Consider the following 57,671-nt stretch of genomic DNA (forward strand, 5'->3'; position numbering starts at 1 on the left):
GTGAAGCGCGCCGACGGGACGCCTTTTTTGTTTTTCGCACCCAGATGAGGAGCTGTTGATGACGCACACCAAATCGCCGGGAATGGCGCTGTCGCGCCGCCGCTTTCTGCTCGGCAGCGCGGCGTTGGGCGGCAGCATGATGGCGCCGGGTCTGTTCAATGCCGCCTGGGCGGCAGGGTCGGACGCGCCGGAGAAAAAACGGCTGCGCGTCGGCTTTATTCCGCTCACCGACTGCGCCTCGGTGGTGATGGCGGCGGTGAAAAAGTTTGATGAGAAATACGGCATCGAAATCATTCCCAGCAAAGAGGCCAGCTGGGCAGCGGTGCGCGACAAGCTGCTGTCCGGCGAGCTGGACGCCGCCCATGCGCTGTACGGCATGATTTACGGCCTGCAGCTGGGCGCCGCCGGCCCACAGCGCGATATGGCGGTGTTGATGACGCTGAACAATAACGGCCAGGCCATCACCCTGGCCAACCAGCTGAAACAGGCCGGCGTGCGTGACGCCGCCGCGTTGAAAACGCTGATCGACCGCGAGGAAAAGGGCGCCTACAGCTTCGCGCAGACCTTCCCCACCGGCACTCACGCCATGTGGCTGAATTACTGGCTGGCCCACGCCGGCATTCACCCCTACAACGACGTGCGCAATCTGGTGGTGCCGCCGCCGCAGATGGTGGTGAACATGAAGATCGGCAATATGAGCGGTTTTTGCGTCGGCGAGCCGTGGAACCAGCGTGCGATTGCCGAAAACATCGGCTTCACCGCCGTCACCACGCAGGAAATCTGGCCGGATCATCCGGAAAAGGTACTGGGCACCACCGACGACTGGGTGCGCGCCCACCCGAACAGCGCGCGCGCCCTGACGGCGGCGGTGCTGGATGCCGCGCGCTGGATCGACGCCTCCGACGCCAACCGTGTGGCAAGCGCCAACCGGCTGGCGAGGCGCGCCTACATCAACACCAGCGCGGCGTTTCTTACCGGGCGCATGCTGGGCGACTACCAGAACGGCCTGGGCAAACGCTGGCAGGACGCGCATGCCATGCGCTTTTTCCACGACGGCGAGGTGAGTTTCCCGTATCTGTCCGACGGCATGTGGTTCCTGACCCAGCAGCAGCGCTGGGGGCTGCTGAAGGCCGAACCGGATTATCTGGCGGTCGCCACGCGCATTAACCGTATCGATATCTACCGGCAGGCGGCGACGGCGGTCGGCGGCGTCAGCCTGCCGGGCAGCGCGATGCGCGCCAGCACCCTGATCGATGGCAAACGCTGGGACGGCAGCAACCCGGCGGCGTACGCCAACAGTTTTGCTGTTAAACGTGACGTGAGAGGTAGGCAATGAAAAATCTGGCTGAACGTATCGACGCCGCCGCCGAGCCGGTGAGCGCGCAGATTGTCCCGTTGAAAGAGGTACAGGCTGCGGCTGCCCCGGTTCCGGAAACCAAGACGCCGCCGCGCCGCCGCCTGCGCTGGCAGCCGCTGCTGCGGCGTGCGCTGCCGGCGCTGCTGGGCCTGCTGCTGGCGCTCGCCGTCTGGCAGATTATCGCGCAAAACAGCGAGGGCATCCCGACGCCGATGGCCACCTGGCAGGCGGCGCTGACGCTGTTTGCCGATCCGTTCTACTACGCCGGGCCGAACGATCAGGGGCTGGGCTGGAACGTGTTGGCGTCGCTGCAGCGCGTGGCGGGCGGCTTTGCGCTGGCGGCGCTGGTGGGCATTCCCGTCGGCTTTCTGGTTGGCCGCTTCGCCTTTATGGCGCATATGCTGGGGCCGATTATCTCCCTGCTGCGCCCGGTCAGCCCGCTGGCCTGGCTGCCGATCGGTCTGCTGCTGTTTCAGCGTTCCGAACCGGCGTCGACCTGGACCATTTTCATCTGCTCGATCTGGCCGATGATCCTCAATACCGCCGAGGGCGTCACGCGCATCCCGGCGGATTATCTCAATGTGGCGCGGGTGTTGAAACTGTCGGAGTGGGCGGTGATGCGCAAGATCCTGTTCCCGGCGGTGCTGCCGTATGTGCTGACCGGCGTGCGGCTGTCGATCGGCATCGCCTGGCTGGTGATCGTCGCGGCGGAGATGCTGACCGGCGGCGTCGGCATCGGCTTTTGGATCTGGAATGAGTGGAACAATCTCAACGTCGAAAACATCATCGTCGCCATTCTGGTGATTGGCGTCGTCGGCCTGCTGCTCGAGCAGGGGCTGATGTGGTTGGCAAAGCGTTTTAGTTATCAGAGCCATTAAGGAGCCCGCGATGAAACCGATTATCCAGATCCAGAACGTCAGCCAGCGCTTTGATACGCCGCAGGGTGAGTTTGTCGCCCTGCATCAGGTCAGCATCGATATTCAGCCGGGTGAAACCGTCAGCCTGATCGGCCACTCCGGCTGCGGCAAATCCACGCTGCTGAACCTGATTGCCGGGCTGACGCTGCCGAGCGATGGCGTGCTGCTGTGCGATAACCGCCAGATCGACGGCCCCGGCCCGGAGCGTGGGGTGGTGTTTCAGAACCACTCGCTGTTGCCGTGGCTCACCACCTACGAGAACGTGGCGCTGGCGGTGCATCAGGTGTTCCGCGGCCAGATGACCCGCGCTGAAATGCGCGACTGGATCGAACATAACCTGGAGCTGGTGCATATGAGCCATGCGCTGCATAAACGGCCGCATGAAATTTCCGGCGGTATGAAGCAGCGCGTCGGCATTGCCCGCGCGCTGGCGATGAAGCCCAAAGTCCTGCTGATGGATGAGCCGTTCGGCGCGCTGGACGCGCTGACCCGCGCTCATCTGCAGGATGCGGTGATGGATATTCAGCGGCGGCTGCATACCACCATCGTGCTGATCACCCACGATGTCGACGAAGCGGTGCTGCTGTCTGACCGGGTGATGATGATGACCAACGGCCCGGCCGCCACGGTCGGTGAAGTTCTGCAGGTAGCGCTGGAGCGCCCGCGCTCGCGCGTCGCGCTGGCGGATGACCCGGCCTATCACCGTTACCGCCAGCAGGTGCTGACGTTTTTGTACGAAAAGCACGCCAAGGCGGCATAGGAGATGAGTATGGCAACGCAGCAACGCCTGGTGGTGATCGGCAACGGCATGGCGGGTATGCGGCTGGTGGAGACGCTGTGCCGGCTGGCGCCGCAGCGCTACGCCATCACGGTGATCGGTGAGGAGCCGCGCGGCAACTACAACCGCATTCTGCTGTCGCCGCTGTTGGCGGGTGAGAAATCCTTCGGCGACGCGCTGCTGCATCCGCTGGCGTGGTATCGCCAGCAGGGTGTCGCGTTGCGGCATGGCGAAACGGCGCTGGCGCTGGATCGGCAGACGCGGCGGGTTATCACCCGTGCGGGCAGCGTCGCCTATGACCTGCTGGTGTTCGCCACCGGCTCGCGGCCGTGGATGCCGCCGACGCCGGGGATTGAACTGCCCGGCGTGTACGGCTTCCGCACGCTGGACGACGTCGAGGCGATGCTCGGCCGCTGCCGTCCGGGGGCGCGGGCGCTGGTGGTGGGCGGCGGCGTGCTGGGGATTGAGGCGGCGGCGGCGCTGGCCGCCCGTGGCGTGCGCAGCGCGGTGGTGCACCGGGGCGAGTGGCTGATGGAGCGTCAGCTGGATGCCCGCGCGGCGGGCATGCTGCAGAACAACCTGGCGGCGCGCGGCATCGACAGTCATCTGGCGACGCAGGTCAGCGCCTTTTACGGCGACGGCGAACTGCAGGGCGCCAGACTGAGCGACGGGCGCGAACTGGCCTGCGATCTGGCGGTCATTGCCGCCGGCGTGCGGCCGGCCATCGCGCTGGCGCAGCAGGCCGGGCTGGCCTGTCAGCGCGGCATCATGGTGGACGAGCACCAGCAGACCGACGATCCGGCGATCTACGCCGTGGGCGAGTGCAGCCAGCTGGGGGAAACCACCTTCGGCCTGGTGGCGCCGTGCTGGCAGCAGGCGACGCTGCTGGCGCAGCGGCTGGCCGGGCAGGCGAGTGAACCCTTCCGGCCCGCGCCGCTGAACACTCGCTTAAAGGTCAGCGGCATCGACATGCTGTGCGCCGGCGAGGTACAGCCGGCAGAGGGCGATGAGGTTCATTACGCCGAAGATCCGCAGGCGCAGCACTACCGCCGCCTGTTGCTGCGCGACGGCGTGCTGCACGGCGTGCTGCTGTATGGCGACGCCGGCGACGCGCAATTTTATCTGCAACGGCTGGGCCGCCCGGTGACGGATCCGGCGGCGCTGCTGTTCGGCAGGACAGAGTGTGAAGCCGCAGTGACGGCGAACGAGAGGAAAAGCGATATGCACAAACCCGTATTGTTGGTCGCCGGTCACGGCATGGTGGGACATCACTTCCTGGAACAGCTGGTGGCGCGCGAGCTGCATCAGCGCTACCACATTGTGGTGTTTGGCGAAGAACCGGTGGCGGCGTATGACCGCGTGCACCTGTCCGAATTCTTTGCTGGCCGCAGCGCGCAGTCGCTGTCGGTGGTGGAAGATGGTTTTTTTGACCGCTACGGCATTGAGCTACGGCTGGGCCTGCGGGTATGCGCCATCGACCGTCAGCGCAAGTGCGTCACCGACAGCGAAGGGCGGGAGACCGCCTATGACCAGTTGGTGCTGGCTACCGGTTCTTATCCGTTTGTGCCGCCGATCCCCGGTAACCAGCGGCCGGACTGTCTGGTGTATCGCACGCTGGACGATCTGGCGGCCATAGCGGCCAGCGCCGACAGCGCCCGGGTCGGCGTGGTGGTGGGCGGCGGCCTGCTGGGGCTGGAGGCGGCCAACGCGTTGCGTCAGCTGGGGCTGGAAACCCACGTGGTGGAATTCGCGCCGCGCCTGATGGGCGTACAGCTGGACGACGGCGGCGCCGCCATGCTGCGTAAAAAAATTGAGGCGCTGGGGGTCAACGTGCATACCGGCAAGGAAACCCGGGCGATAGAGGACGGTTTGTTACACCGTCACAGTATGCATTTTGCCGACGGCGGGCGGCTGGAGGCCGACCTGATCCTGTTTTCCGCCGGCATCCGCCCGCGCGACCAGCTGGCGCGGGATGCCGATCTGGCGCTGGGCGAACGCGGCGGCATCGTGATTGATGACCAGTGCCGCACCAGCGATCCGGCGATTTTCGCCATCGGCGAGTGCGCGCTGTGGAACGGGCAGATTTTCGGTCTGGTGGCGCCGGGCTATCAGATGGCGCGCACGCTGGCGGATACGCTGGCCGGCGGCGTCGCGCAATTTTGCGGTGCGGATATGAGCACCAAGCTGAAACTGTTGGGGGTGGAGGTGGCGTCAATCGGCGACGCCCACGGTCGCAGCGCCGGTAGCCAGAGCTACAGCTGGGTTGACGGACCGGCGGAGGTCTACAAAAAGCTGGTGGTCTCCGCCGACGGCAAAAAACTGCTGGGGGCGGTGTTGGTGGGCGACAGCGCCGAATACAGCACGCTGTTGCAGATGATGCTGAACGATCTGCCGCTGCCGGCGGCGCCGGAAAGCCTGATCCTGCCGGCCGCCGCCGGCGGGGCGCCAAAAGGGCTGGGGGTGGCCGCATTGCCGGCCGGCGCGCAGATCTGCTCCTGCCATAACGTCAGCAAGGGCGATATCGGCGCGGCGGTGGAACAGGGCTGCGGCGATCTGGCGGCGGTGAAAAGCTGCACCAAGGCGGGCACCGGCTGCGGCGGCTGCGCGGCGCTGGTGAAACAGGTGCTGGAGCATGAACTGGCGCAGCGCGGCGTCGAGGTGAAAAAAGACGTCTGCGAACATTTCGCCTATTCCCGCCAGGAGCTGTACCACTTGGTGCGGGTCGGCAATATCCGCAGCTTCGATGAACTGATGGCAAAACATGGCCGCGGCCACGGCTGCGAAATCTGCAAGCCGCTGGCGGCGTCGATTCTGGCCTCCTGCTGGAATGAACACCTGCTGGAGCCGCAGCACCTGCCGCTGCAGGACACCAACGATCGCTTCTTCGCCAATATTCAAAAGGACGGCACTTATTCGGTCGTGCCGCGGGTGCCGGCCGGCGAAATAACGCCGCAGGGGCTGATCGCTATCGGGCAGATTGCCCAGCGCTATCAGCTGTATACCAAAATAACCGGCGGCCAGCGGGTGGATATGTTCGGCGCGCGCCTGGAGCAACTGCCGGAGATCTGGCAACAGCTGGTGAAGGCCGGCTTCGAAACCGGCCATGCCTACGGCAAATCGCTGCGCACGGTGAAATCCTGCGTCGGCTCCAGCTGGTGCCGCTATGGCGTGCAGGATTCCACCGGGCTGGCGATTGAGCTGGAGAACCGCTACAAGGGGCTGCGTTCGCCGCACAAAATCAAGATGGCGGTATCGGGCTGCACGCGTGAATGCGCCGAAGCGCAGAGCAAAGACGTGGGGGTGATCGCCACCGACAAGGGCTGGAACCTCTACCTGTGCGGCAACGGCGGCATGAAACCGCGCCATGCCGATCTGTTTGCCAGCGATCTGGACAGCGCGACGCTGATCCGCACCATCGACCGTTTCCTGATGTTCTATATCCGCACCGCCGACCGGCTGCAGCGCACCAGCACCTGGATGGATAATCTGGAGGGCGGGCTGGACTATCTGCGCCAGGTGGTGCTGGAGGACAGCCTCGGCATCGCCGCCGAACTGGAAAACGAGATGCAGGCGGTGATCGCCAGCTACCAGTGTGAATGGCAAACCACGCTGGCCAGCCTGGAGAAACTGCGTCAGTTCCGCGCGTTCGTCAACAGTGACCAGCCGGACGAGGCGGTGGCGTGGCAGCCGGAGCGCGGACAGCGCCGTCCGGCCGAGGCGCGCGCTCAGGTGATTGAGGTGCAGCCGGCGCGGGAACCTGAGACGCAGTGGGAAGAGGTGTGCGCACTGAGCGATATTCCGCCGCACAGCGGCATCGCCGCCCGGGTGGCCGGACAACAGGTGGCGCTGTTTCACCTGCCGGGCGCCGGCGTGTACGCGCTGGCCAACCGTGAACCGGGCAGTTCGGCCAACGTACTGGCGCGCGGCCTGCTCGGCGACGCGGCGGGTGAGCCGGTGGTGATCTCACCGCTGTACAAGCAGCGCTTCCGCCTGCGTGACGGCGTCAGCCTGGAGGACAGCAATGTGCGCCTCGAGGTCTGGCCGGTGCGGGTGGATCAGGAGCGGGTGTGGGTGTACGGCGAGCCTGGCCCGCTGCAGCCGCAGGCGCAGGCGCAGGAGATGGCGGGGGCGGCGTTATGAGCGCGCCGCACTGTACCACCTGCCCGTATTGCGGCGTCGGCTGCGGCGTGGCGGTGACGACGCAGGGCGACGGTATCAGCGTCAGCGGCGATGCGACGCATCCGGCCAACGGCGGCCGGCTGTGCGTCAAGGGCAGCGCGCTGGCGGAAACGCTGGATCTGCAGGGGCGGCTGCTGCAGCCGCAGGTTGACGGCCATCAGGTCGATTGGCCGCAGGCGCTGGAGACGGTCGCCCGGCGCTTTGCGCAGATCATTGCGCAGCACGGGCCGCAGGCGGTGGCGTTTTACGCGTCCGGCCAGCTGCTGACGGAGGATTACTATGTCGCCAATAAGCTGATGAAAGGTTTTATCGGTGCGGCCAATATCGACACCAATTCGCGTCTGTGCATGGCGTCGGCGGTGGTGGGCTACAAACGCGCCTTCGGCGGCGATGCGGTGCCCTGCAGCTATCAGGACGTTGAATTGACGGATGTGGCGATCCTGTGCGGATCCAACGCCGCCTGGGCGCATCCGATCCTCTATCAGCGCCTGATGCGCGCCCGTCAGCAGCGGCCGGCGATGAAGGTGGTGGTGATCGACCCGCGCGCCACCGCCAGCTGTGATGACGCCGATCTGCATCTGGCGCTGCGTCCCGGCAGTGACGCAGCGCTGTTTAACGGCGCGCTGCACTGGCTGGCGCAGCAGGGCTTGCTGGATGAGACATTTTTACAACGCCACACTGAAGGCGCATCGGCGGCGCTGCAGGCGGCGCAGGCATGGACGCCACAGCGGGTGGCGCAATACTGTCAGCTGCCGCTGGCGCAGGTGACGGCCTTCTTCCACCTGCTGGCGGAGGCGAAAAACTGGCTGACGCTGTATTCCATGGGGGTGAATCAGTCGTCGAGCGGAGCGGATAAATGCAACGCCATTATCAACCTGCACCTGGCCGGCGGCCGCATCGGCAGGGCGGGCTGCGGGCCGTTTTCGCTGACCGGTCAGCCGAATGCCATGGGCGGGCGCGAAGTGGGCGGGCTGGCTAACCAGCTGGCGGCACACATGGGCTTTGGCGAGGAGGAGGTCGACCGCGTACGGCGTTTCTGGCAGGCGCCGAACATTGCGCGCCGGCCGGGGCTGAACGCGGTGGATCTGTTCCGCGCGGTGGCCGACGGTACGGTGAAGGCGGTATGGATTATGGGCACCAACCCGGTGGTGTCGTTGCCGGACGCCGATCGGGTGCGTCAGGCGCTGAAAGAGTGCCCGCTGGTGGTGGTGTCCGAGGTGATGGCCGACACCGATACCGCCGCGCTGGCGCATATCCGCCTGCCGGCGCTGGCATGGGGGGAGAAAGAGGGCAGCGTGACCAATTCGGAGCGCTGCATTTCCCGCCAGCGCGCTTTTCTGCCGCCGCCGGGCGAAGCGCGCGCCGACTGGTGGATCCTCAGCCAGGTGGCGCAGCGCATGGGCTACGGCGCGGCGTTCGACTACCGCCATCCGGCCGAGATCTTCAGCGAGCATGCGGCGCTGTCCGGTTTTGAGAATCAGGGGACGCGGGCGTTTGATATCAGCGGGCTGGCCGGGCTTGACCGCCAGGCCTGGCGGCAGATGACGCCGCTGCAGTGGCCGGTGAACGCGCAATACCCGACGGGGTGTCAGCGGCTGTTTGCCGACGGGCGTTTCTTCCACCCCGACGGCAAAGCGCGGCTGCTGCCGATCGCTCCGCGTCTGCCGCAGCATGCGCCGACGCTGCGCTACCCGTTGGTATTGAATACCGGACGCATTCGTGACCAGTGGCACACCATGACGCGTACCGGCAAAACGGCGCGACTGATGCGCCATATCAGCGAGCCATTCTGCGCGCTGCACCCGCAGGATGCGGCGGCGCTGGACATTGCCGACGGCGAGCTGACGCGCCTTGCCACGCGCCACGGTTGGATGATCGCGCGTGCGCAGCTGACGACGGACCAGCGGCGCGGCAGCGTCTTCGTACCGATGCACTGGAATGACCGTTTCACCGCGCAGGGGCGGGTGGACAGCCTGATCCCGCCGGTGGTCGACGCGCTGTCCGGCCAGCCGGAGAGCAAGCATGCGCCGGTACGCGTCAGCCGCTGGCCTGCCTGCTGGCAGGCGGAGATCTTTTTGCGCGGCACGGCGACGCCGCCGGCAGGCATCTACTGGAGCCGGGTCACGCAGGCGCAAGCGACGCATTTTATTATGGCCGGCCAGCAGCCGGTGGCGGACTGGGAGGCCTGGCTGCAGCAGCACTTTGGCCTGGAGGGGCTGACGCTACAGAGTGCGTCGCTGTCGCAGTACGGCTATCACCTGATCGGCTGGCGGCGGGGCGAGGTGCAACTGGCGTTTTACGTGCGCCGGCAGGCGCTGGCGCTCGATCGGGCGGCAATCCTGGCGGCCTTTGAGCAGGCGCCGCCGTCGGGGCCGCCGCGGCTGGCGCTGCTGGCCGGCCGCGCCGCGCCGGGGCAGGCGGCGCAGGGGCGGACGGTGTGCAGCTGTTTTGGCATCGGGGAGCCGCAGATTATGGCGGCGATCGCTCAGGGCTGCGGCAGCACCGAAGCGTTGGGCGAAGCGCTGCGGTGCGGCACCAACTGCGGCTCCTGCCTGCCGGAATTGAAGAAGCTGCTGGCGCAGCACGCCGGCCGGCAGGTGGCCTGAAGGCCGGGCGTTTTGACTACAGCGCACCGCTGATCTGTAGCTTGGCGAACACCGCCGGCAGGCTGTCGGTCAGCAGCGCCTGCAGATCGCCGTACCAAAACTGCTGTACGCCAATCAGATTGATGTACAGATAGGAAGCGACGCCGAGGCTGAAACACAGCAGCGTCAGCAGCACCCGGCTGACGGCGTCTTTCAACTGGCCGCAGATAATGACGATGAAGATCAGCACGAAAATCATCATATTGAACGAGTAGCGGTTAGCGACCTCTTCAAAACTGCTGGTGGTGAAGAAGATGGCGCTGGTATAGAGAAACATCAACCGCACCGCGTAGGCGCTCTGCAGCGCCGGGTGGTCGCGGTGGCGGAAGTAAAAGCGGGAAAACTGATACAGCGCCTCCACCACGGCGATATACAGCAGCGTTATCTGAATTTTCCGCAGCGGATTATTGCCGAAGCTGCCGCTGACGTAGGCCTCGGCGCGTGTCGCCAGAAAGTCGTTGCCGACCAGCGCCAGCAGTTTGGGCATCAGCAGCGTGCCGCCCAGGTAGCAGGCGGCGAACGCCGCCAGCGCCGGCAGGGTGCCGATAGTGCGCCAGCGCGCCGGCAGCAGCAGGAAAGGCAGGAACAGGTAGGACGAAAAGTGGCTCAAAGAGGCCAGGATAATCCACAGCAACATGGGCGCGCGTCGCTGCTCTGCCGCCGCCAATACCAGAAAGGACAGCGCCAGCCCCTGACGCAGCAGATTACCGTACAGCCCCTGAAAATTGTACTGACAGCAGAACAGAAACAGGATGACGGCAAAGTAGACCCGCGTCAGACGATAGACGCCCAGGGCCAGCAGCGAGAAACTGACAATAAAGAAAGCGGCGAAGGCGGCGTTGCCGCTGCCGAACAGCATGGCGCTCAGTTTGAACAGCAGGTGTGAGAGAAAGTCCGCGCCGGAAAACTGCGTCAGCCACTCCGTCAGGCCGTAGCCGCTGGCCTGCAGCATCTCAAGGTAGTAATTCACCTTGTCGTTCATCCGCGGCTCCAGCGTTTTGGTCGCCAGCGGCACCGCTGATATCAGCGTCAGGATCAGAAAGGCGGCCAGGCTAAGGCTGCGGCTGGGCTGCTGGCGCAGCAGCATCACGGCGGCGATCAGCCCGCAGCCCGCTACCAGCGAGATATAAGGCGCGAACCAGACGCACAAAACCAGCGGCGGCAACAGCCACCCCAGCGCGGGAAAGCGCGTTTCCGGCATGCCTGCGGCCGCGGCGGATGAGTTTGGCATAAGCGGTTCTCCGTTGCCCGAATGTCCCTGAATGCGTAGTGCAGGCTAACATTCGTCGCTTCCCGCGCGCATGTGAGTTTTGGTGAAATGACGCAGGTTTCACCCCGCTGCCGGTTGGCAGCGGGGTGAAGAAGGAAAACGGGAGAGATGAAATTCAGTGAAATGGGGCGAATAAATCGGCAAAAGGCGAGCGCGCCGCGCTTATGCGCCACCGTTGCCGATCGGTTGGCGCTTGGCCGGCAGGAAGCGACGGGTCAGCGCGTTGCGCAGCGGCACGACGAAACGCTCCTGGAACAACAGGCACAGCATCACGCTCAGCAACAGATACAGCAGATAGCCGGTAATCGACAGTTTCACCTCGCCGGCGGCGGCGATACAGGCGCTCCAACTGCTGAAACAGCCCAGCGGATCGCCGCGCAGCCACTGTTCAACGGTGCGGAACAGGTTAAACAGCGGCACGTGCAGCGCGAAGATCGACAGCGAGGCGGCCCCCAGCCGTGGCGACCAGTGCTGTACCCAGCGACTGGCCGGGGTGCGGGCCAGCGCGCTCAGATAGACCAGCGCGCACTGCGCCGGCAGCAGCAGGCCGTTATGCAGCAGGAAGTACCAATATTTGGCACCGCCGTGGGTGAACAGGAAGGTGGCAATCACAAAGCAGGCGGCGATAAAGGCGACGCAGCCCCAGCGCCAGACGGCGCCGTGCGGCACCGCATCGGCGCGCCGCTGACGGAAGATGGCGTAACAGACGATGCCGGCCAGAAACTCCGGCAGGCGGAACAGCGGGCCGCGCTGCAGCAGGCCGGTATACGGCATGCCATATTGCTGCTGCCAGATCACCCATATAGCCGGCAGCAGATACAGCCCCCACAGCAGCACAAACCACAGCTTTTTATTGCGTACGGCCAGCAGACGCGGCGCCAGCAGCGGGAACAGCAGGTAAAAGAAGAACAGGGTAGACAGTGACCACAGCGGGGCGTTAAAGGTCAGGAAGTAGGGGTTCCAGGCCTGCAGCATCAGCAGTTGCAGCAGCGTGTTAAACGCCAGCTGCGGGTTGGTCATATAGTGACGGAACATTTCCGGGTTGGTCCGCCCCAGCTCTTCATTGGTGTCGTAAATCACAAAGCGCAGGCTGGCGGCGGGGCCTTCCGGCGGGATCGCCCACCACTGCATCAGCGTGACCGTCAGGATGGCAATCAGCAAGGCCGCAATATGGATCGGATACAGGTTAAAGAAGCGCTTAGCCCAGAAAGTACGTGCCGGTTCGCGCATTTGATTGCCGTTGAAATAGACGTGGCTCAGCAGAAAACCCGACAGGATAAAGAAGGTACTGGTGGCGAAAAAACCCATGCTGGTGAATTCCGGCAGCATGGGAATACTGCGGATTTGCGGGTACTGGTGGGCGGTGTGGTACACCATCACATAGCACCCCAGCAGAAATCTCAGCCACTCCAGGCCGATAAAGCGCTCTTTACTTGGTTGTTTCTGGCTCACTCAGCCTCCTGCTCTGCACGTCAAAGTGGTTCGAAGCATAGCAGGTTTCATGCCATTGCCGATTGAGTTTTATCTGATTGTTTTCTGGGGGCTACGGACTATGCTGCGGTATCGTCGTTTACCCCGGCGACTCACGGATAACGGGCGCGGGCCTGTGCTATAGTGAATACATCTTTGGCTGTCTGCGGTTCGGAGTAACCGTAGCAAAAATTGAGTTTACCCTCTCCCGTGGACGGGGACGTGGTGCGAGTTTAATGGCAGTTTTGATTCAACATTTCCGCAAAGTTAGACCTATCGCTGACGGCAGTGCGGCCCGCCGGGTTTCGCTGCTGTGTCTGTTAGTTCCTCTGCTTCCCATCTTGCCTGTTGCGGCAGAGTCGCCGCCGGCGCCCGACTCCGTGGTGAACCGGAATAAAAACGCCGCCGCCGACCTGCCGGAGCTGGGCGGCAGCACGCTGCTGGAAAGCGCGCGGGAAAAAGAGTGGGCGACCAAGGCCAAATCCTTTGGTGAGAGTAACCTGAATAAGGTGTCGAGGGAGCAACTGCGCACCCAGGCGGAGAACTACGCCATCGGCCAGGCGACCGGTCTGCTGCAGCAGCAGGCGCAGGAACTGCTGTCGCCGCTGGGAACGGCGAATGTCTCGCTGGCGCTGACTTCGGACGGCGACTTTTCCGGCAGTAAAGGGCAACTGTTCAGCCCGCTGTACGATGTTAACGGTCTGCTGACCTACAGCCAGCTCGGTTTCCAGCAGCGCACCGACAGTTCATTGGCCAATCTGGGGCTGGGTCAGCGCTGGGTCAGCGGTGACTGGCTGCTGGGCTACAACACGGTGTTTGACAGCGATCTGGAGAACCAGCGCAACCGCGCCAGCGTCGGCGCCGAAGCCTGGGGGGATTACCTGCGTTTTTCCGCCAATTACTATCAGCCGCTTTCGGCGATGCGTGAGCAGCAAAGCGACGGCGTTTTCCTCAGCCGTCCGGCGCGCGGCTATGATATTACCACCCAGGGTTATCTGCCGTTTTACCGCCAGCTTGGCGCTACGCTGAGCTATGAGCAGTATCTCGGCGACAATGTCGACCTGTTCGGCAGCGGCAATAAACAGCGCGATCCGCGCGCCATGCAGCTGGGGCTGAACTATACGCCGGTGCCGCTGATGACGCTGAAGGCGCAGCACAAGCTGGGCGACGGCGGTGAAACGCAAGACAGGGTGGAGCTGTCGGTCAATTACCGTTTCGGCGTGCCGTTGTCGAAGCAGATCTCGCCGGAATACGTGGCGCAGGCCAAGTCGCTGCGCGGCAGCCGCTACGATCCGATCGAACGCAACAGCGTGCCGGTGCTGGAGTTTAAACAACGCAAGACGCTGCAGGTATTTTTGGCGACGCCGCCGTGGAACCTGCAGCCGGGGGAAACGCTGCAGCTGGTGGTGGATATTCGCGCCAGCAACAAAATTACCCGTGTCAGCTGGCAGGGCGATACCCAAACCCTGAGTCTGACGCCGCCGCGCAACAATACCGATCCGCACGGCTGGAGTGTGATTATGCCGGCCTGGGACGATACGCCGGGAGCGGAAAACCGTTACCGGCTGTCGGTGACGCTGGAAGATGAAAAACAGCAGCGCGTGACTTCCAACTGGATCACGCTGCAGCTGACGCCGCCGCTGAGCGCCGGCGGCGGCCGGGAAGACGAACTGTCCGAGCCGAAAATGCTGCAGACGCCGCAGGTGCCGGCGCTTAACTGACGGTTTTTCCCTGCAGCACCCATACGGCGGCCTCGACGCGGGATTTTAGCTTCATCTTTTTCAACAGGTGTTTGACGTGCACTTTCACCGTGCTTTCGGTGATCATCAGTTTGCGGGCGATCAGTTTGTTCGGTAAACCCTGGGCGATCAGCTTCAGAATATCGCGCTCGCGCGGGGTCAGCTGCTGGATATCGCGTTCGGCGGCCGGACGGTTGTCGCGCAGGCTGGCGGCCAGGATCGGCGTTAGGGTTTCGCTCAGCACCATCTGCCCGGCGGCGGCCTGATGCAGCGCCTTCAGCAGGACTTCCGGCTCCATATCTTTCAGCAAATAGCCGTCGGCGCCGCGTTTGAGCGCGCTGACGACGTCGTCTTCGTGATTGGAGACGCTGAACACCACCACCCGGCCGGACAGGGCGGTCAGCCGCAGCTGGTCGAGGGTTTCCAGCCCGTTCATGCCGGGCATATTCAAATCCAGCAGGATCAGATCCGGGTCAAACTGTTCCGCCAGCTCAACGCCCTGCGCGCCGTTACTGGCTTCGGCGATGACCTGCAAGCGGGAATCCATGCTGATTAACTGTTTGACGCCGTTGCGCAGCATGGGGTGATCGTCAATCAGCAGTATGGTGGCGGCACCTTCAGTTTCGGTGGTCATAACTTCTCCTGTAAATGTTCAATGGCCGGCGACCGGCGCTATTCCCTGATATATCAGGGGATCTCCGGGCGGAATACCACGCTGACCGTTGTTCCGCCTGCGTCTCCGGAGACGATCTCACAGCGGCCGTGCAGGTTTTTGGCGCGATCGCGCATGATAATCAGCCCGTAATGGTCGGGGCGTTCGCTGTTGGGCGGCAGTCCGCAGCCGTTATCGCTGACGGTCAGCGTCACTTCCCCCTGACGGTTGATGACCTGAATGCGGACTTCCGTCGCCTTGGCGTGTTTGTGAATATTACTCAGCGCCTCGCGGGCGATTTGCAGCAGGTGGATGGCCTGATAAGCCGGGACGGTGCGCGGCCCGAGCTGATAATCCAGCGCGATGTCGATGCCGAGGCGCGCGTTGAACTCCCGCACCGTGCTCTGCAGCGCCGCCAGCAGGCCCGGTTCGCTCAGCTGCAGCCGGAAGGTGGTCAGCAGCTCGCGCAGCTGGCGGTAGGCGGTGTTCAGCTCTTCACGCATCTGCTGCACCAGCATCAGGCTGTCGGCCGGCAGGGTCGCGCCCTGCATCTGCAGGCAGCTGGTCTGCATCTTCAGACACGACAGGGACTGGGCGATCGAATCGTGCAGCTCACGGGCGATAGCGGCGCGCTCTTCCATCAGGATCAATTGCTGCTGATGATCGACCTGCCGTTCGATCGCCAGCACGCTGGTCAGTTGTTCAACCAGCGTGCCGACCAATTGCCGGTGTTCGTCGTTCAGCGGCTGCCGGCTTTGCGCCAGCAAGAGGCCGTAGTTGCCCAGCTTATCGCTCAGGCTCCAGCTGAGCGTCGGCCCTTCATCCGCCATGATGTTGTCACTCAGGCAGGCGCGGCAGGCCGGATTGTGGCAGTGCTCCGGGCGTAGCGGTTCCTGGCTGCTGAGCTGTTGAAACTGCTCCTGGCTGTTGTTTTCGTACAGCCTGACCTGTATGGCGCGCAGCGGCGTCAGGGTTTGCAGCTGGCTGAGCACCGGCATCAGCCGGCTGCACATCGGGTCGCTGGTATGCAACTGTCGGCTGGCGTGATAAAGAAAGCGCAGAACCTGATTTTTTTGCTGCAGATCGGCGGTTTTTTCCGCCACGCGCTGCTCCAGCCGCGTGTACATGTTGGACAATTCATCCGACATGCTATTCAAGGCGCCGCCGAGCGAGGCCATTTCATCCTGCCGCCCGCGTTGGGGGAAGCGCTGGCTGAAATCGCCGCGCCCGACCGCCATCGCCAGGGTGACCAACTGGCGCCAAGGGTGCAGCAGCCGTTGCCGCAGGTAGCAGACGGTGACGGCCAGCAGCAGCAGCGTCAGAGCGATGAACACCCACTGCACCAGCGTTGCCGCCAGCAGCCGGCGTTCGGTCTGATGATCAATATCCGATACCAGCGCGTCCAGCAGGCCGACGAAGTGCGCCACCTGCGCGGCGGCGTCAGCAGGCTGCCGCGCCTGGCGTAGCCGGGGCTGCAGCGTGTGCTGCCAGTAATCGCGCAGCGCATAAAATTGCGGCGTCAGTCCTTCCTGCGCCACCGAACGTTGTAAATCCTCGCTGTCGGCATCGCGGCTGAGTTCAGCAATCAGCTCCTCGCTGCGCGCATCCAGCGGTAACGATGCCAGCAGACGATAGCTCTGCATACGCAGCGATCCCGCCTTGTTGATGGCATGTGCATTGCCCTGAATGCTTTGCGCCATCCAGGCGGAGATGCTCATGCCGCCGATGCCAAGCAGCGCCAGCAGCAGCATCAGCACGGCGACCTGATTAACGATGGAGAGCGGAGCCAGTAATGATTTCATACGGCGCAGATTCCTGAAAACGACGACGGCGAAGTGAGGAACAATCGGAAGACGGGCGAGCCGTTCCGATAACAATTTGGCGCTATTTTTCATTATCCCTGCAGATAACCCCATACCTATAACGAAGTAACCATTAGTTTCCCTGCCTCCGGTATGCCAACTTTTCTGCGCATTGGCTAATGTCTATCTGATTGAATATAAAAATTATTTAAACGATCTGAAGTTTACTCCCTAATAGAGTTGGGGGCATTTTGCGGCGACGGCTACCTGCACCCGGCTTGATTTATGTCAACTTTGCTCTATGGGCGGAACTCTAGGGTGGATGCAATTATCAGCGTGCTTTCGAGGTTATTTATGTCGCACATAGCAACGTCATCAAACAAAAAAACGAGCGCGGTTATTCAGGACTGGCGACCCGAAGACAGTGAGTTTTGGCAGCAGCGGGGGCAGCGTATCGCCAACCGCAACCTGTGGATCTCGATTCCCTGTCTGCTTCTGGGCTTCTGCGTCTGGATGTTGTTCAGCGCCGTTGCCGTCAACCTGAATAAGGTCGGCTTCAACTTCACCACCGAGCAGCTGTTTATGCTGACCGCTTTGCCCTCGGTATCCGGCGCGATTATGCGCGTGCCTTACTCCTTCGTGATACCGATTTTCGGCGGCCGCCGCTGGACGGCGATCAGCACCTGTCTGCTGATCGCACCCTGCCTGTGGTTGGGCGTCGTGGTGCAGGATCCCGCCACACCTTTCCATATTTTTGTCATTATTGCGCTGCTGTGCGGCTTCGGCGGCGCCAACTTCGCCTCCAGTATGGCGAATATCAGCTTCTTCTTCCCTAAAGCGAGGCAGGGCGGCGCGTTGGGGCTGAACGGCGGCCTGGGCAACCTCGGTGTCAGCGTAATGCAGCTGGTGGCTCCGTTGGTGATTACGCTGGGGATGTTCGGTCTGTTTGGCGGCAGCGGTCACCCGCAGCCGGACGGCAGCCAGCTGTGGCTGGAGAACGCCGCCTGGATCTGGGTGCCGTTTTTACTGATCGCCACGCTGGCGGCCTGGTTCGGCATGAACGACCTGGCTGCCTCCAAAGCGTCGCTGAGCCAGCAGCTGCCGGTGCTGAAACGCGGACACCTGTGGTTGCTCAGTTTGTTGTACCTGTCTACATTCGGCTCTTTCATCGGTTTTTCCGCCGGTTTCGCCATGCTGTCGAAAACCCAGTTCCCGGATGTGGTGATCCTGCATTACGCCTTCTTCGGCCCGTTCCTCGGCGCGTTGGCGCGCCCGGTCGGCGGTGCACTGTCGGACCGTTTCGGCGGTGTCCGCGTAACGCTGATCAACTTCGTGCTGATGGCGCTGTTTGCCGGGCTGTTGTTCCTGACGCTGCCGGGCGCCGGTTCATCCGGCTCCTTTATCGCCTTTTATGGCGTCTTTATGCTGCTGTTTCTGACGGCGGGGCTGGGCAGCGGCTCTACTTTCCAGATGATCGCGGTCATTTTCCGTAAAATTACCGTTGATCGCGTCAAGGACGCCGGCGGCAGCGACGAAGAGGCGCAGCGCGAAGCGGTGACCGATACTGCCGCCGCACTAGGGTTTATCTCCGCGATTGGTGCGATCGGTGGGTTCTTCATCCCCAAAGCCTTCGGAACCTCACTGGCGATGACCGGTTCGCCGGCCGGGGCGATGAAAATCTTCCTGGTATTTTATATCCTTTGTGTGGTGATTACCTGGTTGGTATACGGACGTAAGGCTCGCGGGTAATACGTATTTCTCTGCAGGTATCTCTGCGTTAAGAGAGATACCTGCACGCATCGGACTAAAACCTGTAATTTCAAACGATTTAAATAGCCGCGTAGGTAAGTTTCCTAATAAAACATACGCCTTCACCCAATGGTTGATTACGATATTTAATACGGCATTGAATATTAAGTTATTTACGCTAATGATTCTCACATCTCACTCCCTGTAACATCTTTGTTGCATTACCATCCCAGTGTTTTTTATTTTAATTTAATTGTCCTCCATTCGTTCAATGAGATTAGTCTCATTCTTTCTCCATGCCACTATCTATGCCAGACTTACAATAGGATTAAGTTGAAACCTGTTTTTTAAATATGTTTTCTTGTTCATTTCAGAATGAAATTTTACAATTTTACTGTCGGTCTGAACATCGGCTTGTTTTTTACTTTTTCTTTTAAATTCAATAAATTGAAGTTATTTTTTTAAGGCTTTTCTACACAGGGTTGAGATTTTTAAGGCCGCATGAGACAGGCGTTAAAATTATATGGAAATGTATTGATGTCATAAGTGAAATTATTTTTTCATATAGGTGAAAATATAAATTTGTCAACTTGTTGAGTTTACATTTGATTTCTTGGTCGTTTTTTCTTATTTCTATACCACGCGTGCAGGAGTGGGCTCATTAAGGAAATTAACGTGAATCTCGATAAAAGAATAACGATCAGGAATCTCAATGTATTGATCCCTTCCAGGAAAAGCACCCGTCTACGTTGGAAGGAGTATCAAATACTCTCTCTGTTGGTCGCCAATTCTCCTGAGCTGGTGACCCGGACGGAAATTATAGAAAGCATCTGGAAAGGCACCTATTGTTCTGATTCGACGATAAATCAGACAATTAAATCTATTCGTCAAAAGATTGGCGACAGCGAGCATACCATTATCAGAACTATCCCTCGCTTAGGTTACAAGGTTGAAAATCGCGCAATATTTAATTTTCTTAGCGATGACAGCCATGATGAAGAACCTATTTTGAATTCAGGTCTTTTGGTTTCCGATGATATTCAACAGGAATCATCTGAAAGTTCATTGCAGGGAAGTGTTTCTGAATTGGCGGAAATAAACATTGCGCGCGAGCCGGGTATGGCGCAGGAGAAAATAGCATCCCGGCTCTCTCTGTGGCATAGGCAACCGTTTACTGCGACGAAGAAACGATCTGGTCGATTTTCTCCGTGGATGATTCGCGGCGTCAAATGGGTATCCTTGCTGGCGTTATTTGCGGTGATTGCAAATATCTTCTTTCATCTGGGCGGCCAGATGCATTCCCCCGCTGGGGAGAATCGCCTACACCATCCGGCGCGGGTACTGTTGACCTTAAAGCTCGGCAGTGCCGACCATCCCGATGCGCCTTCGCTGCACTCGCTGTTGTGCATGTATCAGAGAGATAAGTCGTTGCAGGTGACGATTGAATGTATCGATCCCAAGAAGGGACAGTTTCAGCAGCAATACCGTGACGATGAAATCAAAGAGCGTGGCGAAATTCAGCTTATCCTGCCGGAGCATTTGATGAGCGCATTTGTTCCCCCCGAAAAAGAGAATTAAATAGAGATAAATTTCACTTTGAGTCTTGTTTCATCTGGCGCAATGTTCGCTATTTTATTTTTTCTTATTTGAAAGGGGATATTAATTTGTTCAGTCTGTAAAGGATAGCTGATTGCTATTGGATTTTTGCCCTCGTTAGTTGACGGAAATAAAGATAACAGGCTGAGTGAATATTATGGATGAGCGTAAAGTAGCTATTATCGGCGGTTCTGGTTTTATCGGTACGCGGTTGGTTAAACGTCTGCGTTCGCGCAGCGATCTCACGCTGCGTATTATTGATAAAAATCCGAGTGAAGCGTACCCCGAATTTTATCAATACGGTGATATAACGCAGCCGCAAACGCTGCGTGCCGCGCTGGAGGGGTGTGATGCGGTGATCAATCTGGCGGCGGAGCACCGGGATAATGTGCTGCCCACTTCGCTTTACTATCAGGTGAATGTGGAGGGGGCGCGCCATCTTTGCCAACAGGCCGCGGCGCTAGGCATCCGTCAGATGATCTTTACCTCTTCGGTGGCCGTCTATGGTTTTGTTCAGCAGGAAACCGGCGAAGACGGCGCCTTTGATCCTTTTAACCACTACGGCAAATCCAAACTGGAAGCGGAATATGTTTATGAAGCCTGGCGCAAGGCGGATAAGAACAACAAATTGACGATAATCCGGCCGACGGTGGTATTTGGCGAAGGCAATCGCGGCAACGTTTATAACCTGCTGCGTCAAATTGCCGGCGGACGATTTGTCATGATCGGCAGCGGGAATAATTTCAAGTCGATGGCCTATGTCGAAAATATTGCCGCCCGGTTGGAATACGCACTCGATCAGCAGGCGGCTTATCAGGTCTGCAATTATGTTGATAAACCTGACTTAACCATGAATCAGCTGGTGACCACGGTATCTGCTTCGTTGGGTAAAGATAACAAGCCGCTGCGCATTCCCTATTGGCTTGGCCTGTGCGGCGCCGGCGCGTTAGACCTGATGAGTAAAATAACCCGGCGCCAATTTCCTGTCAGCCGTGTGCGCGTGGCGAAGTTTTGCGCCAGGACACAGTTCAGGAGCGACGTACGCAGCGATTTTGTCGCGCCGGTGGCGTTGGATGAGGCGATTGCCAAAACCATCAGGCATGAGTTTCGCGCGCGTTAACGCAACAGGGCGCGGGCGTCCGGTATATCTATCAGGAGCGCTGCGCAACGTGCCGCTTTGGACAAGGAGGGACGATGCTTTATCAACTGGGAGTGATATTTTTTTTGGCGCTGCTGCTGATGGCTATCGCCAGGGTCATCGCCGTAAAACTGGCGCTGATTGATAAGCCCAGCGTCCGCAAACAGCATCAGGGGCATATCCCGCTGAGCGGCGGCATCGCGATCTATCTGTCGGTGGTGCTGTTTTCGTTCCGGCAGCCGGATGGCATACCGCATATGGCGGTCTACCTGGGTTGCGTGACGGCATTGCTGCTGCTGGGCATGCTGGATGACCGTTTTGAACTGCCGGTCGCGCCGCGTATGACGGTGCAGGGCGGGCTGGCGCTGGTAATGATGCTGGTGGCCGGTATGCAGCTCTCCTCTCTGGGGCATCTGTGGGGGGATGACGCAGTGCAGCTTGGCTATGGCGCCCTGCTGATGACGCCGCTGGCGGTATGGGGCGCTATCAACGCTTACAACATGGTCGACGGCATTGATGGCCAGTTAGGCATGCTGTGCTGCGTGACCCTCGCCGGTCTGGCCGCGCTGTTCGCCCTGGACGGGCATCTGGCCGCCGTGCTCTGGTGTCTGAGTCTGATCGCCACCCTGGCGGCTTATCTGCTGTTTAACCTTGGCGTCTTGGGGCGCCGCTATCAAATTTTCATGGGCGATGCCGGCAGCATGGTGATGGGATTTACCGTGCTGTGGCTGTTGCTGACCGCGACGCAGGGGGAGGACGCGGTGATGCGTCCGGTCGGCGCGCTGTGGCTGATCGCCGTGCCGCTGATGGATATGGCGAGTGTGATGCTGCGCCGTATCGTCCGGCGTCGTAGCCCGTTTCGCGCCGACCGCGATCATCTGCACCACGTTCTGATTCGCCGCGGCTTCAGCGCCCGCCAGGCTTTGGCGATAAGCGGACTGCTGGCTATGGTGCTGGCTGCTTTCGGCCTGTTTGGCGAGCTGTTGGCGTTACAGGAAAATTTGATGCTGGCGGCATTTTTGCTGTGTTCCGGCGGTTATTTCCTGCTGGGGCGCGAGCCGCGGCGGACAAGGATGGCGTCCGGTTCACCGGCTGCCGATCGTTAATTTTGTAGCAGGATGCTTGCATGAATAGTGCTTTTCCCCGTCTGGCGCTGGCGTTATCCGCCGTGTTGCTGGGCAGTTGTAGTCTGTTTCCTGGTTCCCACTTGCCGACGGCGGGTAAGCATAAGGTGACGTCGGCGGACGATGCCGGCGCCTTGACGCCGAGGGTGGCAGTATACCGTATGACGCCGATGCTACTGGCCAAAATGCGGCGGGCGGCGCCGTCGGCGCAGCCGAATCCGCAGTTGGAACTGTTCCGGCAACAGTATCAGTACCGCATTGGCATCGGCGACGTGCTGAACGTCACGGTGTGGGACCACCCGGAGTTGACCACGCCGGCCGGGCAGTACCGCAGCGCCAGCGATACCGGTAACTGGGTGCATACCGACGGCAGCATTTTTTATCCGTATATCGGCAAGTTGCAGGTGGTGGGGAAAACCCTTGAGGAAGTCCGCAGTCTGATCGCCGCCCGGCTGGCGGAGGTGGTCGAAAATCCGCAGGTGGGCGTCAATATTGCCGCCTTTCGTTCGCAAAAAGCGTATGTCACCGGCGAAGTCAACCTCTCCGGCCAGCAGCCGATCACCAATGTGCCGCTGACGGTGTTGGATGCGATTAACGCTGCTGGCGGGCTGACCGAGTCTGCAGACTGGCGCAATGTCACGGTAACGCATCAGGGGAAAGAGCAGGCGATCTCGTTACAGGCGTTGATGCAGTACGGCGATCTGAGCCAGAACCTGCCGCTGACGGCGGGGGATATTCTCTATGTGCCGCGCAACGACGACCAGAAAGTATTTGTGATGGGCGAAGTGGGCAGGCAGGCCACTTTGAAGCTGGACCGCAGCGGCATGACATTGACCGAAGCGCTGGGCAACGCCGGCGGCATCAGTCAAACGCTGGCGGACGCCACCGGAGTATTCGTTATCCGCCCCGGTCGTGACAAGGACGGCGACGCGTTGGCGGCGCTGTACCAGTTTGACCTGTCGGACGCCACCGCGCTGGCAATGGGCACGGAGTTTCAACTGCAGCCGTACGACGTGGTGTATGTCACCGCGGCGGCGGTGACGCGCTGGAACCGACTGATTAGCCAACTGGTGCCGACCATTTCCGGTTTGAACGATCTGAGCGAAGCCACGTTGCGGCTGCGTAACTGGTAAGGGGTAAAGGGTGATGCAAGGATCAGCGATGATAAAAAATAGTGTGCAACCCGGCGCGGCGGCCGATGTGGAAGAAAAACTGGAGTGGGAGCGTCTGATCGGCCCGCTGTGGGACAACCGTTGGCGTCTGGCGCTGGCGACCGTCTTGGCGGCGTTGCTGGGGCTGTTGTACGCACTGCTGGCGACGCCGATCTATGAAGCGACGGCGATGGCGCAGGTGGAACAGCCGACCACCGGCGCGTCGCTGCTGCGCCAATCGCTGGATAATGCCGGCGAGCAGTTTTCCGCTACGCAGGATGAAATTGCGCTGGTCAACTCCCGCTATGTGCTGGGAAAAACCGTGGACAGCCAGGGACTGACGGTGCGCGTCAGCGCAGACGCTTTCCCGCTGGTGGGCAAAGGCGTGACGCGCTTGCTGGGCAAGGCGGCCCCGCAGTTGTCGATAGCCGAACTGGCGGTGCCGGCGGACATGCAGGGTAAACCCCTGACCTTAAGCGTGCATGAGAGCCAGCACTTTACCCTGAGCCAGGACGGGCGGGCGCTGCTGCGCGGGCGGGCGGGGGAGACGCTGCAGGACGGCGCATGGCGTCTGCGCGTGACGATGCTGTCCGCTGAGCCGGGCGCCACGTTCCGCGTTGTGAAGCTGGCGCGTCAGCAGGCCATTGACGATCTGCGCCGTAATCTGAGCATCGCGCTGGCGGGCAAAGAGAGCGGCATCATGACCTTTAAACTGGAGAGCGAAGATCCGCAGCGCGCCAGACGGGTTCTGCAGAGCATCACCGAGAATTACCTGCAGCAGAATATCGATCGTAAAACTGAAGAGGCCCAGCGGATGCTGGCTTTTCTGGCGCGCCAACTGCCGCAGACCCAATCTTCGCTGAACCAGGCGGAAAACCGGCTGAATCAGTTTCGTCAGCAGAATGACTCGGTGGACCTGTCGCTGGAGGCCAAGTCGGTGCTGGATACGCTGGTGCAGCTGGAGGCGCAGCTTAACGAACTGACCTTCAAAGAGTCGGAGATATCCAAACTGTATACCCGAGTGCATCCGGCCTATCGCGCCCTGCTGGAAAAGCGCGCCACGCTGGAGCAGGAGAAAGCGCGCCTGGGCAAGCAGGTACAGAACCTGCCGAAAACCCAGCAGGAGGTGCTGCGGCTGACGCGTGATGTGCAGGTTGATCAGCAGGTGTATATGCAGTTGATGAATAAACAGCAGGAACTGAACATCAGTAAGGCGGGCACGGTAGGGAACATTCGCATTATCGATGCGGCGGAAACGACGATTAAGCCGGTAAAACCGCAGAAAATACTGATCGTCATACTGGCATTGCTCAGCGGCGCGACGATTACCGCTGCGGTAATTTTGCTGCGCAGCGCCTTCCATCGGGGAATTGGCGATACTGCTGCGCTGGAGAAACGCGGTATCAATGTGTATGCCACGGTGCCGCTGTCTTTATGGCAGACAAAACGCAACCGCAGCCAGCGGCTGTTGCTGGCGCGCGGCGGCGGTGAGCGGCTGCCGATATTGGCGCAGGAACAGCCTGAAGATTTGGCCGTCGAAGCGCTCCGCAGCCTGCGCACCAGTTTGCATTTCGCCATGACGGAAGCGAGCAACAATATTCTGATGGTGTCCGGCGCCAGCCCGGCCAGCGGGAAAAGTTTCGCCAGCATCAATCTGGCGGTGGTGTTGGCTCAGGCCGGCCAGCGGGTATTGCTGATTGATGGCGATATGCGCAAGGGTTTTTTGCACCGCTGGCTGAGTAATGACGCGCAGCGGGGGCTGTCCGACGTGCTGGTCGGCCGCACTGAGCCGAGCCTGGCGGTGCGCACCACGGCGCTGGCCAATCTGGATTTTGTCCCGCGCGGGCAGGTGCCGCCGAATCCTTCCGAACTGCTGATGCACCCGCGTTTTACGGACTTTTTACGTTGGGCGGGGCAGCGTTACGACATCGTGCTGATCGATACGCCGCCGATCCTGGCGGTTACCGATGCGGCGATTATTGGCCATCATGCGGGAACGTCATTGATGGTGGTGCGTTTTGCAGTTAACAGCCTTAAACAGGTTGAAACCAGTCTGCGCCGTTTTGAACAAAACGGCGTATCCGTCAAAGGCGTGATTCTTAACGGCGTGGTGAAAAAAGCCGTTACCGATGTCGGCTATTACAACTTCGCCTACCCTAGCCACCGTGAAGAGGGCGATGCGGTGCACAGGACCTAGCCGTATGAAAGCGATTTTGCACAATGCGTTCTGGCTGATGTTGGAGCGGGTATCGCTCAGTCTCTCGGGGGTGTTCGTCTCCGTCTATGTGGCGCGTTACCTGGGGCCGGCGCAGTTCGGCATGCTGAACTACCTGCTGGCGACAATCGCCATTGTGGTGCCGCTGGCGCAGTTGGGGGCCGACAGCGTGATCTTCAACCGCGTCGCCCGCCGCCGCGCCAGCGGCGTCCGGCTGATGATCGCCTCCATGCGCCTGCGTCGGCGGTTGTTTTTACTGCTGGCGCTGCCGCTGTGGCTATGGAGCGTTTACCATCACCCGGCGCCGCAGACCTGGATGAGTACGCTGCTGTTGGCGAGCGCCTATTTTTCCGTCCAGGATGTTTACAAGATTTACTACGATGCCCGGCTGCAGGCGAAGCGTAATACGCTGATTAACAATCTGGCGTTAGCGTTGGCGATCGTGCTGCGGCTGGCGCTGATCGGCGCGGCGCTGCCGCTGGTATGGTTTGCCGTGCCGTATCTTATCGCCAGCGCGCTGCCGTATCTGACGCGTCTGTGGCTGTTCCGTCGTGAACCATCGCCGCCGGCGCCGCATAGCGCGCGCGCGGCGCGGCGCTATGACCGTTACCTGCTGCGCGTCGGCCTGCCGCTGGCCGCCGCCGGGCTGTCGATCGTCATCTACACCCGCATCGATCAAATTATGCTCGGAAATCTGCTCGGGCCGCAGGCGGTGGGCTGGTACAGCGCCGCCGTGACGCTGGGCCAGGGCTGGATCTTTATTCCGCTGGCGCTGGTGACATCGCTGATGCCGGGGATTGCCCGCTGCGCCGCCGGCCCGGAGCGGGAGTACCGCATCCGTCTGCTGTGTCTGCTGGCGCTGCTGATTTCTCTGCCGGCATTGCTGATACTGGCCGGTTGTGCCATGCCGCTGGTGACGTGGCTGTACGGTGATGCGTTTCGTCCGGCCGCCGGTATCCTGGCGATGAGCACGCTGACCGCACTGTTTTCCGTGCTGGGGACGGTGGCCTACCGCAGCATGGTGCTGCTGGCAGGCTATCGTTTTATTGCGCTGAAGATGCCGCTGGTGGCGTTGGCCAACGTGGTGATGAACGCCGTGCTGATCCCGCGTTACGGGCTGCCCGGCGCGGCGCTGTCGACGCTGCTGGCCGAATCTCTCTCCCTGTTTGTGTTCAACGCTTTTTTCCGCCGCGGGCAGATTGTCCGCCTGCAGCTGACCTGTTACTACGCTCTGCCACGTTTCATTCGCACGCTAAGGAGGCGGCATGCTTAATCGTTTATTGAAAGGGATCGTTCGGTGCTTGCCTGATGCGCTGCACCATCAGGTGAAATATGCAATGTACTTTAAGCGGTGGCCGCATCTGGCGCGCCCGCGCGGCTATAGCGAGAAGCTGATGCGGCGTAAAATTTATCCACGCGGTATTTACACGATGCTGTCGGATAAATACAAGGTGCGTGAGTTTATCGCCGGGCTCTGGGGAGAAGCTTATCTGACTGAGCTGTATGCGCACGGTGCGGAACTGAGTTATGACGTTTTTCGCCGTCTGCCGCGCCAGTTCGTGCTTAAGGCCAACCACGGCAGCGGTTATAACCGGCTGGTATTTGACAAGGAACAGGTCAGCTACGCCGAACTATACGATCAAACCCGGCGCTGGATGCGCGCCAATTTTTATCAGCAAAGCCGTGAGCGGCACTACCGCGATATTGAGCCCTGCATCATGGTCGAACGGCTGTTGCTGGAAAACGACGAGGTGCCGAACGATCTCAAATTTCACTGTTTTAACCGCGAGGGTGTGATTCGCATTTTTATTCAGGTGGATTACCAGCGCTTTGGCGAACATCGGCGGGATATCTTCGATGAACAGTGGAACCGTACGGAAATTCGCCTTGTCCTGCCTAACGCCGAGCAGCCCCTGGCTGCACCGTCGCAATTGGCGGACATGCTGCGCCTGGCGCGTCTGACGGCGCAGCAGTTTTCCTATCTGCGGGTCGATTTTTATCAGGTGGGGGAACGGGTCTATTTCGGCGAACTGACGTTTACGCCCGGCGCAGGTTTATCCCGCCTGATGCCGGAGCGCATCGAACAGGAATGGGGCGGCTATTTTATCGACTAGCATACGGCATGCCCTCGACGTTACTCCACGTCCGCCGTGACTGCGGATAAACGCGATTACCTACTATTATCCTTGAGGTAAGAAATGGATTTCTCAATTGTTATGCCGATTTATAACAGCGCAGGCTTTTTACCGAAGACGCTCTCCCGCATTTTTGCCGCCTGTCGGGGATTCGACTATCAGGTGATTCTGGTGGACGACGGCTCGGAGGCGATTGATATCGCCCAGGTGCGGCAGATCGCCTGCGCCCACAGTCAGGTGATGCTGCATGAGAAGAAGCAAAAGAGCAATGCGGCGGTATCGCGCAATCTGGGCGTCCGGCTGGCGGAGGCGGAGGTGGTATTTTTTCTCGATGCTGACGACTACTTCACCACTAACTACATTATCCGACGTCTGAAGCATCATGAAGACGTCAGTATCGACATTATTTTCGGCAATTACGCCGAGGTGAGCGGGGTGTCGGTGCGCGACTACACCTTCGATTATCAGAGCGGCAGCGCCGGGGAAGATTTTCTGTTCCTGGAGATGGGCGACATTCGTTCTTCCACCATCAGCATGCGTAAAAAAAGTGACCGGCGCTTTTTGTTTCCCGAATTTTTGTCGAAGCATCAGGACTGGGGATTTCTGGTCAACGCCACTAATCTGGGGGCACAGGTTGCCCACGACGCCGGCGGCGGCGTGTATCTGGACGTTGACCGCGCCAGCCGGATGAGTGCGCGGCTGAACCTGGAAGCCAGCGATCTGTTTATCGACGCATTCCTGCACGCAAGCGAGCGGCATATCAGCGGCTTCGCCTGCAAACATCTGCTGGCCTCCCTCTACAGTGAAAATCAGCAGGCTTTCAGCTATTACTCCTCACGCATTCTTCAGCATTCGCTGAGCGGCAAATTCAAATTGATCAAGCTGTACGGCGACTGTCTGACGCGGCTGGGGCTGTTTCCGCTGGGCGGTCGTCTGCTGCGCCATGCCCGCAACGGTTTTCGGAGGTGAGATGACGCCACGCAATATTGCCATTGTGATTGAAAATATCGCCGGGAAAGGCGGCACCGAACGCGTGGCCAGCGGATTAGCCAATGCGCTGGCCGACGACGGCGACATACGGGTAACGCTGTTTTCTCTTGGCGGTGAAGCGGCCTTTTTCCCGCTGACGCCGGCGGTGACGCTGCGCCTGATGGGCGATCGTGCGCCGTTTTGGCCGTGGCGACTGGCGAGGGCGCTGCATCGTGAGCGTTACGACGCCATTATTACCGTCTCGATGGGGCGGCTGTCGGTGGTGATGACGCCGTATTTGCGTTTGTTGTGCCCCGACAGTCGGCTGTTGCTCAGTGAGCACGTCAGTTTTCAGCAATATCGGTGGCCGATGCGTTGGTTGAAGCTGCTGGTGTATACCCTGGGCGACCGGGTGATTTTACTGACGCAGCAGGATCGTGCGCGGATAAGCCGCTGGGTCCGGCAGGACAAATGTCTGGTGATCGAAAACGTTTCGCCGTTTGCGCCGCAGCCGCCCGACGAAGGCCGGCGGCGCAACGTCGCGCTGGCGATTGGCCGGCTTACCGCACAGAAAGGGTTTGACCGGCTGATTGACGCCTGGCGGCAGATCGCCCGACAGGCGCCGTCATGGCAACTGCTGATCGTCGGCGATGGCCCGGCGCGGCCGGCGCTGCAACGGCAGATTGCGCAGGCTGGGCTGGAACGTCATATCTCTTTGCTGCCGGCGACGCCGGACGTGGCGCGCTATTACCGTCAGGCCAGTCTGTATTTGATGACCTCCCGTTACGAGGGACTGCCGATGGTGTTGATCGAAGCGCTGAGCTTCAGCCTGCCGCTGGTGGCATATGACTGTCCCACCGGGCCGGCGGAACTGATCACGTCCGGCGTTAACGGCTATCTGGTGCCGGATGGCGACCGTCCGCAGTTCTGCGAGCGGGTGGTGACACTGATGACGGATAACGCGCTGCGGCGACGTTTTGCGCATGCGTCGTGGCAGCAGGCGCAGCGCTTTACGCCGGAACGCATTTACCCTTTGTGGCAACGGATTATCACGTGAGGAATTATGGAAAAAGTATCAGTCATTATGCCGGCCTATAACGCAGCGGCATCCATCAGGGCATCAATTCTGGGCGTGCTCAACCAGAGTTTCAGCGATTTTCAGCTGTACGTGATTGATGACGCCTCCACCGATGAGACGGCGGAGATTGTGGCGTCGCTGCGACATGAGCGCGTGACCTATGTCCGCAACCCACGCAATCAGGGGGTCGCGGCCACGCGCAATATCGGTATTGATATGGCGCGCGGCGACTATCTGGCGTTTTGCGACAGCGATGACGTATGGCTGAGCAATAAGCTGGCGCGACAGGTGGAGATTCTGCAGTCCGGCCGTTACGACGTGGTGTGCTCGCATTACTACACCTTCGAACAGGACCTGCATCAGGTGAAGAACTACCGCGGTGCGGCGGAGATTATCGACTATGCGGCGATGCTCAGGAGCAACCGCATCGGCAACCTGACCGGTATCTACAATCAGCGGCGCACCGGCAAGGTCTACCAGCAACCGGTCGGCCATGAAGATTACCTGATGTGGCTGGCGGTGCTGGAGCGGGCATACAACGGCCTGGCGTACTGCGTGCCGGAACCGCTGGCATTTTACCGGGTTTCCGACCACTCGCTGTCCGGCAATAAGCTGCAGGCGGCGGACTGGCAGTGGAAAATTTACCGCCAGTATCTGGGGCTGTCATATCAGAAATCCTGCTACCTGTTCTTTACCTATTTGCTGAACGCGGCGATGAAACGCCAGTGAGCGGTCTGATGCCGGCGATTGCCGCCGCCGCGCTGCTGCAGGGTATGCCGCCGCAGGAGTGTGCGCCGAATCTGCTGCAGAACCCCGGTTTTGAACAGGGGCTGCAGGGCTGGCGCGGTGAAGGCGCCGGGCGGGATAACGCGGCGCACGGCGGTGCGGCCAGCCTGCGCTACCACAATCAGGATGCCGCCCGCTATCGCACCTTCAGCCAGACGGTCGCGGCGCAGCCCGGCCAGGCAATCGCGTTTGGCGTCTGGCTGAAAGGGCGTGGGCTGAAGGGGGCGCCGCAGGACCGCGGTGCCAGCGTGTATATCCAGAGCTTTGATGCGCAGGGGCGTTTTCTGGAGGGACGCTACCCGACGGGAATCGTCGGCAACAGCGACTGGCGGCATATCTCGGCCCTGTACCGCGTGCCCCGTCGGGCGGCGCGGGTGACGCTGGGTCTGTATCTGCGCCGTGGCACCACCGGGACGGCGTGGTTCGACGATGCGTATGCCTGCGTGCTGTCGCCGCAGGCGGCGCTCTACCCGGCGGGTGGCCGTACGCTGATTGAAACGCCGTATCCACAGTGGGTAACGATCAGCAGCGTGCTGCTCAATCGGCAGCGCAAGGTTGTCGACCAGACGAACCAGCGGCGGTATATCGCCGACCGCTATTGGCTGGATTATACGCCGCCGCCGCTGCCGCCGGGGGAATACCGCCTGCGCCAGCAGGTGACCGAAGCGCCGACAGGGCGCCGTCGCGGCAGTGAGATCGCACTGGATATCGGCCAGCCGACGCCGACGGTGGCGATTGACGGGCAGGGGTTTACCCGTCGCCGCGGCGAACGGATATTTCCGCTGGGGATTTACACCACCCGCAGCGGTGATGACGATCTGGCGCGCATCGCTGCCGCCGGTTTCAACAGCGTGCTCAATTACCATTATGGCGTTGGCAAGGACGCCGACGCTTTTTTTCGCCGCAGCCGGCGTCACGGGCTGCAGGTGATCTACGCCATCAAAGATCTCTATGGCGGCAGCCGTTTTGCGCCGGCGACGCGCGGCAGCTATGCGGCGTTGGCCGCGGCCCAGATTAACCGGCTGAAAAACCAGCCTAATTTACTGGCCTGGTATATCAATGATGAACTGGGGTTGGAGTTTTTGCCGCAGATTGCGGCCAGACACCAGCAGGTGCAGCGGCTTGACCGCCACCACCCGACGTTTCAGGTGCTGAATAAAACCGCCACGCTGGACGACTATTTCAACAGTGCGGATATTTTGGCGACCGATCCCTATCCGGTCGGCTCGGAGACTCATCTGCGCCGCACCCTGCATGATACGCAGCAGACCGTGCGCGCGGCGCGTGGGGTGAAGGGCGCCTGGATGGTGATTCAGATTATGGACCACGCCGCTTACGACAGCCGCCGCCAGGCGCGGGCGCCGACGGAAGATGAAATCCGCGCCCAGGCCTGGCTGGCGCTGATCGGCGGCGCACGCGGGCTGCTGTTTTACTCCTATAACGACCTGTTTTATCAACAGCAGCGCGGCCGTTTCAAGCGCGCTGCGTTTGAAGCGCAGTGGCGCGGTATTGCCCGCGTAGCGCGGCAGATAAACAGTTTCAGCCCTTATCTGCTTACTGGTGACGGTGTAACTTTGAGGTTGGCTGGCCCTGCGGCGGCGCGGATCTTTGTGCGCGGCGACAGCGCGTTGCTGCTGGGCGCCAATCCCGAGGCGTACCCGGTGACGCTGCGCCTGACGTTGCCGGATGGCTGGCGCCATCAGACGCGGCGCACGCTGGCGGTGCCATTGCCGCCGTTTGGCGCCGTTCATCTGCCGTTACACCGTTGACGCCGAACAGGCGTACCCCCAAATAGCCGGCAGCAATGCGAAATCTGTGCATTGGCGTCGGTTGTTTTTATTTATTCCAATAAATCAATAACAAACACCATTTTTTGTGCTTATCCAAAAGGGGTATTGCCGTAATTTCGCGCATTTTTCTCATGGCGTTGTGTTGATCGCAATCAATTTGCCGCCGTCGTTGCATCAGTAGCCTTGGCCGCAGAGTGAGCAATGACATATGTCGCGATGACCCCAGACCCGAACCCCCGGCGCAGCTGCCGGACAGTAAGGGACAATAACGATAAAAGCCTTCAGGAGAACTCCGGATGAGCAAATTTTTAGACCGGTTCCGCTACTTTAAACAGCTGGCGGAGCCGTTCTCTGGTGAACATGGCCAGACGCTTAACAGTAACCGAGACTGGGAAGACGGCTACCGCAGCCGCTGGCAGCACGACAAAATCGTGCGTTCGACCCATGGCGTCAACTGCACCGGTTCGTGCAGCTGGAAGATCTACGTGAAAAATGGTCTGGTGACCTGGGAAACCCAGCAGACCGACTACCCGCGTACCCGTCCCGACTTGCCGAACCACGAACCGCGCGGCTGCCCGCGCGGCGCCAGCTACTCCTGGTATCTGTACAGCGCCAACCGCCTGAAATATCCGCTGATGCGCAAACGCCTGCTGAAGCTGTGGCGCGAAGCCAAGGCGCAGCACAGCGATCCGGTTGAGGCCTGGGGCGCCATCGTCAGCGATCCGGACAAGGCCAAGAGCTATAAAATCGCCCGCGGCCGCGGCGGCTTTGTGCGTTCCAGCTGGCAGGAGGTGAACGAACTGATTGCCGCCTCCAACGTCTATACTGCAAAAACCTTCGGCCCTGACCGTATTATCGGCTTCTCGCCGATCCCGGCGATGTCGATGGTGTCTTATGCGTCCGGCGCGCGTTACCTGTCGCTGATCGGCGGCACCTGCCTGAGCTTCTACGACTGGTATTGCGATCTGCCGCCGGCGTCGCCGATGACCTGGGGCGAGCAGACCGACGTACCGGAATCCGCCGACTGGTATAACTCCTCCTACATTATCGCCTGGGGCTCCAACGTGCCGCAGACCCGCACGCCGGACGCTCACTTCTTTACCGAGGTGCGCTACAAGGGCACCAAAACCGTGGCGGTGACGCCGGACTACGCCGAAGTGGCCAAGCTCTGCGACCAGTGGCTGAATCCGAAGCAGGGCACCGACAGCGCCATGGCACTGGCGATGGGCCATGTGATGCTGAAAGAGTTCCATCTGGATCGTCAGGTAGGCTATTTCCGCGATTACGTGCGTCGCTATACCGATATGCCGATGCTGGTGCTGCTGGAGCCGCGCGACGAGGGTTACTACGCCGCCGGCCGCATGCTGCGCGCCAGCGATCTGGTGGACGCGCTGGGGCAGGACAACAATCCGCAATGGAAAACCATCGCGCTGGATGAGAAAAGCGGCCAACTGGTGGCGCCGCAGGGGTCAATCGGTTTCCGCTGGGGCGAGCAGGGCAAATGGAACCTGGAACAGCGCGCCGGTCAGGCGCAGCAGCAGGTTGAGCTGCAGCTGAGCCTGCTGGGTTCGCACGATGAGGTGGCCGAGGTCGGCTTCCCGTATTTCGGCGGCGCGGAAAGCGAACATTTCAACAGCGTGGCGCTGGAGCAGGTGTTGCGCCATAAGCTGCCGGTCAAGCGGCTGCAACTGGCGGACGGCAGTGAAGCATTGGTGGCCAGCGTCTACGATCTGACGATGGCGAACTACGGTCTCGATCGCGGGCTGGACGACGCCAACTGCGCCGCCGACTACGACGATATTAAGGCCTATTCTCCGGCCTGGGCGGAGCAGATCACCGGCGTTTCCCGCCATAATATCATCCGCATCGCGCGCGAATTTGCCGACAACGCCGAGAAAACTCACGGCCGCTCCATGATCATCGTCGGCGCCGGTATGAACCACTGGTACCACATGGATATGAACTACCGCGGCCTGATCAATATGCTGATCTTCTGCGGCTGCGTTGGCCAGAGCGGCGGCGGCTGGGCGCACTACGTCGGCCAGGAGAAGCTGCGCCCGCAAACCGGCTGGCAGCCGTTGGCGTTCGGCCTTGACTGGCAGCGTCCGCCGCGCCAGATGAACGGCACCTCATTCTTCTACAACCACTCCAGCCAGTGGCGTTATGAAACCGTCGCTACCGAGGAACTGCTGTCGCCGCTGGCGGATAAATCCCGCTTCAGCGGCAGTTTGATCGACCTCAACGTGCGCGCCGAACGTATGGGCTGGCTGCCGTCCGCGCCACAGCTGAACACCAACCCGCTGCGGATTGCGGCGCAGGCGGCCGCGGCCGGGCAATCGCCGCTGGATTATACCGTCGATAGCCTGAAGCAGGGCGCGCTGCGCTTTGCCGCCGAACAGCCGGACGACCCGCAGAACTTCCCGCGCAATCTGTTCGTCTGGCGCTCTAACCTGCTGGGGTCCTCCGGCAAAGGCCATGAGTATCTGCTCAAGTACCTGCTGGGGACGGAAAACGGCATTCAGGGGACGGATTTGGGGCAGCAGGGCGGCGTTAAACCGCAGGAGGTGGAATGGCAGGATCAGGGCGGCGAAGGCAAGCTGGATCTGGTGGTGACGCTCGATTTCCGCATGTCCAGCACCTGCCTCTATTCCGACATCGTGCTGCCGACCGCCACCTGGTATGAAAAAGACGACATGAATACCTCGGATATGCATCCGTTTATTCATCCGCTGTCGGCGGCGGTCGATCCGGCCTGGGAATCGAAGAGCGACTGGGAAATTTACAAGGGTATTGCCAAAACCTTCTCTGAGGTGTGCGTCGGCCACCTGGGGCAGGAAACCGACGTGGTGACGCTGCCGATCCAGCATGACTCCGCCGCCGAGCTGGCGCAGCCGCTGGGCGTACAGGACTGGAAAAAAGGCGAATGCGACCTTATTCCGGGCAAAACCGCGCCGCACATCATGGTGGTTGAGCGTGACTATCCGGCTACCTATGAGCGCTTTACCTCGCTCGGCCCGCTGCTGGACAAGCTCGGCAACGGCGGTAAGGGCATCAGCTGGAATACTCAAAATGAAGTCGACTTCCTGAAACAGCTGAACTACGTGAAGACCGATGGCCCGGCAGCCGGCCGGCCGAAGATCGACAGTGCGATTGACGCGGCGGAAGTGATTTTGTCGCTGGCGCCAGAGACCAACGGCCAGGTGGCGGTAAAAGCCTGGCAGGCGCTCAGCAACATCACCGGCCGCGACCATACGCATCTGGCGCTGAACAAGGAAGATGAAAAAATCCGCTTCCGTGATATTCAGGCCCAGCCGCGCAAGATCATCTCCAGCCCGACCTGGTCCGGTCTGGAAGACGAGCACGTCTCCTACAACGCCTGCTACACCAACGTGCACGAGCTGATCCCGTGGCGCACCCTCAGCGGCCGCCAGCAGCTTTATCAGGATCACGAGTGGATGCGCGCCTTTGGCGAGAGCCTGCTGGTCTACCGTCCGCCGATCGACACCCGCGCCGCGCAGCCGCTGCTTAACCGGCAGCCGAACGGCAATAAGGAGAAGGCGCTCAACTTCCTGACGCCGCACCAGAAATGGGGCATTCACTCCACCTACAGCGACAACCTGCTGATGCTGACGCTGTCGCGCGGCGGGCCGATCGTCTGGATGAGCGAGGAGGACGCCGCCGATTTGGGCATTGCCGATAACGACTGGATTGAAGCGTTCAACGCCAACGGCGCGCTGACCGCCCGTGCGGTGGTCAGCCAGCGCATTCCGGCCGGTATGACCATGATGTACCACGCGCAGGAGCGCATCGTGAATATTCCGGGTTCGGAGATCACCAGCCAGCGCGGCGGTATCCATAACTCGGTCACCCGCGTCTGCCCGAAACCGACGCATATGATCGGCGGCTATGCGCAGCTGAGCTATGGCTTTAACTACTACGGCACCGTCGGCTCCAACCGCGATGAGTTTGTGGTAGTGCGCAAGATGAACCGTATCGATTGGTTGGACGGCGAAGGTAACGACGATACCCAGGGCAGCCAGCAGGAGAAAGCCAAATGAAAATTCGTTCGCAAGTCGGCATGGTGCTGAATCTGGACAAATGCATCGGTTGTCATACCTGTTCGGTCACCTGTAAGAACGTCTGGACCAGCCGCGAAGGCGTGGAGTACGCCTGGTTCAACAACGTGGAAAGCAAACCGGGCGTCGGCTATCCGCACGCCTGGGAAGATCAGGAGAAGTGGAAAGGCGGCTGGATCCGCAAAATCAACGGCAAGCTGGAACCGCGCATGGGCAGCCGCGTCGGCGTGCTGTCGAAGATTTTTGCCAATCCGCACGTGCCGGCGCTGGATGATTACTACGAACCGTTTGACTACGACTACCAGCATCTGCACACCGCGCCGCAGGGCAAGCAGCAGCCGATCGCCCGGCCGCGATCGCTGATCACCGGCCAGCGCATGAAGAAGATCGAGAACGGTCCGAACTGGGAAGAGATTCTTGGCGGCGAGTTTGAAAAGCGCTCGCAGGATAAAAACTTCGCCAATATGCAAAAGGCGATGTACGGCCAGTTCGAAAACACCTTCATGATGTATCTGCCGCGCCTGTGTGAGCACTGTCTGAATCCGGCGTGCGTGGCGACCTGCCCGAGCGGCGCTATTTATAAGCGCGGTGAAGACGGCATTGTGCTGATCGACCAGGACAAGTGCCGCGGCTGGCGCATGTGCCTGACCGGCTGCCCGTACAAGAAAATCTACTTTAACTGGAAAAGCGGCAAGTCGGAGAAATGTATTTTCTGCTACCCACGCATCGAGGCCGGCCAGCCGACCGTCTGTTCGGAAACCTGCGTTGGGCGTATCCGCTACCTGGGCGTGCTGCTGTATGACGCCGACCGTATCGAACAGGCGGCGGCGACGGAAAATGAGCAGGATCTGTATCAGAGCCAGCTGGATATCTTCCTCGACCCGCACGATCCGGCGGTGATAGCCCAGGCGCTGGCGGACGGCGTGCCACAGAGCGTGATCGACGCCGCGCAGCAGTCGCCGGTGTACAAAATGGCGATGGACTGGAAGCTGGCGCTGCCGCTGCACCCGGAATATCGCACCTTACCGATGGTGTGGTACGTGCCGCCGTTATCGCCGATTCAGTCGGCGGCGGATGCCGGCGAACTGGCGCACAACGGCGTACTGCCGGACGTCGACAGCCTGCGCATCCCGGTGCAGTACCTGGCGAACCTGCTGACCGCCGGCGATACCGCGCCGGTGCTGCTGGCGCTGAAACGCATGCTGGCGATGCGCCACTACAAGCGCGCTGAAAGCGTGGACGGCGTGGTGGACACCAGCGCGCTGGAGCAGGTGGGACTGAGCGAAGCGCAGGCGCAGGAGATGTACCGCTATCTGGCGATCGCCAATTACGAAGACCGCTTTGTGGTGCCGTCCAGCCACCGCGAGCTGGCGCGCGAGGCCTTCCCGGAAAGCAAAGGCTGCGGCTTCAGCTTCGGCGACGGCTGCCACGGCAGCGACGGCAAGTTCAACCTGTTCAACAGCCGCCGTATCGATGCGATTGACGTGACGCAGAAAACCGCGCGTCAGGAGGATGCCTCATGATGACGTTACGGATTATTGCCCGCCTGCTGGACTATCCCGATCAGGCGTTGTGGGATCATCAGGATGAGCTGCTGGCGGCGCTGGAGCCGGCCTGCGAGCTGGATCTGCACAACAGCGCGCAGCTGATGCAGTTTATCCGCGAGTTGTGCGCCCGCCCGCTGCTGGACACGCAGGCCGACTATTGCGAGCTGTTTGACCGCGGCCGCGCCACCTCGCTGCTGCTGTTTGAGCATGTGCACGGCGAATCGCGCGACCGCGGGCAGGCGATGGTCGACCTGATGACGCAGTATCGTGCCGATGGGTTACAGATCGACAGCCGCGAACTGCCGGATTTTCTGCCGCTGTATCTGGAGTATCTCGCCAGCCGCAGCCATGAGGCGGCGCGCGAGGGCTTGCAGGACATCGCGCCGATTCTGGCGCTGCTGGGCGCGCGCCTGCATCAGCGCGGCAGCGCATATGGCGTGCTGTTCGACATTCTGCTGGCGCTGTCCGGCAGCGATATTCAGGCGCAGGCGCTGCAGCAGCAGGTGGCCGCAGAGGCGCGCGATGATACGCCGCAGGCATTGGATGCGGTATGGGAAGAGGAACAGATTAAGTTTCTCGGCGAACCGCAGGGCTGCGCTTCCGCGCAGCAAACCGCACACCAGCGGCGCTTCGCCGGTGCGGTGGCGCCGCAGTATCTCGATCTGTCGGATGCGTTAACCGGAACCCAAGGACGCTAATCATGCAATTTCTCAATCAGTTTTTCTTCGATATCTATCCGTATCTGGCGGGGACGATTTTTCTGGTCGGCAGTTGGCTGCGCTACGATTACGGCCAGTACAGCTGGCGCGCCGGCTCCAGCCAGATGCTGGATAAAAAGGGGATGCGGCTGGCCTCCAACCTGTTTCACATCGGCATCCTGGGGATTTTCTTCGGCCACCTGTTCGGCATGCTGACGCCGCACTGGATGTATCAGGCATTTTTGCCGATCGACGTGAAGCAGAAGCTGGCGATGATCGCCGGCGGCATCTGCGGCCTGATGACGCTGGCGGGCGGCGCGCTGCTGCTGAAGAGGCGTCTGACCAACCCGCGGGTGCGGGCGACCAGCAGCGTCGCCGATATTCTGATCCTGACGCTGCTGGTGGTGCAGGTCTGTCTGGGGCTGCTGACCATTCCGTTCTCCGCCCAGCATATGGACGGCAGCGAGATGATGAAGCTGGTGGGCTGGGCGCAGGCGGTGGTGACCTTCCAGGGCGGCGCGTCGCAGCACCTTGACGGTGTGGCGCTGATCTTCCGCCTGCATATGGTGCTGGGGATGACGCTGTTCGTGCTGTTCCCGTTCTGTCGTCTGGTGCATATCTGGAGCGCGCCGGTCGAGTATCTGACCCGCCGTTATCAGCTGGTGCGCAACCGTCGTTAAGTATTTTAACAATCTCTCTGATACAGACAGATGCCGTATGGTATAAGCCATACGGCTCTTTGAGCTTTTAGCTTATACAGTTATCATTCCGACGGAATTCTTTGATTCAAAATGCTTATGTCGTCCAGTTCTGTTTCTCTTGAACTAAGATTCAACGCATAGAATTGAGGGATGGTTTTTTTTTATCGTTTTATGGGATGCTGATTGATGAATAAATTGCTGTTGGGGGTGTTGGTTATATCTTTGGCAGGGTGTTCGGCAAAGTATAGTGAAAGTATATTGGATAAACCGGAAGAGAATTTAGTAAGAGATAAGCCAATAATCATTGCAGAGCCAGCAAAAGGGTCGTACGGCAGTATTCAGTATATAGACTCAGGAAAAATGACAGCTGAAGCAATTAAAACAGCATTTTCTCCTTATGCTGATACGGTTACAATCAAATCAGAGTGTAGAGACCTAGTATGCTTGAGTAAAGCGATAGGTACCTCCAATGGATATTATGTAGTCCCAGAGATCCTTCACTGGGAGGATCGAGCAACAGAATGGTCAGGTATTCCAGATAAAATAGATATAAAACTGTCAGTTTATGATGGAAGCCAGAAAAGGGTTGCCTCGACGTTACTGTCAGGGAAAAGTAAATGGATGACGTTTGGCGGAGATCACCCTCAAGACTTACTTGCTGATCCTATAAATAACTATGTGAAATCATTATATTAAAAAGTTCATTTTAGCTTTTAACTCAATGTAGTATAATCATGGTTTAATAATTAATAAGAACGCCACCGAATGGGTGGCGTAATTTTTTGAATTCATTGTTAATGCGACTTCATCCCCGCTGCGGTCATCAGCATGCGGAAAATCGTCGCCACCACAAACAGCCCCAGCACGCTGGCGCTCCAGATGATCACCAGCCAGCCGACGCGTTTCCACCAGGGGGCGGCGTCTTTCTCTTTCATCGTCGCCTCCTTCATCAGTGGTAACCCTGCTCATGGCTCACCTTGCCGCGGAATACGTAGTAGCTCCAGAAGGTGTAGACCAGAATAATCGGGATGATGAACAGCGCGCCTACCAGCATAAAGCCCTGGCTCTGCATCGGCGATGCCGCTTCCCACAGGCTGATGGACGGCGGGATCAGCAGCGGCCAGATGCTGATGCCCAGCCCGCTCAGGCCAAGGAACACCAGCAACAGCGTCAGCAGAAACGGCGAGTAGTGCGCGTCATGATTCACCCCGCGCCAGATGCCCCAGGCGCTCAGCAGCACCAGAATCGGCACCGGCAGCAGCCAGAACAGGTTCGGCAGGCTGAACCAGCGGTCGGCGATTTCCGGATGCGCCAGCGGTGTCCAGATGCTTACCAGCGCCAGAATCACCAGCAGGGCCAGCAGCAGCGGCGTCGCCAGGCGGTACATACGCGCCTGCAGTTCGCCGGCGGTTCTCATCACCAGCCAGGTACAGCCGAGCAGGGCGTAAGCCGCCACCAGTCCCAGGCCGCAGAACAGCGCGAACGGCGTCAGCCAGTCGAGCGGGCCGCCGGCATAGGCGCGGTTCTCAACCGGGAAGCCGTTCAGAATGGCGCCGACCACGATACCCTGACAGAAGGTGGCGAGCAGCGAGCCGCCAATAAAGGCCTTATCCCAGATATGACGCTTGTCGGCGGTGGCCTTGAAGCGGAATTCAAACGCCACGCCGCGGAAAATCAGGCCGATCAGCATCAGCGTCAGCGGAATGGCCAGCGCGTCGAGGATCACCGAATAGGCCAGCGGGAAGGCGCCGTACAGCGCGGCGCCCCCCAGCACCAGCCAGGTTTCGTTGCCGTCCCAGACTGGCGCGACGGTGTTCATCATCACGTCGCGGTCTCTGCTGTCTTTGACCCATGGAAACAGGATGCCGATGCCCAGATCGAAACCGTCCATCACCACGTACATCATGGTGCTGAACACGATAATCAAAAACCAGATAAGCGGAAGATCGATACCCATGTTCAACTCCTGTCGTCCAGATGCTCTTTGACTGCGGAAAGCGGACGCGCCGGCCGGCCTTCGGTGTCGTCCGGCTGCTCGCCTTCATGCGGCTGCGGCCCTTTGCGGATCAGCCGCATCATATAGGCGTAGCCGACGCCGAACACCGAGCAGTACACCACGATAAACGCCAGCAGGCTGATGCTCATATGCAGTTCCCCGTGGGCGGAAACCGCGTCCTTGGTGCGCAGCAGGCCATAGACCACCCACGGCTGACGGCCTATTTCGGTGGTGAACCAGCCCGCCAGCAGGGCGATCAGCCCCGAAGGCCCCATCCACAGCACGAAGTAGAGGAAGGGCTTCGAGTGGTACAGGCCGCCGCGCCAGCGCAGCCACAGGCTCCAGACGCCGGCCAGAATCATCAGCAGGCCCATGGCCACCATGACGCGGAAGCTCCAGAATACGACGGTGGAATTGGGGCGATCTTCCGGCGGGAAGGATTTCAGCGCCGGGATTTGCTCCGTCAGGCTATGGGTCAGGATCAGGCTGCCGAGATAAGGCACTTCCAGCTTAAAGCGCGTCTCTTCCCGTTCCATATCCGGCCAGCCGAACAGGATCAGCGGCGTGGCTTCACCGGCGACGTTTTCCCAGTGTCCCTCGATGGCGGCGATTTTGGCCGGCTGGTGTTTAAGGGTATTCAGACCGTGCGCATCGCCGATAAAAGCCTGAATAGGGGCGACGATCAGCGCCATCCACATCGCCATCGACAGCATGGTGCGCATTGCCGGCGTATCTCGTCCGCGCAGCAGGTGCCAGGCGGCGGAGGCGCCAACAAAGAAGGCGGAAGCCAGGAACGCCGCGGTGGACATATGCAGCAGCCGGTAGGGGAATGACGGGTTGAAAATCACCTTCAGCCACTCCACCGGCACCACCTGACCGTTGATGATTTCATGGCCCTGCGGCGTTTGCATCCAGCTGTTCGACGCCAGGATCCAGAAGGTGGAAATCAGTGTGCCGAGCGCCACCATACAGGTGGCGAAGAAGTGCAAGCCGGGGCCGACGCGATTCCAGCCGAACAGCATGACCCCCAGGAAACCGGCCTCAAGGAAGAATGCGGTGAGCACTTCATAGGTGAGCAACGGTCCGGTGATATTGCCGGCAAATTCGGAGAAAAAGCTCCAGTTGGTGCCGAACTGGTAGGCCATCACCAAACCGGAGACCACCCCCATGCCAAAGTTGACGGCAAAAATTTTCGACCAGAAATGATAGAGCTGCCGATAAGTGTCGTCCTGTGTCTTCAGCCATAAACCTTCCAACACCGCCAGATAGCTGGCTAGCCCAATGGTGATTGCGGGGAACAAAATATGGAAGGATACGGTGAAGGCGAACTGTATTCTGGCAAGCTCGAGTGCATCAAGACCCAGCATAGCGCCCCCTAGGGTTGTACATAACATGACCTCTTCAGTATAGACGTGTTTTTTTCAATGACATCCCGGCGAGAAACCGCGTTCGGATGGCCGTCTGGCGGCGGAAAAATCACCCGTAAATCATCGCCGGAAAGCAAAGAAAACTTGGTGGTCAGTTAAACACGGGGTACATTGACTATAATAGTGACAGTTATTTTACTTTTACCTATAACAGTTTCTTTTGGCGCATTTATGACACGATATGAACAATTGGCGCAGCAAATCCGCGAACAGATCCAAAACCGGGTGTGGCGCGCCGGCGATAAATTGCCGTCGCTGCGGGAAAGCGGCAGGCGTGCGGGACTCAGCCTGATGACGGTGGTGCAATCCTACCAACTGCTGGAAAGCCAGGGCTGGATCGTGGCGCGCCCGCAGTCCGGCTATTACGTGGCCGCCCGGCCGCAGCCGCTGCCGCAGGCGACGCATGGCGAAAAGCTCCTGCTGAGCGAGCAGGTGGATATCAACGCCTTTATTTTCGACGTGTTGCAGGCCTGCAAGGATCCGCAGATTGTGCCGTTTGGTTCGGCGTTTCCGGATGCGACGCTGTTTACCCAGCCGAAACTGGCGCGGGCGCTCAGCAGCGTGGCGCGCAAGTTCACGCCGCACAGTTCGCTGGTTAACCTGCCGCCGGGCAATGATGCGCTGCGGCGCAATATTGCGCAGCGCTATGCGTTAAGCGGCATGCAGGTGGCGCCGGATGAAATTGTCATTACCGCCGGCGCGATGGAGTCGCTCAGCCTTAGCCTGCAGGCGGTCACGCAGCCCGGCGACTATGTGGCCATTGAGTCGCCGGCTTTTTACGGCGCACTGCAGGCGCTGGAGCGGCTGCGCCTGAAAGCGGTGGCGATACCCACCCATCCGCAGCACGGTATTGAACTGGAGCCGTTGGAACAGGCGCTGACGCAGTATCCGATCAAGGCCTGCTGGCTGATGACCCATTTCCAGAACCCGCAGGGCGCCACGATGCCGGAGGCCAATAAACAGCGGCTGGTGGCGCTGCTGCGGCAGCGGCAAATCGCGCTGATTGAGGATGATGTCTACGGCGAGCTCTATTTCGGCGCTGAACGGCCGCTGCCGGCCAAGGCGCTGGACACGGACGGTCTAGTGCTGCACTGCTCGTCCTTCTCCAAGTGTCTGGCGCCGGGTTTTCGCGTCGGTTGGGTCGCCGCCGGCCGGCAGGCCGCACAGATCCAGCGTCTGCAGCTGATGAGCACCGTATCCGCCAGCGTACCGATGCAGATGGCGATCGCCGATTACCTGCTACACGGCGGTTATGACACGCATTTGCGGCGTTTACGTCGCCTGCTGGCGCAGCGGCAAAGCGCGATGCGTCAGGCGATTGCGCATTATTTTCCCCCGACGGTCAACGTCAGCCAGCCGGACGGCGGCTATTTTTTATGGCTGGAGCTGGCGCCGGGCCTGTCGGCGATGGCGCTGTACCAGCGGGCGCTGGCGCAGGGCATCAGTATTGCGCCCGGTCGTATGTTTACGACCGGCGACCATTTCAACCACTGTTTCCGCCTGAACGCCTCGTTTGAGTGGAATGACCGGCTGGAAGCGGCGATCCGCACCCTCGGCGAGCTGATCCGCCAGCAGTCGCCGGAATCCTAGGGGAATTTCCCGCCGTATCGCTGGGGCAAAATAGGGCATGTGCACCGTAATGGCGCATCACTGTGCGGCCGACATTCGTTAGGCCGCTTATTTTTTGCGAGCGCGATCAGAAAAAACAAAACTTTTTGCTAATGAATAGTATTTCGTTGTCTGTGGCGTTTTCAGGCCGCGTTTTTACATTTATGCAGTATAAATGCATAAAATATGCATACGTATGCAATATAAGCCATTGTTTTAACGAAAAAAAATGAGAAATACCTCCCAAATCCGCTGTTGGCACGAGAACTGCTCTACACTCTTTATCAAACGGCATGTATTTTAACTGTCCGTTAACATTAATGGCCCGTTGCTGGCTGAGCTACACGACAGATATAGTAAAAAACCGCCTTTATGTAACAGATTTGTATCTCAAACGCCGGTGAAAGAGAGCATTATCATCGCCAGGCGCCATCAGATTCCGAGCGGTTTTTTGTATTGTTGTATCGCTTTACCGCGCAGAAACGGCCCTTCGGCTCAAAAATCTGTTTTTCGCTTACGTCATGAGGTCACTATGGAACAGCCAATCGCAGTTACCCGCCAGTCTTTCGACGACTGGATGATCCCGGTTTATGCTCCCGCCGATTTTATTCTGGTGCGCGGCGAGGGTTCCCGCGTCTGGGATCAGCAGGGTAAAGAGTATATCGACTTTGCCGGCGGTATTGCGGTGAACGCGCTGGGGCATGCGCATCCGGTGGTGAAGGCTGCGCTGGTGGAGCAGGCCGGCAAACTGTGGCACCTGGGCAACGGTTATACCAACGAGCCGGTGCTGCGCTTGGCGAAGATGCTGATTGACGCCACTTTCGCCGACAAAGTCTTTTTCTGTAACTCCGGCGCGGAAGCCAACGAAGCGGCACTGAAGCTGGCGCGCAAATATGCGCTGGATAAGTTCGGCGCCGAGAAAAACCAGATTGTGGCCTTCAACAATGCCTTCCACGGCCGCACGCTGTTTACCGTTTCCGCCGGCGGACAGCCGAAGTATTCGCAGGACTTTGCGCCGCTGCCGGGCGGCATCACCCATACGCCGTATAACGATCTGGCCGCGGCGGCGGAAATGATTAACGACCGCACCTGCGCGGTGATCGTCGAGCCGATTCAGGGGGAAGGCGGCGTGCTGCCGGCCGACGGTGAATTCCTGCAGGGGCTGCGCGAGCTGTGCGATCGCCACAACGCGCTGCTGATTTTCGATGAGGTGCAAACCGGTATGGGCCGCACCGGCGATCTGTACGCCTATACGCAGTACGGCGTGGTACCGGATGTGCTGACCACCGCCAAAGCGCTGGGCGGCGGCTTCCCGATCGGCGCGATGCTGACCACCGATGCGCTGGCGACAACCCTCGGTGTCGGCACGCACGGCACCACCTACGGCGGTAACCCGCTGGCGACGGCGGTGGCCGGTGCGGTGTTCTCGCTGATCAATACGCCGGAAGTGCTGAACGGGGTGAAGCAGCGCCATCTGTGGTTTATCGAGGAGCTGAATAAAATTAATCAGCAGTACCCGATTTTCTCTGAAATCCGCGGCGGCGGCCTGCTGATTGGCTGCGTGCTGAAGCCGGACTATGCCGGCAAAGCCAAACAAATTACCCAGTATGCCAATGAAGAAGGGGTGATCGCGCTGATCGCCGGGCCGAATGTGGTGCGCTTCACGCCGTCATTGGTGATCCCGGAAGCGGACGTACGCGAAGGACTGGCGCGCTTTGCGCGAGCGGTAGCACGTATTTGCAGCTAATTTCTCGGCGGCGTCGTCAGCGGCGCCGCCGAATGACGTAGAGGTTCGCATTATGATGATTATTCGCCCCATTGAGCGTCGTGATTTGTCAGATCTGCTGACGCTGGCCGGTAAATCCGGTATTGGCCTCACCTCTTTGCCGCAAAATGAAGATACCTTGTCGGCACGCATTGAGCGGGCGCTGAAAACCTGGCAAGGCGAACTTCCCCCCGGCGAACAGTGCTATCTGTTTGTGCTGGAAGACAGCGAGCGCCAGCAGGTGGTGGGCGTCAGCGCCATTGAGGTCGCAGTGGGACTGACGGAGCCGTGGTACAGCTTCCGGGTTGGCTCACAGGTGCATGCCTCCAAGCCGCTGGGCGTCTACAAAACGGTGCCGACGCTGTTTCTCAGCAATGACCACACCGGCCATTCCGAACTCTGCACGCTGTTCCTCGATCCGGACTACCGTCACGGTGAAAACGGCAAATTATTGTCTAAAGTGCGTTTCTTGTTTATCGCCGCTTTCCGCGAGCGCTTCGCGCGCAAACTGATTGCCGAAATGCGCGGTTTTTCCGATGAAGACGGCCGTTCGCCGTTTTGGGAAAACGTCGGCAGCCACTTCTTTTCGATTGAGTTCGCCGAGGCGGACTATCTGAGCGGCACCGGCCAGAAAGCGTTTATCGCCGAGCTGATGCCGAAGCACCCGCTATACGTTGATTTTTTGTCGCAGGATGCGCAGCAGGTGATTGGCGAAGTGCATCCGCACACCGTGCCGGCGCGCCGTTTACTGGAAGCCGAAGGCCTGCGCTATCAGGGCTATGTCGATATCTTCGACGGCGGCCCGACGCTGGAAGCGGAAATCGACGATATCCGCGCGGTGAAACACAGCCGGCTGGTAAAAGTGGTGCTGGATGAGAAGCCGATGCGCGCCGATGCGCCGCTGCTGCTGGTGGCCAACGAAAACTATCAACACTATCGCGCGCTGCTGGTCGCGGCCGATCTGTATGACGACCGTCTGCACATGAACGCCGCCACCGCTGCGGCGCTCGGCGTGGAGCAGGGCAGCCCGGTGCGCGTGGTGGCCCTTTTTACACAGGAGAAAGTTTAATGTCACATGCGGCACTGTTAATTAATGGCGTCTGGCGGCCGGGGCATGGCGCGGCGTTCAGTAAAACCGACCCGGTTGATAATCAACCGTTGTGGCAGGCCAACGGCGCCGATGCCGGCGACGTGGATGCCGCCTGCGAAGCGGCGCGCAACGCGTTTCCTGCCTGGGCGCGTACCCCGTTTGCCGAACGTGATCAACTGGTGAAACGCTTTGCCGCGCTGCTGGAAGAACATAAGACGCAGCTGGCGGAAACCATCAGTCGTGAAACCGGAAAACCACGCTGGGAAACGCTGACCGAAGTACAGGCGATGATCGGCAAGGTGGGCATTTCCTTGCAGGCTTACCAGGCCCGCACCGGTGAAAGCCGCAGCGAAATGGCCGACGGCGCGGCGACGCTGCGTCACCGTCCGCACGGAGTGTTGGCGGTGTTCGGCCCTTACAACTTCCCGGGGCATCTGCCTAACGGCCATATTGTTCCGGCGCTGCTGGCGGGTAACAGCGTGGTGTTCAAGCCCAGCGAGCTGACGCCGTTAACGGCGGAGGTGACGCTGAAGCTGTGGCTGCAGGCCGGGCTGCCGGACGGGGTGATCAACCTGGTGCAGGGCGGGCGGGAAACCGGCGAAGCGCTGGCGGCCAACCCGCAGATTGACGGCCTGTTGTTTACCGGCAGCGCAGGCACAGGTTACCAGCTGCATCGTCAGCTGGCGGGGCAGCCGGAGAAAATTCTGGCGCTGGAAATGGGCGGCAATAACGCGCTGATCGTGGAAGAGATCGACGATTGCGATGCTGCGGTTAATCTGGCTATCCAGTCGGCGTTCATCTCCGCCGGACAGCGTTGCACCTGCGCACGGCGTATTCTGGTGAAACGCGGCGCGCAGGGCGATGCCTTTGTCGAGCGTCTGGTGCAGGTAGCGGCCGCGCTGCGCATCGGCCGCTGGGACGCCGAACCGCAGCCGTTTATGGGCGGGGTGATCTCTTCGCCGGCGGCGGAGAAAATGCTGGCGGCGCAGCACCACCTGCTGTCGCTCGGCGGCAAGGCGCTGCTGACCATGCAGAGGCTGGAAAGCGGCAGCGCGCTGCTCAGCCCGGGAATCATTGATGTCAGCGAAGTGCCGGCGTTGCCGGATGAAGAATACTTCGGGCCGCTGACCACCATTATTCGCTATGACGGCTTCGACCAGGCGCTACGCATCGCCAATCAGACGCGTTACGGCCTGTCGGTGGGACTGATCTCGCCGCAGCGCGCCCAGTTTGAGCAACTGCTGCTGGAAGCGCGCGCCGGTATCGTCAACTGGAATAAACCGTTGACCGGCGCATCCAGCGCCGCGCCGTTCGGCGGGGTTGGCGCGTCGGGCAACCATCGCCCCAGCGCTTACTACGCGGCGGACTATTGCGCCTGGCCGATGGCGTCGTTGGAAAGCGAAACCTTGCAGATGCCGGCCAGTTTGTCCCCTGGCGTGTCCTTTAATTAATCGCGAAAGGGTCGGCTGATTGCCGGCCCTGGGAGAGCAGTATGGCGGGATATGAAGTCAATTTCGACGGATTGGTGGGGCTGAGTCACCACTATGCCGGACTGTCGTTTGGCAATGAGGCATCTACGCAGCATCAGAACAGCGTTTCCAATCCCAAACTGGCGGCCAAACAGGGGCTGCTGAAAATGAAGGCGCTGGCCGATCTCGGTTTTCAGCAGGGCGTGCTGCCGCCGCAGGAGCGTCCGCATTTACCGACGCTGCGGCGTCTGGGATTCAGCGGCAGCGATGAAGCGGTGCTGGCGCAGGCGCAGCGCACTTCGCCGCGTCTGCTGTCGGCGGTAGGTTCAGCCTCGTCGATGTGGACCGCCAATGCGGCCACCGTATCACCGTCGGCCGACAGCGCCGATGGCAAAGTGCATTTCACCCCTGCCAACCTGAATAATAAGTTTCACCGTGCGATTGAGGCGGAAACCACGTCCGCCGCGCTGCGGGCGATATTCAGCGACGCGCGCCATTTTGTTCATCACGATCCGCTGCCGCAGGTGGCGCTGTTCGGCGATGAGGGCGCGGCTAACCATAACCGCCTGGGGAGCGACTACCACCGGCGCGGGGTGCAGGTGTTTGTCTATGGCCGCCAGGAGTTTGGCGGCGAATGTGAACCGACACGCTACCCGGCGCGTCAGACGCGTGAAGCCAGCGAGGCGATTGCCCGTCTGCACCAGTTGGATGAGCAGCATACGGTCTTTATTCAACAGAACCCGGCGGTCATCGATCAGGGCGTGTTCCATAACGATGTGATTGCGGTCAGTAATCAGCAGGTGTTGTTCCATCACCAGCAGGCGTTTTTACATCAACAGCAGGCGTTGGACGAGCTGCGCCGCAAAATGGCCGCTGTCGACAGCGAACTGATGACGATTGAGGTGCCGGCGGCGCGGGTTTCCGTCGCAGACGCGGTGGAAACCTACCTGTTTAACAGCCAGCTGCTGACCAAGCCCGACGGCAAAATGATGATTGTGGTGCCGGAAGAGTCACGGGAGCACGCCGGCGTGTGGAGCTATCTGAATGATATGGTGGCCGGTGCAGGGCCGATCGACCAGATTCAGGTGTTTGCGCTGCGCGAGAGTATGCGCAACGGCGGCGGCCCGGCCTGTTTGCGGCTGCGGGTGGCGCTGAACGAGGAAGAGCTGCGCGCCGTCAATCCGCGGGTAATGATGAACGACCAACTGTTCGTCGCGCTGAATGACTGGGTCGATCGCTATTACCGCGACCGCCTGACGGCCGCCGACCTGGCCGATCCGCAGCTGCTGCGCGAAGGGCGGGAGGCGTTGGATGCGCTGACCTCCATCATGGGATTAGGGTCGATTTATCCGTTCCAGCAGTGAGCCAGATAAATATATTTAAACCGACGGAGGATGCATGTTTGATCTATTGGCCATGACCTTGGCGGGGGAAGTGCCTGCGGCGCAGCAGGGGGAGACGGCGACGCTGCGCTGGCGCTGGTTAGGGGAAGGGCTGCTGGAGATCTGTCCGCAACAGGGCTACCAACAGGCGGTGCTGCTTTCCGCCGGTATTCATGGCAATGAAACCGCGCCGATTGAGCTGCTTAACCAACTGGTCAGCGATGTTTTACGCGGCGTGCGGACATTGACGGTGCGTTTGTTGGTGGTGCTGGGCAACCCGGCGGCAATGCGCGCCGACCGGCGCTATCTGCATGCCGATATGAACCGCATGTTTGGCGGCCGCTACCGTGATTTTCCGGCCAGCGGCGAAACGGCGCGCGCGCAGCAGCTGGAGCAGTTGGCGACGAACTTTTTTCAGCATGAAACGGCAGAGCGCTTCCATTACGATCTGCATACCGCCATCCGCGAATCACGCCTGCCGCGCTTTGGCATTTTACCGTTCCAGACGCGTAGTTATCACCCGCAGCTGCTGGCCCGGCTGGATGCGGCAGAGCTGGACGCGCTGGTGGTTCACCGGGCGCCGGGCGGCACCTTCAGCCACTTTACCAGCGAGCATTTGGCGGCGGCCAGCTGTACGCTGGAGTTAGGCAAGGCGCGTCCGTTCGGACAGAACGATCTGGCGCAGTTTGCCGCCATCAACCGTGCGTTGCAGGGGCTGGTCAGCGGCGAAGCGCCGTCGCCGCGTCAGGGGCCGGCGATCCGCGTTTTCCGCGTGGAGCAGTCGCTGATCAAGCGCCAGCAGGACTTTGTGCTGCACCTGAACGATGATACCGCCAACTTTACCGAGCTGGAGCAGGGCCGGCTGATTAGCGAGCAGAGCGGTGAGGCCTATCGGGTGCAACATGCCAAAGAATGGATTTTGTTCCCCAATCCGCAGGTTGCGCTGGGGTTACGGGCCGGTATGCTGCTGACGGAGGTTGAACGCAGTACGCTATTTTAGCCGCCGGTGCGGATGCATAGTTTCTCTTATTAATAAGGCCCGGCTCCGGGCCTTATGATTTTTTGTCATAGACAAAATCTATAACAATAGACCGATATTACTTGGCGATGGTGATGTATGCCATCAGTCCGGAGTTTATTAGTTTTAAAATAGTCCATCAGGATTTGTTTTGTTCCGTCTGTTGTCGGTGGGATTCCTATTATGCGAGTTTTGGCTAAAGAACCGCGCGGAATTAGAAAAGCAAAAAATGTGAATTAAATAATGATTTTTATTAACGCGCTAATAATTTCATTTCGATAGCGTTTGTCGGTAAATTGCGCTACCTCTCATTTTTATGCACCAAAAAGGTGCGTCGCACCTTTTTGGTTATAACTTATTGTGCAAAAGTATTTATAAATCATATCGTTAAATAAAACCTTTCGTTAACATAGGGTTACATTAAACCATGCTTTATCCACGTTGTTTTGCGCAAATTTTTATTTGCAGTGAGGATTCATGATGCTAATGTCACATGGCCCCTTATTAGGGGCGTTTATAAAATATTAAATGATAGCAATCACAGCCCAAAGTATAAATTGGGCGTGAGGGGCAGGGTTTAGCTAAATAAACAGGAAAATAATGATGAAACGCAGTGTATTAAGCGCGGCGCTTGCGCTGGGCGCAATGTCCTCATTGGCCAATGCGGCAGAAATCTATAATAAAGACGGGAATAAGCTGGATCTCTACGGTCGGGTCAATGCCAAGCACTACTTTATTCATAACGATGAAAGCGGCGGCGATAAGACCTATGTGCGTTTCGGTTTCAAAGGTGAAACGCAAATTAACGATCGGCTGACGGGGTATGGCCAGTGGGAATACAATGTCCAGGCAAACAACTCGGAGGGCAGCGACGCCAGCAACGGTACTAAAACCCGCCTGGGCTTTGCCGGTTTGCGCTTCGGCCAATACGGCTCTTTTGACTATGGCCGCAACTACGGCGTGGTGTACGACGCGGAATCCTATACCGATATGCTGCCGGAATTCGGTGGTGATTCCTACAGCTATACCGACAACTTTATGACCGCCCGTTCCACCGGCCTGGCGACTTACCGCAACCGCGATTTCTTTGGCCTGGTTGAGGGACTGAACATTGCGCTGCAGTATCAGGGCAAAAATGAAAGCCGCGAGCTGCAGCGGCAAAACGGCGACGGCTATGGCCTGTCGCTGGACTATCAGGATATCGGCGGCAGCGGCATCGGCTTTGCGGCGGCCTACTCGGATTCTAACCGTACCGGCGATCAGAAACGTGCGAAAATCGGTGAGGGCGACAAGGCCAGCGCCTGGACGACGGCGGTAAAATATGACGCCAACCAGGTGTATCTGGCGGCGATGTATGCTGAAACCCGTAATATGACGCCAATCAGCGTCAACGGTGAGCAGGGCTTTGCCAACAAGACACAGAACATTGAGCTGGTGGCGCAGTACCAGTTTGAGAACGGCCTGCGTCCGTCACTGGCCTATGTGCAGTCGAAAGGCAAGGATATAGAAGGAATAGGGGATGCCGATCTGGTGAAATATTTTGATGTTGGCGCGACCTACTACTTCAACAAAAACATGTACGCCTATGTGGATTATCAGATTAACCAGCTGAGCGATGATAACAAGCTGAAGCTCAGCAACGATGATATCGTGGCGGTCAGCCTGACCTATCACTTCTGAGGCCGCGTTTCCGGCTCGTCAGGCAAAGATAAACAGCGGGACTGCGTATTGGCGCAGTCCCGGCATGCTGTCAAAACGTGGCATACTCATTGGCGGGCAGCCAGAAGCCGTCAATAAAGTCCTCTACCGGATAGCAGCCGGCGTGGCGCAGGTTTTGTTCTTTCATCGCCACCAGGCACTCCTGCTCGTCACGCAGGATATCCACCATGATATCGGTGCAGCCGCCGTCCAGATAACAGACAAACATTACCAGGGCGTACATTGTTCGGTACCTCCTCTGCCATTATTCGCGAGGTTGCCACTATTGTGGCACGGTTCTTCTGCTTAATCATTAACCCTAGTGATGCTTTAATCATCTATATGGCCAATTTCAGATTACTCTAACCGCCTAATCCATTGGGTTTTATTGAAAATCCATCCGACGATGCTAAGCTTAACGGGTCTTATTGCAATGAACGTGGTGCTTACCGTATTGCTGCGGCAGCGGTGGAGTATCTCTTTCTCAACTCAGGAGTGAATATGGGATTGTTTAACTTCGTTAAAGAAGCAGGCGAAAAACTGTGGGACACAGTGACCGGTAATGCAGACGCGGCCGATCAGAGCGCTAAACTGAAAGAACACCTTAACAAGAGCGGCCTGCCGGATACTGACAAGGTAGATGTAAAGGTGGTTGACGGTAAGGCAGTGGTCAGCGGCGACGGTATTTCTCAGGAGCTGAAAGAGAAGATCCTGGTTGCCGTGGGCAACGTTGCCGGCATCAGCGGCGTGGAAGATCACATCACCGTCGCCCAATCAGCAGGTGAAAGCACGTTCTATACCGTGAAGAAAGGCGATACGCTGAGTGCGATCTCGAAAGAGGTCTACGGCGATGCCAACCAGTACAACAAGATTTTTGAAGCCAATAAGCCGATGCTGTCCAGCCCGGACAAAATTTATCCGGGTCAGGTACTGCGTATTCCGCAGTAATCACGCATTGATAAGCCCGATCGCCGATCGGGCTTTTTTAGGCCGTAATGAATTAGTTTTACTTATTTATTTCTGGTTTTCATAAAACATATGAATATTGTGCGCCTGTATCCATCCACTCCGGCAAGGGTTATTGACCATGGGGGGCAAAGTTGATAGCGTCTGCGGGATTCGGGGTTTGAAGCGGGTGAGTAAACGACAGCCTGAGCCTGTACACTGTGGCATCGCTTCAACAAAACAATAAAATGCTGAAGACAGAACTCGTGAGACAACGGCGTAATACCCCGCAGGATAAAACCTACCGCGACACCTTGGGTGACGCGCAGTTTGCCGTTTTGGTGCTGCTTATCGCATCGGGCGCACTGATTTTTTTCACTTTGGCGGCTACGCTATGGCTGATGTGATTATTTCTAACAACGGGAGAAAAAATGGAGCATGAACTCCATAACGAAACCAAACTGATTGCCATTATCGGGCTGCTGGTTTCCGCTTTGCTGGTGGTATCCATTTTGTTCGGTATGACCTATTTTTCCGATCTTAAACACGCTGATGACAAATTGGATGTCAAAGACTGCTATATCAAAACCCCATAGCTCTCCTTAACATGACCCGCTGAACGGCAAAGAATCTGACCGAGTCTCTGGACAGGAGACAGAATATGGGCGCGTTCAAAGTGGGGTTATTCGTTGCGTGTCGATATCGGCAGCGCATCAATTATTATTGAGCCGCCGTTAACCCTATTACAAATGCGGGAATAAGCGTTCCGCCCATGGCTGATTTGAATGTGGTGAGATGTTTAACGCGACTATCCGTATGTCCTGTATTGTCCGGGTTGGCGTTATCGCTGGAACGTCAACTCTTCTGGCGGAGGCGCCTGTGATCTTATCCCGCTCTGTTCCCTTACTTATTAATAACAGTTATTTTTATATAACTTAATATACCCAAACGTTGATTCACGGCGCTGTCGGCCGGTGTTATGCCGCCTGTTGTGATTACGGCAATGAATATCATTTACATCTCTTATTCTTTTTTCGGTTTTTTTATTGATTTATTGTGATCAATGAATCATGTTTGTTAATAAATAGTCTTGTTAAGCTAAATAGTGATCTGAAGCAAGTTATTCTCTGGCGTAAACAACTAGGATCTTTCCTAGAAAGACCCGGGTTATCAGCCCTTCAGAAAGAAGTAAGAGAGGTAGTATGAGCCAAATACTCTATCGTGCAAGATTATCCCATGTTGTTGTTGCAACGGCGGTGTTTTGGATCTCACTTGCAGCTATGGTCGTAGCTGCGTTTTATTAAACCAGCAAGCAAGATGAAAAAAACCCGCCACGGCGGGTTTTTTTATACCTATTAATTATCGATAAAGATTTTAATATAATCAACTGGTCGGATGTCGCTCTCATTAATCCGCTGGCCTGCCGCTTTCCTGCCAACCAGGCTCAGGCCATTTTCTGATGGATAACGTGCAGCGGGGGATCGATATGCAAATCGACGCTGAGATCCTGACGAAAGTCATAGGGCGTAATATTGAAACGCTTGCGGAACATGTAAGTAAAGTGCGATTGCGAGCCGAAGCCGAAATCCAGTGCGATATCGAAAATTGAGGCGTTGCTGCTGCGTAATTGGTAGACCGCCCCCGCCAGCCGCCGTTCGCGGATATATTTGCCTAATGAGATCCCGGTCGCTTCTTTAAACAGCTTTTGCATATGCCACAGAGAGTAGCCTGAGTATTCCGCCAGCTCTTCAAGGTGAATCACACGGCCAAGATGGGTTTCAACCCACTGACTCAGGGCGCAGACCAGCGAGAGGTGATGTTCTTGTATCATCAGTGCATCTGTGTGGAATCGACATACAGCGAAGTATACACAACTTGCCGTCGCCGACAAAAAACGCTGCGCCTGCATCACATAATCTGACCGCTAATGCTTGTCAGCCGGTAACGAATACCGCTAATCTGGTTCACAGCCTGCAGCGCTGGTATCAGGTAGCCCGGCCGCATAGGCACCAGACAGAAAGTCCACCGTGCAACGCAGCGTTGATGGGGTGATTCTATGTTAGCGACCATGATTATTACTCTGGTTGTCATTGTCGGCGTGGCCGTGTTTTTGGCGGTGCCGGCGGTGAGAGTGAAGAAAGCGGAAGGTGCGGGAGGTGAAAAACAGTGAGACTCTTTTTGGCCGCGTCCGGGAAAGGGCGCTGACGCTCCGCTAAAAAGCCTGGGTATGAAACCCGGGCTTTTTGCGTCTTGCTATCAGACGTTTTTACGTTCGACCGTTTCTTCACCCCAATACAGCTGGTCGGCATCGGTTCTGGCGAAGGCCATTTCCAGCGCTTTGTCGCTGCCTTCCTCCCAGATTTTTTGCGCCAGCGCCTCATCATTCCCTGCCAGTTCGAAAATCGCTTCGGCAATCTCGACCGAAGTTTCACGCAACGTAGCCCAAGATTTCACGTTGTGGTTGGCCATAACTCATCTCCTGTGTGATGTTGGCTGATGATGCTTACCAGTATAGGTCAAATACGCGGCAGATTTTGATGCCGGATGCGCCGTTTTACTGAAAATTCAGGCTGAAGCGGCTTTGGTGCGGTAAAGCCGCAATCAGCATGATATTCTGTGCGGCGTTTGTTTAAAGAGGAAATGATTATGTCCAATGCGTTAACTCACGATCAGGAAATCGCCTCCGATCTGGTCGCCTGCCAGCTGGTGATTAAGCAGATTCTGGATGTCATTGATGTGATTGCACCGACAGAGGTGCGTGACAAGATGGCCGGCCAGCTGAAAAGCATCGATTTTTCAACGCATCCGGCGGGCGCCGATCCGGTGACAAAGCGGGCAATTGAAAAAGCCGTTGCCTTGATCGAGCTGAAGTTTAAGCAGGATTAAACCTGGCCGCCCTGAACAAGCGGCCGGTCGGTGGTGCGCTTAGTCCACCACCGTTTCAATTTTCTTGAACAGCGGGCAATCGGAAATGCCGATAACCCCGTTGTCACCGTGTAAATATTGCGCGGTCACCACATTGCGCGCCGTGAGATATTTACACTGCAACCCCAGCCCGCCGACATTTTGTTGACTGCCGATCAGCACCCCATAGCCGGAAAACAGCAACACGCCGTACAGCACGGCCACCACGACCACCAGTTTGATTAACTTACTCATTCTCACTCCTTGTAAATAGGCTGTTGCGATATAGCCACGTTGGAGGGCGGGACGCAACCGTAACATTCTTAAATTCGTTTCGACAGACGGGAAATCTAAACGGCGAGTTAAACTTCGTTTAACTTTCCTATGATAGACTGCAAGAAGTTAACTAGGTAACAATGAGGCTGCTAAGTTTGTTGCGAAACAAAATTCTGCTGATCGTTGCGACCGTGCTGGCATGCCTGTTTTTTTATCTGCTTGCCCTCGATAGCTATTGCGATCAAGGTGGAAACTTTGCGTTAGGGATCTGTTCGATAACTCGGATTATTCCCTGGTAAATCCCGATATAACAGTGCGTACAAGGATGTTTTTGTTCTGCGAGGGAGTGGTAAGATAGTGGCCGATATTGAGCTGTAGGTAGGGTTGTATATGTTTGATGCAGGGTTTTCTCCATCGCTGCTCTCTTTGGGGATGGTGCTGGTCGCACTGTTGCTGGGACTGTGGGGGTGGTTTTTGGTAAACCGCGCCAGCGTGCGGGCTAACGAACAGATTCGTCTATTGCAGGAAATC

47 protein-coding genes (1 of these 47 only partly in view) are annotated in these 57,671 nt (G+C 59.0%); 36 read left to right on the top strand and 11 right to left on the bottom strand.

Annotation, left to right across the window (positions count from 1 at the left end; genetic code table 11):
* The first annotated feature begins 58 nt into the window (after window positions 1-58).
* The 5 genes from FO014_RS19625 to FO014_RS19645 are packed head-to-tail and all read left to right on the top strand — an operon-like array spanning window position 59 to window position 9,837.
* A complete protein-coding gene (locus FO014_RS19625) occupies window positions 59-1,336 on the top strand; it encodes a CmpA/NrtA family ABC transporter substrate-binding protein (protein ID WP_160030737.1) in 1,278 nt (425 codons plus the stop codon).
* Window positions 1,333-2,235: a nitrate ABC transporter permease gene (gene ntrB, locus FO014_RS19630; RefSeq protein WP_160030738.1), complete on the top strand. Its 903-nt coding sequence runs from the start codon at window positions 1,333-1,335 to the stop codon at window positions 2,233-2,235. The genes FO014_RS19625 and ntrB overlap by 4 nt, the downstream gene beginning before the upstream one ends.
* Window positions 2,236-2,245: 10 nt before the next feature.
* A complete protein-coding gene (locus FO014_RS19635; protein ID WP_111736908.1) occupies window positions 2,246-3,034 on the top strand; it encodes an ABC transporter ATP-binding protein in 789 nt (262 codons plus the stop codon).
* Between the two features lie 9 nt (window positions 3,035-3,043).
* Window positions 3,044-7,192, top strand: a complete 4,149-nt coding sequence (gene nirB / locus FO014_RS19640; RefSeq protein WP_160030739.1) for a nitrite reductase large subunit NirB — start codon at window positions 3,044-3,046, stop codon at window positions 7,190-7,192.
* Entirely contained in the window at window positions 7,189-9,837 is a 2,649-nt protein-coding gene (locus tag FO014_RS19645; protein WP_160030740.1) for a nitrate reductase, read from the top strand. Before nirB ends, FO014_RS19645 begins: the two co-directional genes overlap by 4 nt.
* A 16-nt stretch (window positions 9,838-9,853) precedes the next feature.
* On the opposite strand, the gene FO014_RS19650 is transcribed toward FO014_RS19645, so the two are convergent.
* Window positions 9,854-11,107: an EpsG family protein gene (locus tag FO014_RS19650; RefSeq protein ID WP_160030741.1), complete on the bottom strand. Its 1,254-nt coding sequence runs from the start codon at window positions 11,105-11,107 to the stop codon at window positions 9,854-9,856.
* 201 nt (window positions 11,108-11,308) lie between these two features.
* Window positions 11,309-12,598: an acyltransferase family protein gene (locus FO014_RS19655; RefSeq protein ID WP_160030742.1), complete on the bottom strand. Its 1,290-nt coding sequence runs from the start codon at window positions 12,596-12,598 to the stop codon at window positions 11,309-11,311.
* A 254-nt stretch (window positions 12,599-12,852) separates the two neighbouring features.
* Between FO014_RS19655 and FO014_RS19660 the strand changes: the two genes are divergently transcribed.
* Window positions 12,853-14,337, top strand: coding sequence for a YchO/YchP family invasin (locus FO014_RS19660; protein ID WP_105231539.1), 1,485 nt, complete (start codon window positions 12,853-12,855; stop codon window positions 14,335-14,337).
* Here FO014_RS19660 and narL read toward each other — a convergent pair.
* Both narL and narX read right to left on the bottom strand, forming a co-directional pair.
* Window positions 14,330-14,989 carry a two-component system response regulator NarL gene (narL, locus tag FO014_RS19665; RefSeq protein WP_111736911.1) on the bottom strand — a complete coding sequence of 220 codons (660 nt, stop codon included), beginning with the start codon at window positions 14,987-14,989 and terminating at the stop codon, window positions 14,330-14,332. The two genes, FO014_RS19660 and narL, sit on opposite strands and share 8 nt — an antisense overlap.
* Before the next feature lie 53 nt (window positions 14,990-15,042).
* The gene (narX, locus tag FO014_RS19670; RefSeq protein WP_160030743.1) at window positions 15,043-16,809 is read right to left on the bottom strand and encodes a nitrate/nitrite two-component system sensor histidine kinase NarX; all 1,767 of its coding nucleotides are present in this window, start codon (window positions 16,807-16,809) and stop codon (window positions 15,043-15,045) included.
* A gap of 354 nt (window positions 16,810-17,163) precedes the next feature.
* Here narX and narU point away from each other — a divergent pair, with 354 nt between their 5' ends.
* The 17 genes from narU (at window position 17,164) to FO014_RS19755 (ending at window position 40,258) form a co-directional block, all read left to right on the top strand.
* A complete protein-coding gene (narU, locus tag FO014_RS19675) occupies window positions 17,164-18,558 on the top strand; it encodes a nitrate/nitrite transporter NarU (protein ID WP_160030744.1) in 1,395 nt (464 codons plus the stop codon).
* 675 nt (window positions 18,559-19,233) lie between these two features.
* Window positions 19,234-20,136, top strand: a complete 903-nt coding sequence (locus FO014_RS19680; RefSeq protein WP_160030745.1) for a transcriptional regulator — start codon at window positions 19,234-19,236, stop codon at window positions 20,134-20,136.
* A gap of 175 nt (window positions 20,137-20,311) precedes the next feature.
* Window positions 20,312-21,274, top strand: coding sequence for an NAD-dependent epimerase/dehydratase family protein (locus tag FO014_RS19685; RefSeq protein WP_160030746.1), 963 nt, complete (start codon window positions 20,312-20,314; stop codon window positions 21,272-21,274).
* Between the two features lie 74 nt (window positions 21,275-21,348).
* A complete protein-coding gene (gene wecA, locus FO014_RS19690; RefSeq protein ID WP_160030747.1) occupies window positions 21,349-22,398 on the top strand; it encodes a UDP-N-acetylglucosamine--undecaprenyl-phosphate N-acetylglucosaminephosphotransferase in 1,050 nt (349 codons plus the stop codon).
* A gap of 20 nt (window positions 22,399-22,418) precedes the next feature.
* Window positions 22,419-23,549: a polysaccharide export protein gene (locus tag FO014_RS19695; RefSeq protein ID WP_160030748.1), complete on the top strand. Its 1,131-nt coding sequence runs from the start codon at window positions 22,419-22,421 to the stop codon at window positions 23,547-23,549.
* A gap of 28 nt (window positions 23,550-23,577) precedes the next feature.
* Window positions 23,578-25,764, top strand: coding sequence for a polysaccharide biosynthesis tyrosine autokinase (locus tag FO014_RS19700; RefSeq protein WP_160030749.1), 2,187 nt, complete (start codon window positions 23,578-23,580; stop codon window positions 25,762-25,764).
* 4 nt (window positions 25,765-25,768) lie between these two features.
* Complete coding sequence (locus FO014_RS19705) at window positions 25,769-27,055, top strand: flippase (RefSeq protein WP_160030750.1); 1,287 nt, start codon at window positions 25,769-25,771, stop codon at window positions 27,053-27,055.
* On the top strand, window positions 27,048-27,896 hold the full coding sequence (locus tag FO014_RS19710; protein ID WP_160030751.1) for an ATP-grasp fold amidoligase family protein: 849 nt from the start codon (window positions 27,048-27,050) through the stop codon (window positions 27,894-27,896). Before FO014_RS19705 ends, FO014_RS19710 begins: the two co-directional genes overlap by 8 nt.
* 84 nt (window positions 27,897-27,980) lie before the next feature.
* Window positions 27,981-28,886 (top strand): glycosyltransferase family 2 protein, encoded by a 906-nt coding sequence (locus tag FO014_RS19715; protein WP_160030752.1) that lies wholly within the window; start codon window positions 27,981-27,983, stop codon window positions 28,884-28,886.
* A 1-nt stretch (window position 28,887) separates the two neighbouring features.
* Complete coding sequence (locus FO014_RS19720; RefSeq protein WP_160030753.1) at window positions 28,888-29,943, top strand: glycosyltransferase family 4 protein; 1,056 nt, start codon at window positions 28,888-28,890, stop codon at window positions 29,941-29,943.
* Between the two features lie 6 nt (window positions 29,944-29,949).
* Window positions 29,950-30,693: a glycosyltransferase family 2 protein gene (locus FO014_RS19725; protein WP_160030754.1), complete on the top strand. Its 744-nt coding sequence runs from the start codon at window positions 29,950-29,952 to the stop codon at window positions 30,691-30,693.
* On the top strand, window positions 30,690-32,519 hold the full coding sequence (locus FO014_RS19730) for a carbohydrate-binding protein CenC (RefSeq protein WP_246168012.1): 1,830 nt from the start codon (window positions 30,690-30,692) through the stop codon (window positions 32,517-32,519). The genes FO014_RS19725 and FO014_RS19730 overlap by 4 nt, the downstream gene beginning before the upstream one ends.
* Window positions 32,520-32,836: 317 nt before the next feature.
* Entirely contained in the window at window positions 32,837-36,598 is a 3,762-nt protein-coding gene (locus FO014_RS19735) for a nitrate reductase subunit alpha (RefSeq protein ID WP_160030755.1), read from the top strand.
* Complete coding sequence (gene narH, locus FO014_RS19740) at window positions 36,595-38,139, top strand: nitrate reductase subunit beta (protein ID WP_160030756.1); 1,545 nt, start codon at window positions 36,595-36,597, stop codon at window positions 38,137-38,139. Before FO014_RS19735 ends, narH begins: the two co-directional genes overlap by 4 nt.
* On the top strand, window positions 38,136-38,861 hold the full coding sequence (gene narJ, locus FO014_RS19745; protein WP_160030757.1) for a nitrate reductase molybdenum cofactor assembly chaperone: 726 nt from the start codon (window positions 38,136-38,138) through the stop codon (window positions 38,859-38,861). Before narH ends, narJ begins: the two co-directional genes overlap by 4 nt.
* Before the next feature lie 2 nt (window positions 38,862-38,863).
* Window positions 38,864-39,541, top strand: a complete 678-nt coding sequence (gene narI / locus FO014_RS19750) for a respiratory nitrate reductase subunit gamma (protein ID WP_062778904.1) — start codon at window positions 38,864-38,866, stop codon at window positions 39,539-39,541.
* A 207-nt stretch (window positions 39,542-39,748) separates the two neighbouring features.
* Window positions 39,749-40,258 (top strand): DUF4823 domain-containing protein, encoded by a 510-nt coding sequence (locus FO014_RS19755; protein ID WP_246168013.1) that lies wholly within the window; start codon window positions 39,749-39,751, stop codon window positions 40,256-40,258.
* Window positions 40,259-40,356: 98 nt separating this feature from the next.
* Here FO014_RS19755 and FO014_RS19760 read toward each other — a convergent pair whose 3' ends face one another.
* From FO014_RS19760 to FO014_RS19770, 3 genes are read right to left on the bottom strand one after another with little or no spacing between them, the layout of a single operon-like run.
* Complete coding sequence (locus FO014_RS19760) at window positions 40,357-40,512, bottom strand: DUF2474 domain-containing protein (protein ID WP_370446954.1); 156 nt, start codon at window positions 40,510-40,512, stop codon at window positions 40,357-40,359.
* Window positions 40,512-41,519, bottom strand: a complete 1,008-nt coding sequence (gene cydB, locus FO014_RS19765) for a cytochrome d ubiquinol oxidase subunit II (protein WP_105231519.1) — start codon at window positions 41,517-41,519, stop codon at window positions 40,512-40,514. Before cydB ends, FO014_RS19760 begins: the two co-directional genes overlap by 1 nt.
* A 2-nt stretch (window positions 41,520-41,521) precedes the next feature.
* Window positions 41,522-42,925, bottom strand: a complete 1,404-nt coding sequence (locus FO014_RS19770; protein ID WP_160030759.1) for a cytochrome ubiquinol oxidase subunit I — start codon at window positions 42,923-42,925, stop codon at window positions 41,522-41,524.
* Between the two features lie 231 nt (window positions 42,926-43,156).
* On the opposite strand from FO014_RS19770, the gene FO014_RS19775 reads away from it, so the two are divergent.
* The 7 genes from FO014_RS19775 (at window position 43,157) to FO014_RS19805 (ending at window position 52,997) form a co-directional block, all read left to right on the top strand.
* A complete protein-coding gene (locus tag FO014_RS19775) occupies window positions 43,157-44,575 on the top strand; it encodes an aminotransferase-like domain-containing protein (RefSeq protein ID WP_160030760.1) in 1,419 nt (472 codons plus the stop codon).
* A gap of 550 nt (window positions 44,576-45,125) precedes the next feature.
* The gene (locus tag FO014_RS19780; RefSeq protein ID WP_105231516.1) at window positions 45,126-46,340 is read left to right on the top strand and encodes an aspartate aminotransferase family protein; all 1,215 of its coding nucleotides are present in this window, start codon (window positions 45,126-45,128) and stop codon (window positions 46,338-46,340) included.
* Between the two features lie 52 nt (window positions 46,341-46,392).
* Window positions 46,393-47,427, top strand: a complete 1,035-nt coding sequence (gene astA, locus FO014_RS19785) for an arginine N-succinyltransferase (RefSeq protein WP_105233402.1) — start codon at window positions 46,393-46,395, stop codon at window positions 47,425-47,427.
* Complete coding sequence (gene astD, locus FO014_RS19790; RefSeq protein ID WP_160030761.1) at window positions 47,427-48,899, top strand: succinylglutamate-semialdehyde dehydrogenase; 1,473 nt, start codon at window positions 47,427-47,429, stop codon at window positions 48,897-48,899. Before astA ends, astD begins: the two co-directional genes overlap by 1 nt.
* 41 nt (window positions 48,900-48,940) lie before the next feature.
* Window positions 48,941-50,281 carry an N-succinylarginine dihydrolase gene (gene astB / locus FO014_RS19795; protein WP_160030762.1) on the top strand — a complete coding sequence of 447 codons (1,341 nt, stop codon included), beginning with the start codon at window positions 48,941-48,943 and terminating at the stop codon, window positions 50,279-50,281.
* A 34-nt stretch (window positions 50,282-50,315) separates the two neighbouring features.
* Complete coding sequence (gene astE / locus FO014_RS19800) at window positions 50,316-51,299, top strand: succinylglutamate desuccinylase (protein WP_160030763.1); 984 nt, start codon at window positions 50,316-50,318, stop codon at window positions 51,297-51,299.
* Window positions 51,300-51,917: 618 nt separating this feature from the next.
* A complete protein-coding gene (locus tag FO014_RS19805) occupies window positions 51,918-52,997 on the top strand; it encodes a porin (RefSeq protein ID WP_160030764.1) in 1,080 nt (359 codons plus the stop codon).
* A gap of 70 nt (window positions 52,998-53,067) precedes the next feature.
* On the opposite strand, the gene FO014_RS19810 is transcribed toward FO014_RS19805, so the two are convergent.
* A complete protein-coding gene (locus tag FO014_RS19810) occupies window positions 53,068-53,259 on the bottom strand; it encodes a YdfD/YebW family protein (RefSeq protein ID WP_160030765.1) in 192 nt (63 codons plus the stop codon).
* A gap of 257 nt (window positions 53,260-53,516) precedes the next feature.
* Between FO014_RS19810 and lysM the strand changes: the two genes are divergently transcribed.
* The 3 genes from lysM to FO014_RS23810 all read left to right on the top strand — a co-directional run bounded on the left by lysM (window position 53,517) and on the right by FO014_RS23810 (window position 54,556).
* Complete coding sequence (lysM, locus tag FO014_RS19815; protein WP_054307268.1) at window positions 53,517-53,963, top strand: peptidoglycan-binding protein LysM; 447 nt, start codon at window positions 53,517-53,519, stop codon at window positions 53,961-53,963.
* A gap of 245 nt (window positions 53,964-54,208) precedes the next feature.
* Entirely contained in the window at window positions 54,209-54,367 is a 159-nt protein-coding gene (locus FO014_RS23805) for a hypothetical protein (RefSeq protein WP_164722741.1), read from the top strand.
* A 24-nt stretch (window positions 54,368-54,391) separates the two neighbouring features.
* Window positions 54,392-54,556 (top strand): hypothetical protein, encoded by a 165-nt coding sequence (locus FO014_RS23810; RefSeq protein ID WP_201282884.1) that lies wholly within the window; start codon window positions 54,392-54,394, stop codon window positions 54,554-54,556.
* An 848-nt stretch (window positions 54,557-55,404) separates the two neighbouring features.
* Here the strand turns inward: FO014_RS23810 and FO014_RS19820 are convergent.
* A complete protein-coding gene (locus FO014_RS19820; RefSeq protein ID WP_105231509.1) occupies window positions 55,405-55,791 on the bottom strand; it encodes a helix-turn-helix domain-containing protein in 387 nt (128 codons plus the stop codon).
* Window positions 55,792-56,216: 425 nt separating this feature from the next.
* Window positions 56,217-56,429, bottom strand: a complete 213-nt coding sequence (locus FO014_RS19825) for a YccJ family protein (protein ID WP_054307266.1) — start codon at window positions 56,427-56,429, stop codon at window positions 56,217-56,219.
* 177 nt (window positions 56,430-56,606) lie between these two features.
* On the opposite strand from FO014_RS19825, the gene FO014_RS19830 reads away from it, so the two are divergent.
* A complete protein-coding gene (locus FO014_RS19830; RefSeq protein ID WP_015672738.1) occupies window positions 56,607-56,846 on the top strand; it encodes a DUF2766 family protein in 240 nt (79 codons plus the stop codon).
* A gap of 39 nt (window positions 56,847-56,885) precedes the next feature.
* On the opposite strand, the gene FO014_RS19835 is transcribed toward FO014_RS19830, so the two are convergent.
* A complete protein-coding gene (locus FO014_RS19835) occupies window positions 56,886-57,119 on the bottom strand; it encodes a YobH family protein (RefSeq protein ID WP_160030766.1) in 234 nt (77 codons plus the stop codon).
* Between the two features lie 176 nt (window positions 57,120-57,295).
* On the opposite strand from FO014_RS19835, the gene mgrB reads away from it, so the two are divergent.
* Window positions 57,296-57,439: a PhoP/PhoQ regulatory lipoprotein MgrB gene (mgrB, locus tag FO014_RS19840; protein WP_160030767.1), complete on the top strand. Its 144-nt coding sequence runs from the start codon at window positions 57,296-57,298 to the stop codon at window positions 57,437-57,439.
* 91 nt (window positions 57,440-57,530) lie between these two features.
* A protein-coding gene (locus FO014_RS19845; RefSeq protein WP_160030768.1) for a YebO family protein crosses the window boundary here: on the top strand, window positions 57,531-57,671 show its 5' portion. 132 nt of this gene lie beyond the right edge of the window; 141 of the gene's 273 nt are visible here — the first part of the coding sequence; the start codon lies at window positions 57,531-57,533; the stop codon falls past the right edge of the window.

Source organism: Serratia rhizosphaerae (genome assembly GCF_009817885.1).
Lineage (GTDB): Bacteria > Pseudomonadota > Gammaproteobacteria > Enterobacterales > Enterobacteriaceae > Serratia_B > Serratia_B rhizosphaerae.

Excerpts from the sequence above, each read along its gene's own strand:
- narI (WP_062778904.1), top strand. The coding sequence starts at position 38,864 with ATGCAATTTCTCAATCAGTTTTTCTTCGATATCTATCCGTATCTGGCG.
- FO014_RS19805 (WP_160030764.1), top strand. The coding sequence starts at position 51,918 with ATGATGAAACGCAGTGTATTAAGCGCGGCGCTTGCGCTGGGCGCAATG.
- FO014_RS19720 (WP_160030753.1), top strand. The coding sequence starts at position 28,888 with ATGACGCCACGCAATATTGCCATTGTGATTGAAAATATCGCCGGGAAA.
- FO014_RS19715 (WP_160030752.1), top strand. The coding sequence starts at position 27,981 with ATGGATTTCTCAATTGTTATGCCGATTTATAACAGCGCAGGCTTTTTA.
- FO014_RS19660 (WP_105231539.1), top strand. The coding sequence starts at position 12,853 with ATGGCAGTTTTGATTCAACATTTCCGCAAAGTTAGACCTATCGCTGAC.
- FO014_RS23810 (WP_201282884.1), top strand. The coding sequence starts at position 54,392 with ATGGAGCATGAACTCCATAACGAAACCAAACTGATTGCCATTATCGGG.
- FO014_RS19835 (WP_160030766.1), bottom strand. The coding sequence starts at position 57,119 with ATGAGTAAGTTAATCAAACTGGTGGTCGTGGTGGCCGTGCTGTACGGC.
- FO014_RS19710 (WP_160030751.1), top strand. The coding sequence starts at position 27,048 with ATGCTTAATCGTTTATTGAAAGGGATCGTTCGGTGCTTGCCTGATGCG.
- FO014_RS19770 (WP_160030759.1), bottom strand. The coding sequence starts at position 42,925 with ATGCTGGGTCTTGATGCACTCGAGCTTGCCAGAATACAGTTCGCCTTC.
- FO014_RS23805 (WP_164722741.1), top strand. The coding sequence starts at position 54,209 with ATGCTGAAGACAGAACTCGTGAGACAACGGCGTAATACCCCGCAGGAT.
- FO014_RS19645 (WP_160030740.1), top strand. The coding sequence starts at position 7,189 with ATGAGCGCGCCGCACTGTACCACCTGCCCGTATTGCGGCGTCGGCTGC.
- narL (WP_111736911.1), bottom strand. The coding sequence starts at position 14,989 with ATGACCACCGAAACTGAAGGTGCCGCCACCATACTGCTGATTGACGAT.
- FO014_RS19735 (WP_160030755.1), top strand. The coding sequence starts at position 32,837 with ATGAGCAAATTTTTAGACCGGTTCCGCTACTTTAAACAGCTGGCGGAG.
- narX (WP_160030743.1), bottom strand. The coding sequence starts at position 16,809 with ATGAAATCATTACTGGCTCCGCTCTCCATCGTTAATCAGGTCGCCGTG.
- narU (WP_160030744.1), top strand. The coding sequence starts at position 17,164 with ATGTCGCACATAGCAACGTCATCAAACAAAAAAACGAGCGCGGTTATT.
- FO014_RS19650 (WP_160030741.1), bottom strand. The coding sequence starts at position 11,107 with ATGCCAAACTCATCCGCCGCGGCCGCAGGCATGCCGGAAACGCGCTTT.
- FO014_RS19755 (WP_246168013.1), top strand. The coding sequence starts at position 39,749 with ATGAATAAATTGCTGTTGGGGGTGTTGGTTATATCTTTGGCAGGGTGT.
- narJ (WP_160030757.1), top strand. The coding sequence starts at position 38,136 with ATGATGACGTTACGGATTATTGCCCGCCTGCTGGACTATCCCGATCAG.
- narH (WP_160030756.1), top strand. The coding sequence starts at position 36,595 with ATGAAAATTCGTTCGCAAGTCGGCATGGTGCTGAATCTGGACAAATGC.
- nirB (WP_160030739.1), top strand. The coding sequence starts at position 3,044 with ATGGCAACGCAGCAACGCCTGGTGGTGATCGGCAACGGCATGGCGGGT.
- FO014_RS19775 (WP_160030760.1), top strand. The coding sequence starts at position 43,157 with ATGACACGATATGAACAATTGGCGCAGCAAATCCGCGAACAGATCCAA.
- FO014_RS19780 (WP_105231516.1), top strand. The coding sequence starts at position 45,126 with ATGGAACAGCCAATCGCAGTTACCCGCCAGTCTTTCGACGACTGGATG.
- FO014_RS19700 (WP_160030749.1), top strand. The coding sequence starts at position 23,578 with ATGATAAAAAATAGTGTGCAACCCGGCGCGGCGGCCGATGTGGAAGAA.
- astD (WP_160030761.1), top strand. The coding sequence starts at position 47,427 with ATGTCACATGCGGCACTGTTAATTAATGGCGTCTGGCGGCCGGGGCAT.
- ntrB (WP_160030738.1), top strand. The coding sequence starts at position 1,333 with ATGAAAAATCTGGCTGAACGTATCGACGCCGCCGCCGAGCCGGTGAGC.
- FO014_RS19820 (WP_105231509.1), bottom strand. The coding sequence starts at position 55,791 with ATGATACAAGAACATCACCTCTCGCTGGTCTGCGCCCTGAGTCAGTGG.
- FO014_RS19625 (WP_160030737.1), top strand. The coding sequence starts at position 59 with ATGACGCACACCAAATCGCCGGGAATGGCGCTGTCGCGCCGCCGCTTT.
- astE (WP_160030763.1), top strand. The coding sequence starts at position 50,316 with ATGTTTGATCTATTGGCCATGACCTTGGCGGGGGAAGTGCCTGCGGCG.
- FO014_RS19725 (WP_160030754.1), top strand. The coding sequence starts at position 29,950 with ATGGAAAAAGTATCAGTCATTATGCCGGCCTATAACGCAGCGGCATCC.
- FO014_RS19825 (WP_054307266.1), bottom strand. The coding sequence starts at position 56,429 with ATGGCCAACCACAACGTGAAATCTTGGGCTACGTTGCGTGAAACTTCG.
- cydB (WP_105231519.1), bottom strand. The coding sequence starts at position 41,519 with ATGGGTATCGATCTTCCGCTTATCTGGTTTTTGATTATCGTGTTCAGC.
- FO014_RS19830 (WP_015672738.1), top strand. The coding sequence starts at position 56,607 with ATGTCCAATGCGTTAACTCACGATCAGGAAATCGCCTCCGATCTGGTC.
- wecA (WP_160030747.1), top strand. The coding sequence starts at position 21,349 with ATGCTTTATCAACTGGGAGTGATATTTTTTTTGGCGCTGCTGCTGATG.
- astB (WP_160030762.1), top strand. The coding sequence starts at position 48,941 with ATGGCGGGATATGAAGTCAATTTCGACGGATTGGTGGGGCTGAGTCAC.
- astA (WP_105233402.1), top strand. The coding sequence starts at position 46,393 with ATGATGATTATTCGCCCCATTGAGCGTCGTGATTTGTCAGATCTGCTG.
- FO014_RS19685 (WP_160030746.1), top strand. The coding sequence starts at position 20,312 with ATGGATGAGCGTAAAGTAGCTATTATCGGCGGTTCTGGTTTTATCGGT.
- FO014_RS19705 (WP_160030750.1), top strand. The coding sequence starts at position 25,769 with ATGAAAGCGATTTTGCACAATGCGTTCTGGCTGATGTTGGAGCGGGTA.
- FO014_RS19810 (WP_160030765.1), bottom strand. The coding sequence starts at position 53,259 with ATGTACGCCCTGGTAATGTTTGTCTGTTATCTGGACGGCGGCTGCACC.
- lysM (WP_054307268.1), top strand. The coding sequence starts at position 53,517 with ATGGGATTGTTTAACTTCGTTAAAGAAGCAGGCGAAAAACTGTGGGAC.
- FO014_RS19760 (WP_370446954.1), bottom strand. The coding sequence starts at position 40,512 with ATGAAGGAGGCGACGATGAAAGAGAAAGACGCCGCCCCCTGGTGGAAA.
- FO014_RS19635 (WP_111736908.1), top strand. The coding sequence starts at position 2,246 with ATGAAACCGATTATCCAGATCCAGAACGTCAGCCAGCGCTTTGATACG.
- FO014_RS19695 (WP_160030748.1), top strand. The coding sequence starts at position 22,419 with ATGAATAGTGCTTTTCCCCGTCTGGCGCTGGCGTTATCCGCCGTGTTG.